This is a genomic window from Shewanella sp. MF05956 (assembly GCF_059758055.1).
Genome location: NZ_JCAYNV010000012.1, coordinates 115,344 through 173,014, shown reverse-complemented (window position 1 = coordinate 173,014; position 57,671 = coordinate 115,344). Strand labels below are relative to the sequence as shown.

At 42.0% G+C, this 57,671-nt stretch carries 48 protein-coding genes and 1 riboswitch (2 of these 49 cut by a window edge); of the genes, 29 read left to right on the top strand and 19 right to left on the bottom strand.

Annotated features, from left to right (window positions below; translation table 11 throughout):
• From AC19MX_RS14620 to AC19MX_RS14595, 6 genes are all read left to right on the top strand, one after another.
• On the top strand, window positions 1-1,299 hold the 3' portion of the coding sequence (locus tag AC19MX_RS14620; RefSeq protein WP_432401703.1) for a carboxyl transferase domain-containing protein. It extends 309 nt beyond the left edge of the window; the window shows 1,299 of its 1,608 coding nt (coding positions 310-1,608); the start codon falls outside the window, past its left edge; it ends in the stop codon at window positions 1,297-1,299.
• A 37-nt stretch (window positions 1,300-1,336) separates the two neighbouring features.
• Window positions 1,337-2,149 carry an enoyl-CoA hydratase-related protein gene (locus AC19MX_RS14615; protein WP_498299018.1) on the top strand — a complete coding sequence of 271 codons (813 nt, stop codon included), beginning with the start codon at window positions 1,337-1,339 and terminating at the stop codon, window positions 2,147-2,149.
• 2 nt (window positions 2,150-2,151) lie between these two features.
• Complete coding sequence (locus AC19MX_RS14610) at window positions 2,152-4,182, top strand: acetyl/propionyl/methylcrotonyl-CoA carboxylase subunit alpha (RefSeq protein ID WP_498299016.1); 2,031 nt, start codon at window positions 2,152-2,154, stop codon at window positions 4,180-4,182.
• Window positions 4,183-5,073: a hydroxymethylglutaryl-CoA lyase gene (locus tag AC19MX_RS14605; protein ID WP_498299014.1), complete on the top strand. Its 891-nt coding sequence runs from the start codon at window positions 4,183-4,185 to the stop codon at window positions 5,071-5,073.
• 68 nt (window positions 5,074-5,141) lie between these two features.
• A complete protein-coding gene (locus tag AC19MX_RS14600) occupies window positions 5,142-5,846 on the top strand; it encodes a CoA transferase subunit A (protein WP_160056821.1) in 705 nt (234 codons plus the stop codon).
• 13 nt (window positions 5,847-5,859) lie between these two features.
• Complete coding sequence (locus AC19MX_RS14595; protein ID WP_160056823.1) at window positions 5,860-6,516, top strand: 3-oxoacid CoA-transferase subunit B; 657 nt, start codon at window positions 5,860-5,862, stop codon at window positions 6,514-6,516.
• A 327-nt stretch (window positions 6,517-6,843) separates the two neighbouring features.
• Here AC19MX_RS14595 and AC19MX_RS14590 read toward each other — a convergent pair whose 3' ends face one another.
• A complete protein-coding gene (locus tag AC19MX_RS14590; RefSeq protein WP_498299012.1) occupies window positions 6,844-7,701 on the bottom strand; it encodes a universal stress protein in 858 nt (285 codons plus the stop codon).
• 332 nt (window positions 7,702-8,033) lie between these two features.
• Here AC19MX_RS14590 and AC19MX_RS14585 point away from each other — a divergent pair, with 332 nt between their 5' ends.
• The gene (locus tag AC19MX_RS14585; RefSeq protein WP_498299010.1) at window positions 8,034-9,227 is read left to right on the top strand and encodes a cation:proton antiporter; all 1,194 of its coding nucleotides are present in this window, start codon (window positions 8,034-8,036) and stop codon (window positions 9,225-9,227) included.
• 9 nt (window positions 9,228-9,236) lie between these two features.
• Here the strand turns inward: AC19MX_RS14585 and AC19MX_RS14580 are convergent, their stop codons facing one another.
• Complete coding sequence (locus AC19MX_RS14580) at window positions 9,237-9,707, bottom strand: TlpA family protein disulfide reductase (protein ID WP_498299008.1); 471 nt, start codon at window positions 9,705-9,707, stop codon at window positions 9,237-9,239.
• A gap of 354 nt (window positions 9,708-10,061) precedes the next feature.
• Here AC19MX_RS14580 and AC19MX_RS14575 point away from each other — a divergent pair, with 354 nt between their 5' ends.
• On the top strand, window positions 10,062-11,852 hold the full coding sequence (locus AC19MX_RS14575; protein ID WP_498299006.1) for an acyl-CoA dehydrogenase C-terminal domain-containing protein: 1,791 nt from the start codon (window positions 10,062-10,064) through the stop codon (window positions 11,850-11,852).
• Between the two features lie 96 nt (window positions 11,853-11,948).
• Here AC19MX_RS14575 and AC19MX_RS14570 read toward each other — a convergent pair whose 3' ends face one another.
• The 4 genes from AC19MX_RS14570 to AC19MX_RS14555 all read right to left on the bottom strand — a co-directional run bounded on the left by AC19MX_RS14570 (window position 11,949) and on the right by AC19MX_RS14555 (window position 16,670).
• Window positions 11,949-12,527 carry a thymidine kinase gene (locus tag AC19MX_RS14570; protein WP_059744363.1) on the bottom strand — a complete coding sequence of 193 codons (579 nt, stop codon included), beginning with the start codon at window positions 12,525-12,527 and terminating at the stop codon, window positions 11,949-11,951.
• Between the two features lie 154 nt (window positions 12,528-12,681).
• Window positions 12,682-14,238: a Na+/H+ antiporter NhaC family protein gene (locus AC19MX_RS14565; protein WP_432401685.1), complete on the bottom strand. Its 1,557-nt coding sequence runs from the start codon at window positions 14,236-14,238 to the stop codon at window positions 12,682-12,684.
• 82 nt (window positions 14,239-14,320) lie between these two features.
• Window positions 14,321-14,536: riboswitch (Lysine riboswitch) on the bottom strand.
• Window positions 14,537-14,995: 459 nt separating this feature from the next.
• Window positions 14,996-15,919, bottom strand: coding sequence for an electron transfer flavoprotein subunit alpha/FixB family protein (locus AC19MX_RS14560; protein WP_498299004.1), 924 nt, complete (start codon window positions 15,917-15,919; stop codon window positions 14,996-14,998).
• A 1-nt stretch (window position 15,920) separates the two neighbouring features.
• Window positions 15,921-16,670 carry an electron transfer flavoprotein subunit beta/FixA family protein gene (locus AC19MX_RS14555; protein WP_432401681.1) on the bottom strand — a complete coding sequence of 250 codons (750 nt, stop codon included), beginning with the start codon at window positions 16,668-16,670 and terminating at the stop codon, window positions 15,921-15,923.
• Between the two features lie 435 nt (window positions 16,671-17,105).
• On the opposite strand from AC19MX_RS14555, the gene AC19MX_RS14550 reads away from it, so the two are divergent.
• From AC19MX_RS14550 to AC19MX_RS14495, 12 genes are all read left to right on the top strand, one after another.
• Window positions 17,106-17,516 carry an H-NS histone family protein gene (locus AC19MX_RS14550; RefSeq protein ID WP_498299002.1) on the top strand — a complete coding sequence of 137 codons (411 nt, stop codon included), beginning with the start codon at window positions 17,106-17,108 and terminating at the stop codon, window positions 17,514-17,516.
• A gap of 140 nt (window positions 17,517-17,656) precedes the next feature.
• The gene (gene rcsF / locus AC19MX_RS14545; protein ID WP_498299000.1) at window positions 17,657-18,052 is read left to right on the top strand and encodes an Rcs stress response system protein RcsF; all 396 of its coding nucleotides are present in this window, start codon (window positions 17,657-17,659) and stop codon (window positions 18,050-18,052) included.
• A 117-nt stretch (window positions 18,053-18,169) separates the two neighbouring features.
• Window positions 18,170-18,949, top strand: a complete 780-nt coding sequence (tsaA, locus tag AC19MX_RS14540; protein ID WP_432401675.1) for a tRNA (N6-threonylcarbamoyladenosine(37)-N6)-methyltransferase TrmO — start codon at window positions 18,170-18,172, stop codon at window positions 18,947-18,949.
• Between the two features lie 4 nt (window positions 18,950-18,953).
• Complete coding sequence (locus tag AC19MX_RS14535; protein ID WP_498298998.1) at window positions 18,954-19,565, top strand: acyltransferase; 612 nt, start codon at window positions 18,954-18,956, stop codon at window positions 19,563-19,565.
• A 116-nt stretch (window positions 19,566-19,681) separates the two neighbouring features.
• Window positions 19,682-21,397 (top strand): proline--tRNA ligase, encoded by a 1,716-nt coding sequence (locus tag AC19MX_RS14530; RefSeq protein ID WP_498298996.1) that lies wholly within the window; start codon window positions 19,682-19,684, stop codon window positions 21,395-21,397.
• Between the two features lie 171 nt (window positions 21,398-21,568).
• On the top strand, window positions 21,569-22,702 hold the full coding sequence (locus AC19MX_RS14525; RefSeq protein ID WP_432401669.1) for a patatin-like phospholipase family protein: 1,134 nt from the start codon (window positions 21,569-21,571) through the stop codon (window positions 22,700-22,702).
• Window positions 22,703-22,888: 186 nt separating this feature from the next.
• Window positions 22,889-23,308, top strand: coding sequence for a copper resistance protein NlpE (locus tag AC19MX_RS14520; protein ID WP_498298994.1), 420 nt, complete (start codon window positions 22,889-22,891; stop codon window positions 23,306-23,308).
• Window positions 23,309-23,402: 94 nt separating this feature from the next.
• Entirely contained in the window at window positions 23,403-24,290 is an 888-nt protein-coding gene (gene rfbA / locus AC19MX_RS14515) for a glucose-1-phosphate thymidylyltransferase RfbA (protein ID WP_432401665.1), read from the top strand.
• A complete protein-coding gene (rfbC, locus tag AC19MX_RS14510; RefSeq protein ID WP_498298992.1) occupies window positions 24,277-24,840 on the top strand; it encodes a dTDP-4-dehydrorhamnose 3,5-epimerase in 564 nt (187 codons plus the stop codon). The genes rfbA and rfbC overlap by 14 nt, the downstream gene beginning before the upstream one ends.
• Window positions 24,841-24,844: 4 nt before the next feature.
• A complete protein-coding gene (rfbB, locus tag AC19MX_RS14505; RefSeq protein WP_498298990.1) occupies window positions 24,845-25,873 on the top strand; it encodes a dTDP-glucose 4,6-dehydratase in 1,029 nt (342 codons plus the stop codon).
• The gene (gene rfbD / locus AC19MX_RS14500; protein WP_498298988.1) at window positions 25,873-26,775 is read left to right on the top strand and encodes a dTDP-4-dehydrorhamnose reductase; all 903 of its coding nucleotides are present in this window, start codon (window positions 25,873-25,875) and stop codon (window positions 26,773-26,775) included. Before rfbB ends, rfbD begins: the two co-directional genes overlap by 1 nt.
• Window positions 26,776-26,929: 154 nt before the next feature.
• Window positions 26,930-27,091 (top strand): hypothetical protein, encoded by a 162-nt coding sequence (locus AC19MX_RS14495; protein WP_041413129.1) that lies wholly within the window; start codon window positions 26,930-26,932, stop codon window positions 27,089-27,091.
• Between the two features lie 142 nt (window positions 27,092-27,233).
• Here AC19MX_RS14495 and AC19MX_RS14490 read toward each other — a convergent pair whose 3' ends face one another.
• Window positions 27,234-28,631, bottom strand: a complete 1,398-nt coding sequence (locus AC19MX_RS14490) for a magnesium transporter (protein WP_432401657.1) — start codon at window positions 28,629-28,631, stop codon at window positions 27,234-27,236.
• Between the two features lie 151 nt (window positions 28,632-28,782).
• Here AC19MX_RS14490 and AC19MX_RS14485 point away from each other — a divergent pair, with 151 nt between their 5' ends.
• Complete coding sequence (locus AC19MX_RS14485; RefSeq protein ID WP_432401654.1) at window positions 28,783-29,268, top strand: glutathione peroxidase; 486 nt, start codon at window positions 28,783-28,785, stop codon at window positions 29,266-29,268.
• Window positions 29,269-31,301: 2,033 nt separating this feature from the next.
• On the opposite strand, the gene AC19MX_RS14480 is transcribed toward AC19MX_RS14485, so the two are convergent.
• The 5 genes from AC19MX_RS14480 to AC19MX_RS14460 form a co-directional block, all read right to left on the bottom strand.
• Window positions 31,302-33,125, bottom strand: a complete 1,824-nt coding sequence (locus tag AC19MX_RS14480; protein ID WP_498298986.1) for a M1 family metallopeptidase — start codon at window positions 33,123-33,125, stop codon at window positions 31,302-31,304.
• A gap of 397 nt (window positions 33,126-33,522) precedes the next feature.
• Window positions 33,523-34,494 carry a PstS family phosphate ABC transporter substrate-binding protein gene (locus AC19MX_RS14475; RefSeq protein ID WP_432401649.1) on the bottom strand — a complete coding sequence of 324 codons (972 nt, stop codon included), beginning with the start codon at window positions 34,492-34,494 and terminating at the stop codon, window positions 33,523-33,525.
• Window positions 34,495-34,832: 338 nt separating this feature from the next.
• Entirely contained in the window at window positions 34,833-36,128 is a 1,296-nt protein-coding gene (phoR, locus tag AC19MX_RS14470; RefSeq protein WP_432401647.1) for a phosphate regulon sensor histidine kinase PhoR, read from the bottom strand.
• A gap of 171 nt (window positions 36,129-36,299) precedes the next feature.
• On the bottom strand, window positions 36,300-36,989 hold the full coding sequence (gene phoB, locus AC19MX_RS14465) for a phosphate regulon transcriptional regulator PhoB (RefSeq protein ID WP_432401645.1): 690 nt from the start codon (window positions 36,987-36,989) through the stop codon (window positions 36,300-36,302).
• A gap of 177 nt (window positions 36,990-37,166) precedes the next feature.
• A complete protein-coding gene (locus AC19MX_RS14460; protein WP_498298984.1) occupies window positions 37,167-38,111 on the bottom strand; it encodes a porin in 945 nt (314 codons plus the stop codon).
• A gap of 326 nt (window positions 38,112-38,437) precedes the next feature.
• On the opposite strand from AC19MX_RS14460, the gene rdgC reads away from it, so the two are divergent.
• Window positions 38,438-39,349: a recombination-associated protein RdgC gene (gene rdgC, locus AC19MX_RS14455; RefSeq protein WP_432401641.1), complete on the top strand. Its 912-nt coding sequence runs from the start codon at window positions 38,438-38,440 to the stop codon at window positions 39,347-39,349.
• A 15-nt stretch (window positions 39,350-39,364) separates the two neighbouring features.
• Window positions 39,365-39,922 carry a glutathione S-transferase family protein gene (locus AC19MX_RS14450; RefSeq protein ID WP_432401639.1) on the top strand — a complete coding sequence of 186 codons (558 nt, stop codon included), beginning with the start codon at window positions 39,365-39,367 and terminating at the stop codon, window positions 39,920-39,922.
• Window positions 39,923-39,973: 51 nt separating this feature from the next.
• Here the strand turns inward: AC19MX_RS14450 and AC19MX_RS14445 are convergent, their stop codons facing one another.
• Entirely contained in the window at window positions 39,974-41,806 is a 1,833-nt protein-coding gene (locus tag AC19MX_RS14445) for a M61 family metallopeptidase (protein ID WP_498298982.1), read from the bottom strand.
• Window positions 41,807-42,007: 201 nt separating this feature from the next.
• On the opposite strand from AC19MX_RS14445, the gene AC19MX_RS14440 reads away from it, so the two are divergent.
• The 4 genes from AC19MX_RS14440 to xni all read left to right on the top strand — a co-directional run bounded on the left by AC19MX_RS14440 (window position 42,008) and on the right by xni (window position 48,095).
• Window positions 42,008-44,164, top strand: a complete 2,157-nt coding sequence (locus AC19MX_RS14440) for a tetratricopeptide repeat protein (protein WP_498298980.1) — start codon at window positions 42,008-42,010, stop codon at window positions 44,162-44,164.
• Between the two features lie 190 nt (window positions 44,165-44,354).
• Entirely contained in the window at window positions 44,355-45,911 is a 1,557-nt protein-coding gene (locus AC19MX_RS14435) for a sensor domain-containing diguanylate cyclase (protein ID WP_498298978.1), read from the top strand.
• A 62-nt stretch (window positions 45,912-45,973) separates the two neighbouring features.
• Window positions 45,974-47,338: a nucleotide 5'-monophosphate nucleosidase PpnN gene (gene ppnN, locus AC19MX_RS14430; protein ID WP_498298976.1), complete on the top strand. Its 1,365-nt coding sequence runs from the start codon at window positions 45,974-45,976 to the stop codon at window positions 47,336-47,338.
• On the top strand, window positions 47,331-48,095 hold the full coding sequence (gene xni, locus AC19MX_RS14425) for a flap endonuclease Xni (protein WP_432401629.1): 765 nt from the start codon (window positions 47,331-47,333) through the stop codon (window positions 48,093-48,095). The genes ppnN and xni overlap by 8 nt, the downstream gene beginning before the upstream one ends.
• Window positions 48,096-48,219: 124 nt before the next feature.
• Here xni and AC19MX_RS14420 read toward each other — a convergent pair whose 3' ends face one another.
• On the bottom strand, window positions 48,220-51,039 hold the full coding sequence (locus AC19MX_RS14420; protein ID WP_498298974.1) for a S9 family peptidase: 2,820 nt from the start codon (window positions 51,037-51,039) through the stop codon (window positions 48,220-48,222).
• Window positions 51,040-51,435: 396 nt separating this feature from the next.
• Between AC19MX_RS14420 and AC19MX_RS14415 the strand changes: the two genes are divergently transcribed.
• Window positions 51,436-52,446, top strand: a complete 1,011-nt coding sequence (locus AC19MX_RS14415) for an isocitrate dehydrogenase (protein ID WP_432401625.1) — start codon at window positions 51,436-51,438, stop codon at window positions 52,444-52,446.
• Between the two features lie 104 nt (window positions 52,447-52,550).
• Here AC19MX_RS14415 and rlmM read toward each other — a convergent pair whose 3' ends face one another.
• The 4 genes from rlmM to AC19MX_RS14395 form a co-directional block, all read right to left on the bottom strand.
• The gene (rlmM, locus tag AC19MX_RS14410) at window positions 52,551-53,639 is read right to left on the bottom strand and encodes a 23S rRNA (cytidine(2498)-2'-O)-methyltransferase RlmM (RefSeq protein ID WP_432401623.1); all 1,089 of its coding nucleotides are present in this window, start codon (window positions 53,637-53,639) and stop codon (window positions 52,551-52,553) included.
• A 98-nt stretch (window positions 53,640-53,737) separates the two neighbouring features.
• Window positions 53,738-54,118: a DUF423 domain-containing protein gene (locus tag AC19MX_RS14405; RefSeq protein WP_498298972.1), complete on the bottom strand. Its 381-nt coding sequence runs from the start codon at window positions 54,116-54,118 to the stop codon at window positions 53,738-53,740.
• A 31-nt stretch (window positions 54,119-54,149) separates the two neighbouring features.
• Window positions 54,150-54,860 carry an alpha/beta family hydrolase gene (locus AC19MX_RS14400; RefSeq protein ID WP_498298970.1) on the bottom strand — a complete coding sequence of 237 codons (711 nt, stop codon included), beginning with the start codon at window positions 54,858-54,860 and terminating at the stop codon, window positions 54,150-54,152.
• Entirely contained in the window at window positions 54,841-55,752 is a 912-nt protein-coding gene (locus AC19MX_RS14395; RefSeq protein ID WP_432401617.1) for a transcriptional regulator GcvA, read from the bottom strand. Before AC19MX_RS14395 ends, AC19MX_RS14400 begins: the two co-directional genes overlap by 20 nt.
• A 177-nt stretch (window positions 55,753-55,929) precedes the next feature.
• On the opposite strand from AC19MX_RS14395, the gene AC19MX_RS14390 reads away from it, so the two are divergent.
• Entirely contained in the window at window positions 55,930-56,154 is a 225-nt protein-coding gene (locus tag AC19MX_RS14390; RefSeq protein ID WP_432401615.1) for a hypothetical protein, read from the top strand.
• Between the two features lie 127 nt (window positions 56,155-56,281).
• Here AC19MX_RS14390 and thiI read toward each other — a convergent pair whose 3' ends face one another.
• On the bottom strand, window positions 56,282-57,671 hold the 3' portion of the coding sequence (thiI, locus tag AC19MX_RS14385; RefSeq protein WP_498298968.1) for a tRNA uracil 4-sulfurtransferase ThiI. The gene runs 65 nt beyond the window's last position; the window shows 1,390 of its 1,455 coding nt (coding positions 66-1,455); the start codon falls outside the window, past its right edge; its stop codon occupies window positions 56,282-56,284.

Genomic DNA, 57,671 nt, shown 5'->3' with positions numbered 1-57,671 from the left:
ATGATTATCGCTAACGATGCCACCGTAAAAGGCGGCACTTACTACCCTATTACCGTTAAAAAGCATTTGCGTGCGCAAGATATTGCTAGCCGTTGCCACTTACCGTGTATCTACCTAGTCGATTCAGGCGGCGCGAATTTACCCCGTCAAGATGAAGTGTTTCCAGACCGCGATCATTTCGGCCGAATTTTCTATAACCAAGCGCAAATGTCAGCCAAAGGCATTCCACAAATTGCCGTGGTGATGGGCTTATGTACCGCAGGCGGTGCTTATGTGCCTGCAATGGCCGATGAGTCTATTATTGTTAAAGATCAAGGCACCATCTTTTTAGCTGGTCCTCCTTTAGTGAAAGCAGCGACAGGTGAAGAAGTCAGTGCAGAAGAACTTGGCGGTGCAGAAGTTCACACTAAAATATCCGGTGTTGCCGATCATTTAGCACAAAATGACGACCACGCGCTTGAGCTTGCTCGCCGTGCAGTACTGCGTCTAAACCATCAAAAAGAAATCAAAAGCTTATTAAGCCCAGTCAAACCACCACAATTCGACATCCATGAATTGTACGGCATTGTCGGTACCGATCTTAAAAAGCCGTTTGATGTAAAAGAAGTGATTGCCCGCGTGGTTGATGACTCTGACTTTGACGAATTTAAAGCCAACTACGGCGCAACCCTAGTATGTGGTTTTGCGCGTATTCACGGTTACCCTGTTGGTATTGTCGCCAATAACGGCATCTTATTTTCAGAGTCTGCGCAAAAAGGTGCTCACTTCATAGAACTGTGTTGCCAACGTAAAATCCCGCTGTTATTCCTGCAAAATATTACCGGCTTTATGGTAGGTAAAAAGTACGAACACGAAGGCATTGCCAAACATGGCGCCAAAATGGTGACTGCAGTGTCTTGTGCTAATGTGCCTAAATTTACCGTCATTATCGGTGGCAGTTATGGCGCGGGTAACTACGGTATGTGTGGCCGCGCATTTGAACCGACTATGATGTGGATGTGGCCTAACGCGCGTATTTCGGTCATGGGTGGCGAACAAGCTGCTGGCGTATTAGCGACAGTGCGCCGCGATGGTTTAGCCCGTAAAGGCGTTGAATGGTCGGCAGAAGATGAGCAAGCCTTCCGTAAACCCATTGTTGATCAATACGAAAAAGAAGGTCATCCGTATCATGCCAGTGCGCGACTTTGGGATGATGGCATTATTGATCCAGCACAAACGCGTGACGTGGTTGGCTTAGCCTTATCAGCAGCATTAAATGCTCCTATTGAAGACACCCGCTTTGGGGTGTTCCGCATGTAATTGTGCGGTTAATTCTGCTAATAAGGAGTAATAAATAATGTTATCAAACCAATATAAGTTCATTGAATGCCGCCTAGAACAAGGGGTGGCAGAGCTCATTTTAAACCGAGTTGAAGTGCATAATGCCTTTGATGAAGTGATGATTAGCGAGATGATCCAGGCTATCGAACACTTTGCCAAAGACAGTCAATGCAATATGTTGATATTGCGTGCAAATGGCAAAAATTTCAGTGCTGGCGCCGACCTTAATTGGATGCGCAAACAAGCACAGATGGACTTTGAGCAAAACCTGACGGATGCCCACGAGCTTGCCAAGTTAATGCATATACTCGACAAATTCCCAAAACCGACCATTGCCTTGGTACAAGGTGCAGCCTTTGGTGGTGCATTGGGCTTAATTTGTTGCTGCGATATTGCCATTGCTAACACTCGCGCCAGTTTTTGCTTAAGCGAAGTGAAATTGGGTCTTATCCCTGCGGTAATTAGCCCGTATGTGGTTCGTGCTATGGGTAATCGCCAATCACGCCGCTTTATGCTGACCGCTGAACGCTTTAGTGCTGATGTTGCTTTAACACATCAAGTTATTCACGAAGTTAACGATGACTTAGATGCTGCGGCGTCCCCTTTTATCGCCGCATTTAATGCCAATAGCCCTCAGGGTATGGCATGGGCAAAAAATCTCGTATCGCATTTAGAAAACGGCGTGATAGACGACGCTACGCTCAATTTTACCAGCGAGCAGATTGCTCGTATTCGTGTATCAGATGAAGGTCAAGAAGGCCTTAATGCTTTCTTTGAAAAACGTACGCCTACATGGCAAGCCGCTAAATCTGATCCACAAGGAGCCTAATAATGTTTACCAAATTACTGATTGCTAACCGTGGTGAAATTGCTTGCCGTATTATTAAAACCGCGCAAACCATGGGTGTTCGCACCATTGCCCTTTATTCCGATGCCGACAAAGATGCGCGCCATGTGGCCATGGCTGATGAATCGTATTACCTAGGTGGCAGCGTCCCAGCCGAGTCATATTTAAAAGCTGATTTAATCATTGAGATAGCCAAAAAGTCAGGTGCAGAAGCGATTCATCCTGGTTACGGTTTTTTATCAGAAAATGCTGAATTTGCCCGTAAATGCGAACAAAACGGTATTGCCTTTGTTGGTCCGGGTAGCGATGCGATTGATGCCATGGGCAGCAAAAGTGCCGCCAAAGACATCATGTCAAAAGCCAATGTGCCCTTAGTGCCGGGTTATCATGGCGATGATCAAACCGATGCCACCTTAATCGCCGAAGCAAAAGCTGTTGGCTTCCCGTTACTGATTAAAGCGGCCTACGGCGGCGGTGGTAAAGGAATGCGCGTCGTTGAAAACGACGGTGAAATTCTTGAAGCCATAAAATCTGCACGCCGTGAAGCCAGCTCGTCATTTGGCAATGACAAACTGTTAATGGAGCGCTACTTACGTCAACCTCGTCATGTTGAAGTGCAAGTGTTTGCCGACACTCAAGGCAATGCAATTTACTTATCAGACCGTGATTGTTCTATTCAACGTCGTCATCAAAAAGTCGTTGAAGAAGCGCCTGCTCCAGGTTTATCTGATGAGCTTCGTGCACAAATGGGTAATGCAGCAGTAGCAGCAGCTAAAGCCATTGATTATGTTGGCGCGGGCACGGTTGAGTTTTTGCTTGATACCGACAACAGCTTTTACTTCATGGAAATGAATACTCGTTTACAAGTTGAGCATCCGGTTACCGAAATGGTGACAGGCCAAGACTTAGTAAAATGGCAGTTGGTTGTTGCCAGTGGTGGTGAATTGCCGCTGCGTCAGGATGAAGTGCGTATTCATGGTCACTCATTTGAAGTGCGTATTTACGCAGAAGATCCGCAAAATGAATTTTTACCTGCCAGCGGCAAGCTCAACTTTTTACGTGAACCAGAACAAAACCGCCATGTACGGATTGATTCCGGCATTCGTGAAAACGATGTCATCAGTAACTTTTACGACCCGATGATCGCCAAGTTGATTGTGTGGGACGAGTCACGCCCGCGCGCGCTGCAACGTTTAGTCCATGCGCTTGAGTCATACCAAATCAGTGGCCTTAAACATAATATCGAATTTTTAGCCAACATTGCAGAGCATCCAGCCTTTGCTGCGGCAGACTTCTGTACTGACTTTATTGAGCGTTATGGCGACACCTTAATTGGTGACGCGGCTATTGAAGCAGATACCGCGTTAGCACTAGCAGGACTTTTTCAAGTGCTGTCACGCAAACAAGCGGCAAAAGCGTTGGCCATAAATAGCGCCGACCCGTATTCACCTTGGGGCCAAGTCAGCGGCTTTAGACTCAACAGTTCAAGCGTACATCATGTGTCGTTATTAACAGACGCTGCTAGCGATGTTCAACAACATGATTTGCTACTGACCGCCGTTGGTGAGCAATATCATTTGTGTTTACACGACCAAGTGTTGAGCTTAGGGGGAGAGCTAAAAGCCGATTTACTGCTTGCAGAAATAAACGGTCATAAAAGCAAAATCCCTGTGAGCCATCAAGGCGATGACTTTACGTTATTTTTACCTTCTGGCAGTTATCACTTTAAAGCCATTTTGGCTCAAGTGGTCGAGGAAGTGGTAAACCATGCAGATAAGCTTAAAGCACCAATGAATGGCACGGTTGTGACGCACTTAGTAGAAGTTGGCGAGCAAGTTAAAGCAGGCCAAGGCTTATTAGTGATGGAAGCGATGAAAATGGAATACACCATCGAGGCGCCATTTGATGGCGTGGTCAGTGAGTTTTATTTCCAAAGCGGTGAGCTTGTTAGCGATGGCGCACAACTGTTAAACGTTGAACCATTAGCCTCTGAAGCTAACGTCGAGGAAGCGTAAATGTTACCGACTAAAGTGAGCATTTTCGAGGTCGGCGCGCGTGACGGTTTACAAAACGAAGTGCCGGTGACCACTGCAGACAAACTCACGCTAATAACACAACTTGCCGATGCTGGTGTTAAACGTATTGAAGCAGGCAGTTTTGTGTCACCTAAATGGGTGCCACAAATGGCAGACTCAAATGATGTATTGCGTCAAATAAAGCGTAAACCAGGTGTGGTTTACAGTGCATTAACACCTAATCTAAAAGGGTTTGAATTAGCACTTGCTGCAGGCGCTGATGAAGTAGCTATTTTTGGCGCTGCATCAGAAAGCTTTAGTCAGAAAAATATCAATTGCTCTATCGATGAGTCAATTGCGCGCTTTGCACCACTTATCGAAGCGGCACAAAAGCACAACATCCGAGTTCGTGGTTATGTATCTTGTGTGCTGGGTTGCCCATATGAGGGCGACATTGCTGTTAGTGAAGTCGCGAGAGTCTCTGAGATCCTTTACCAAATGGGCTGCTACGAAATCTCACTAGGCGACACCATTGGTGTGGGTACACCCATTAAAGCGCGGCAAATGGTTGAGGCTGTCGCCAAATTGGTGCCAATTGACAAATTAGCTCTGCATTTTCATGACACCTACGGTCAAGCGTTAGCCAACATACTTGCCTGCCTCGATATGGGTGTTAGCGTGTTTGACGCCTCAGTTGCAGGCCTTGGTGGTTGTCCATACGCAAAAGGCGCATCGGGCAATCTCGCCACAGAAGATTTAGTCTACATGCTTCATGGCATGGGGATCGACACCGGCATTGATCTCGCTAAGCTTGCGCTGGCAGGCGACAACATTAGCCGCGCATTAGGGCGTGCTAATGGGTCTAAAGTGGCAAATGCAATCAGAACATAATCACATATACTCACACTGGTTAGCAGAAAAATACTCACCGTTGTGAACATAACAATAAGGACAACAAGATGGCAGGATTCAATAAAGTCGTCCACAGCTATGAAGAAGCACTAGCAGGACTGAATGACGACATGACCATTATGGTCGGCGGCTTTGGTTTGTGTGGTATTCCTGAGGGCTTAATTAACCACATGGTTAAATTGGGTGTAAAAGGCTTAACCGCCATTTCAAACAATGCGGGTGTTGATGATTTTGGTTTAGGCTTATTGCTTAAACAACATCAAATTTCGACCATGATTGCCTCTTATGTTGGCGAAAATGCCACCTTTGAACAACAAATGTTGTCTGGTGAGCTTAATGTCATTCTCACGCCACAGGGCACATTGGCCGAGAAAATCCGTGCTGGCGGCGCCGGTATTCCGGCATTTTTCACCGCAACTGGTTACGGCACGCCGATAGCTGACGGTAAAGAAACCCGTGAAATTAAAGGGCGTCATTACGTATTAGAAGAATCATTGACGGCAGATTTTGCCTTAGTTCGCGCATGGAAAGCCGACACCATGGGTAATTTAGTGTTTCGAAAAACCGCCGCTAACTTTAATCCAATGATGGCCACTGCGGGTAAAATTACCGTAGTCGAAGCGGAAGAGATTGTTGAACCAGGCGAGCTCGATCCAGACCACATCCATACACCCGGTATTTATGTTGACCGCGTCATCAAAGCCAGCTTTGAAAAACGTATTGAGCAACGTACCGTTAAAGCTGCGAAATAAGGGAGACAACACCATGGCACTGACCAGAGAACAACTCGCCCAGCGCGTAGCAAAAGAATTACAAGACGGTTTTTACGTTAATTTAGGTATTGGGATCCCTACCCTTGTGGCTAACTATATTCCGCAAGGCATGCAAGTAATGCTGCAATCTGAAAATGGTTTACTCGGCATGGGTGAGTTTCCAACGGAAGAAAACATTGATGCCGACCTTATCAACGCCGGCAAACAAACAGTCACCGCAGTTGCAGGCGCGTCATTCTTTTCATCAGCAGAAAGCTTTGCAATGATCCGTGGCGGTCACGTTGACTTAACGGTATTAGGCGCATTTGAAGTGGATGTTAATGGCTCTATCGCCTCATGGATGATCCCAGGCAAGCTGATTAAAGGCATGGGCGGCGCAATGGATTTAGTCGCTGGTGCTGATAATATTATTGTTACCATGATGCATGCCGACAAGCACGGTAATTCAAAATTATTGTCTACATGTGAATTGCCATTAACCGGTTATGGTTGCATTAAACGCGTCATTACCGATTTAGCCTTTATGGAAATTAAAGACGGTGCATTCCATCTTTTAGAGCGCGCACCAGGCGTGTCGGTTGAAGAAATTGTCACAAAAACTGCGGGTAAGCTCGTGGTGCCTGAACACGTGCCTGAAATGACGTTTTAAGATTTAAACGTCATGTGCAATAAGCCCGGTTTTTACCGGGCTTTTTGTTATCGGTTTTTATACCATTGCGCGTTAGTAAATGCTCTCTCAGCGAGAATTTAAAAGGGCTTAAACAAGGCGTATGACTGAATGAATAGTTGTTCTCTTTCGAAGTCATGCAACGCAGTGTAAGCCCTTTTAAAACTCGCCTGAAAGGAATGCCCCAGCCGCTTTTGCTCTGCGTTCTAGCTATTTGAAAGGGAACAATTACTACATAGCGACGCCTTAATCAAAAACCGCTGGACGCATTCTGAGTGGTCATTTATTAATGCGCAATGGTATTAAGCATTATTCTTCGGTTGGGATAACCAATACATTACTGCGTATACGACTTAAAATCTCTTCAGCAGTATTGCCAATAATTCGTCCTAACAACCCTTGGCGCTGCCTTGCACCTACTACAAAATATTGGCTTTTTAAGCGGCAGGCTAATTCAAATAAACATAATTCTGGCTCACCGGTAATGATGTGCATGCAATCAGCATCAACGCCTATCTCGGCAATTTTTTGTTTATGCTCGGCATACGATTTTTTCACCAATGCATTAATATCAAGCAAATCCATATCGCGCACAATTTGCGGAATTCTGAGTACGTAAGCAACATGTAGCGTTGTCCCCGTCGCTTTAGCAAACTGCTTTCCATGCGCAATGACAGCATCATTAAGGCGTTGTTTGGCAGGGTTACTGGTGCCTAAGTCGATTGAGATTAAGGTCGTTTGTCCATTATTGAGTGGATTGTTGGTGAGCAATAATAAAGGCACTGTCGTATGGCGAATAAGCTGCCAGTCTGTAGGTAAATAATGTTCGGCATGGTGAACTGCTTTAACCATTAAATCAAAACCATGACGCTGAGCATGGCTGCAAGCATGTTCAAAAAGGTATTTACTCCAAATCACATGTAATGGCACATCTTCAGCATCGAGCGTATCTAAATGGGCTTGTAATTGTTTTTCTCGTTGAGTCATCAAGGCTTTTTGGGCCACTCCGGCTAACCTTGGGCTGTCACGGTCGGCACCACTTAAATAAGCATAAGTATAAGCAAACACTTCGGCTTGTTTATTTAATTGTTTCGCTAACGCCACCCCATGCGCAACAGCATCTGTGTGCGCGCTTTCCATTTGAGCAATCACAAACATTTTGTTCATTTAAATCTCCTTTATGGGACGTGTTAATGATTCATTTGCATCCTAAACACATTGGCAGATACTGATATCGCTGCGGTGCTATCTCAATAGAATTCTGCTCATCACCTAATCAAAATCTAACCGGCTCAATTGTTCAATCACTGAATCAAAAGCCAAGTAAAAATAGCGGCAACATAGACAAAAAACATTCTCAATAAACGTGAGCTAGTAACTATCTTTAGCTTAGCTAATAGCGTAAGTTTGTGCATAAGTATCGGTGTAAAAATTGATCAACATCAACTTTGTTAGACCAAAACTATCAAATACATATTGCCCAACTTAAGGAAAATGAGATGGCAATAGACAGCTTTGTAATGGCACTTTTTCTCATTCTAGTTGGCGGCCGCTTATTTGGTGAGTTGAGTGCACGATTTGGGTTTCCTAGCGTGGTGGGAGAAGTCACCGCTGGGATCATTATTGGCCCGTCACTACTCAATTGGGTTACCCCACACAGCACTTTAGCCATCATTGCCGAGTTAGGTGTGATATTGCTGTTATTTGATATCGGCTGCGAAACCTCAATCAAACATCTGGCTAATTCTGGCCACAAAGCAATGCGTGTTGCGCTACTCGGCATTGCGATGCCGTTATTGGCTTGTGGTACTGCCAGCATGTATTGGCTTTCTATTCCTCCTTTTACCGCATTATTTTTTGGTTGCGCCCTCACAGCCACCAGCATTGGTATTTCAATGCGGGTATTAAGCTTAAATAATCAAACTCAAAGTCAGGCAGGGCATATTATTCTTGGCGCGGCTGTTATCGATGATATCGTTGGGGTGATTTTATTAAGCGTATTGTTTAACTTTGCCTCATCAGGCGAGTTTGCTATTGGCTCAACTCTAGTGTTATTTGCCATGATTGCAGCGTTTATCATTCTTAGCCCACCGTTAGTGAGAACCATCATTTATTTAACCCGCTGGTTGCATCTTAAAGCCAGTATTCCGGGGTATGAAGTCATGGTCGTTATGGCATTAATTTGTCTCTTCGCTTGGTTAGCCCACTGGTTTGGCACACCTGCCATTTTGGGCGGCTTTGCCGTAGGTATGGGCTTATCAAGACAATTCACCTCCCCCTTTAATCGGTATCTTAAAAACCCATTTGCTTTTACTCATAAACTCGAAGAGTCTGCCAAACCATTGGTGCAATTATTTAGCCCGGTCTTTTTTGTCTACGTAGGGATTAGCCTTGATCTTAGTCAGCTTGATTTGAGCTTAATGGGAATACTGTTGTTACTTGGATTAACCTTAATTGCAGTCGCAGCCAAGTTTGTTGCAGGTCTAACAGCGAGTTCCGATTGGCGAGAACGGTGTATTGTCGGCTCGGCGATGGTTCCCCGTGGTGAAGTCGGGTTAGTGTTTGCTGAAATGGGCCGACAGCTAGGGGTCATTCACGCTAAAGAATTCGCGATTTTAGTAATGGTGATTGCCTTAACGACCCTTATTGGACCGCTAATGTTAAAATTGACGTTACGTCGAAAAGCCAAATAAACCGCGCCGTTATTGCAGTATATATTGCAGTGCTTTGTCTAAATTCACATCGTTTGGATCGGCGGTATGCGTAATCCATACAATATGGCCACTACGATCGATAAACACTGTCGTGGGCGTACCTTTGACCTCGTATAGCTCGGCCACTTTATCGCCCTTGACTAACGTTATCATCCCGACACCACGGTCAAGCAAACTTTGGGCAGGATTTGCATCAGCATCTTCGTTAAAACTGATGCCTATCATCTGTAAATCGGTATGTTGATATTTAAGTCGAAGTTTTTCTAAACCGGGCTGTAATTTTTTACAATAAGGGCACCAAGTGGCCCAAAAGTGAATGACGACAGGCTTGCCAGCATAGTCACTCAAACTGACGTGCTCGCCATCGGCGGTCGATAACGTAAAGTTAGCGGCAACCGACTCATTAAGCTGCGCCGCCGCATGAGCAACATGCAACTGCAACATTAACAAGATTAACATCCCCAATATTGTCCCAAATACCTTCATATCTCGCCCTGTTTTATGCGTTAACTTTCACACTGACCTTATGTCGCATTCAAGTTATTTATTGATTACATCAATAGACCCGACTTAAGCCATTTTGTATTCGCTAACATATGATCTTTTACAGATGAATATGGGTATTAATATTCACAGTCAACAAATCGTGACGTCAACACCCAACAAATAAGTTTACGCTTACGTAAAAATAATACTGAGTTTTTACTCGAAATTGGGTATGTTATATACACTGACACCATCTGATTGGACCAGTAACAATTAACAAGCTAGTTACTGGCAACATTGCGTTAACCATAACCAAGGAATGATCTTATGCCTATTTACCAAGCTCCTCTGCGTGATTATCAATTCATATTGTCTGAATTGCTGAATATTTATCAACAAACTGATTTACGCGGTTTTGATGAAATAGATGCGGATCTCACTGATGCGATTTTGCAAGGTGTTGCCGACTTTACCACCGACATTATGCTGCCACTCAATGCCAGCGGTGACTTAGAAGGCTGTAAACTGGTTGACGGCAAGGTCATTACACCAAAAGGGTTTAAGCAAGCTTACAAACAATATGTAGAAGATGGTTGGGCGACATTAACTTGCGATCCTGAATTTGGCGGCCAAGGCTTACCTGAAGTGATTGGCACCTTTGCTACTGAAATGAAAACCGCGACGAATATGGCGTTTGCTATGTATCCAGGGTTAACCCATGGCGCTTATTCGGCGATTCATGTGCACGGTAGCGATGCGCTGAAACAAAAGTACTTAGCCAAATTGGTCAGCGGCGAATGGACTGGCACCATGAACTTAACCGAATCTCATGCCGGTACAGATTTAGCATTATTACGCACTAAAGCGGTGCCTGCGGGTGATGAGTTATTTGCCATTAGCGGTGAGAAAATCTTTATTTCATCGGGCGACCACGATCTTGCCGACAATATTATTCATTTAGTATTAGCTCGCCTACCCGATGCGCCAGAGGGCGTTAAAGGCATTTCGTTGTTTGCAGTGCCTAAATTTTTAGTCAATGCCGATGGCAGCCTAGGCGCAGCAAACACATTAAGTGCTACCGGTTTAGAACATAAAATGGGCATTCACGGTAATTCAACGTGTGTAATGCATTTTGACGGCGCAATCGGTGAGCTCGTTGGCGCGCCACATCAAGGTCTAAAAGCCATGTTTACCATGATGAACCAAGCACGTTTGGGCGTGGGGATTCAAGGTTTAGGCGTATCAGATATTGCGTACCAAAATGCTCTTGTTTATGCCAAAGAGCGTATTCAAGGCCGTGCATTAAGCGGTATTAAGCAGCCTGAGCAAGCTGCTGATTCATTACTCGTACACGGTGATGTTCGCCGTATGCTGTTATCACAAAAGTCGTTCAATGAAGGTACCCGCGCATTAATGGGCCAACAAGCATTATGGCTGGACCAAGCTGAACGTCATACCGATCCTGCACAAGCAAAACAAGCCTCCGTCCTTGCCGCGCTATTCACTCCCATTGTTAAAGGGTTTGTCACCGATCAAGGCTTTAAAGCTTGTGTTGATGCCCAGCAAGTTTATGGCGGCCATGGCTATATTAATGAATGGGGCATGGAGCAGTTTGTCCGTGATATCCGTATCGCGATGATTTATGAAGGCACTAACGGTGTACAGGCGCTTGATTTAGTCGGTCGTAAATTATTGGCAGACAAAGGCGCGGCATTAACGCTATGGTCTGGCATGGTCAAAGAGCTCGTGCAGCAACATGCCACTAATGATGCAATGAAACCTTATCTTGCAGGGTTAATGGATGCGGCAGGCGATCTTGAAAAAGCCACCGGCTTTATTGTGCAGTCAGCCAGCAAGAACCCTGATTTAATTGGCGCAGCATCAATGGCTTATATGCAGTTGTTTGGTATTTCCGCGCTAGCGTGGATGTGGACTCGTATTGCAGCAACATCATTAACCGCATTAGAAGCGGGTACGGAAGAGGCTGGCTTTTACCAAGCTAAACTTAAAACGGCACAATTCTTTATGAGCTATTGGGGTAGCCAAACCCGCAGTTTACGCAAACAAATTGAATCAAGCAGTGCTGATATTGTTGATTTCGCAGAAGCCGATTTTTAAGATTCGCCGAAGCCGATTTTAATCAATAGTGACACACAAAAAAGCCGCATCAATTAACTTGAAGCGGCTTTTTTATTCGGTCAAGTTAGGTTTAATTTAATCCCACAAAAACTCACGAAAATGCTTGCGACAAACCGACTCGTAACTCTCGTTACCGCCAATGGCAACCTGCTCGCCTTCACGCATTGGTTTACCGTCATGATCAAGACGCACCACCATGTTAGCTTTACGGCCACAATGACAAATCGTTTTAAGCTCAACTAATTTGTCGGCCCAGGCTAATAAATATTGGCTACCAGGAAATAATTCTCCTTGGAAGTCATTACGAAGACCGTAGCACAATACAGGAATATCCATGTTATCGACCACATGGGTAATCTGCCTCACCTGTTCTTTACTCAAAAACTGGCTTTCATCAATCAATACGCAATGAATTTTTTGTTCATTATGAGACGTCGAAATTAACTCTATTAAATTATCAGTACTACCAAATACCTGCGCATCTGTTTCGATACCAATACGTGATGATACTTTACCAACACCATAACGATTGTCTATCGATGCCGTCATCACTAAAGTATGCATTCCGCGCTCGCGGTAATTATAAGAAGACTGTAGTAATGAAGTCGATTTACCGGCATTCATTGCCGAATAATAAAAGTACAGTTGCGCCAAAATTATGCGTCCTAATAGTTGGTCTGTTTATGTTGCATATAGTAACTGTTTTAACATGACAACGACAAACAAAAATGCCGTATTCGTTATGAGTACGGCATTTTTAACGACAGCAACACAGGCTGTATTTATCGATTAATCTTAAGACTAACGATTATTTTTTTGCCCAAAAATGCAATATCACGATGCTAATAACAAACAACACACTACAACTAATTAAACCTGCCACCAATGAGCCCGTAAAACCTAAAACGGTATAACCGACTAAGCTAATAAACGCAGTGATGAGTGCGTAAGGTAATTGAGTCACCACATGGTCAATATGATGGCAACTGGCGCCTGTCGATGACAATATAGTGGTGTCCGATATCGGTGAGCAATGATCGCCAAATACCGCGCCAGACAACACCGCAGCCAACATTGGCAACATCATGGTACTGTCACTTCCCATTGCCATGTCTGCGGCAATAGGCAACATAATGCCAAACGTACCCCAACTTGTACCCGTCGAAAATGCAGTAATACCCGCTAACAAGAATAACACTGCTGGAAGTAAGGCAAATGGAATATTGTCAGTGGCTAAACTTGCCATGTATTTACCGGTTTCAAGCTGACCAATCACACTCGCAATCGTCCATGCAAACAGTAAGATATAAATAGCCGGCAACATTGAGCGTGCGCCCACAGTCATGCCTTTGACTAACATCGACCATTCGACTTTCTGCTGAATGGCAAGTCCTACGGTAGCAATAAAGCCAACAAGTGAGCCAAAGAATAGTGATGAACTGACATCGGTATTTTCAAATGCACCTAATACGCTAAAGGGTAACTCGCTTGCGGCGAGTGAGTCTGCGCCACTTGATACCATAAAATACACGGTCGCAAACACTAAGATAGCAATCGGTAAAAATAGGCCAATCACTTTACCGGTATCGGCTTCAGGTAAATCCGTTGCCGCGCCAGGAGGCTGGCCTTTAGTTTCGTCAAATAAGTTACCACGAAGCGCATTAAGCTCATGCTGGCGCATCGGGCCAACATCTAGACTAAAAGCGGCAACGCATAGCAATAATAGCAACGAGAATACCGCATAAAAGTTCATTGGGATCATTTGCACAAAAACACTTAAATGACCCGCATCTGCAAAACCGTGCGCCGTTAAAATACCGCCAATGAGTGCAATAATGTATGCGCCCCAGCTTGAGACCGGTGAAATCACACAAACAGGCGCGGCAGTAGAATCAAGAATATAGGCCAGTTTAGCGCGCGAAATATGATAACGGTCAGTAATAGGACGTGAAATAGAACCGACCACCAAGCTGTTAAAGTAATCGTCAATAAACACCACGCAGCCCAAAAACATGGTCATTAACTTGGCGTCACGCTTATTACGAATGTGCCGTTTAGCCCAATCAGCAAACGCCCTCGCTGAACCACTTACCGTGATTAATGCTGTGATCATCCCCAATACAATTAAGAAACCAAGGATATACACATTCCAACTATTTAGGGCTGCGTCTTTCCACACTAACTGACTGACGGTATTGGCAAGATATTCACCACTGCCAATCATGGAAAAATCGGTTAGCAATAGCGCGCCTAAGAGAATACCTACCCCTAATGAAAGCAGCACTTTACGGGTAAAAATAGCCAAGGTAATTGCCACAAGTGGAGGCAAAACTGACAGTGCCGAATCGGCATAACTTATTATCATAATTTAATTATTTCTTCGTTGAATACGAATAGGGAAAAACTAGAAATAAGGCTAAACATACACAGAAAGTATATGCGTTAACGTTACTAGTAGCACTCCACAGTCATACCCATTTAATATGAATATCATTTTTTTATCATGTCGATAAAAACACTATGACAGTGCAGTCCCTTTCGAGAACGGCACCAACAAATGAGGGCGATCAACTCATTTATTTCGGCATTGCATCCTTTTATGCTGAATTATTGGCATCACCCAATTCAACATGACTCTTATGCAATGCACCTCTACTTTTGCTGCTTGTAAAAACACACATTACAAATAGCGCCGACATACAATCATAAATGGCACATTGTGCGCCAGCAATAAGCGCTAAACTGCAGCATAAGCAACAACAACGTTAACTTTCCCTACAATCTAACAGCATTAGTTTAACGTTTTTAAATCAAATGCACACTAGTGTACTGGATACAAAAACAGCAACCAATACCAATCCGCATTAAATAAGTGACCACTCAGAATACGTCAAGCGGTTTTAGATTAAGGCGTCGCTATTGCGTCACGGTTGTCCCCTTTCAAATAGCGAGACCGCAGAACAAAAGCTGATGGGGCATTCTTTATTAACGCCATGGCAGCATAAAACGGTCAATAAAAAAGGTTTCTACCGATTAAGTAGAAACCTTTTATTATCGAAAGCACACTATCAAGCGATAAGTGACTCTAACTGGAGCAAACTGCCCTGGTTAAACTGCCCTGATTAAACTAAATTGTTTAATGCAGGCACAGCCTCAAATAAGTCAGCCACTAGACCATAGTCAGCCACCTGGAATATCGGTGCTTCAGGATCTTTGTTAATGGCCACAATTACTTTTGAATCTTTCATACCGGCAAGATGTTGAATCGCGCCAGAAATACCAACAGCAATGTACAAGTCAGGTGCCACAATTTTACCCGTTTGACCTACCTGTAAATCGTTAGGAACAAAACCAGCATCGACTGCGGCACGTGATGCACCAACAGCAGCGCCTAACTTATCGGCAAGTTGTTCAAGAATACCAAAGTTTTCGCCACTGCCCATACCACGACCGCCAGAAACGATAATGCCAGCATTACCTAGCTCTGGACGAGCAGATTCTGTTAGGGCTTGCGATACAAATTCAGTCCGAGCGGCAATCACTTGGCTTACGTTGACGGTATCAGCACTGCCAGTAGAAGCAACGGCATCAAACGCACTTGAACGCACTGTCATGACTTTCTTAGCATCTAAACTTTGTACTGTCGCCAATGCATTACCGGCATAAATTGGACGGACAAACGTGTCACTACTGACCACTTCTATCACTTCAGAAATTTGTGCCACATCTAACAGCGCCGCAACGCGAGGTAAAGTATCTTTACCTATACTGGTTGCCGCAGCTAAAACGTGTTCGTAATCGGCAGCAAGTTCAACCACGAGTTTCGATACATTTTCTGCCAGTTGCGCGCTATATTCAACGCTGTCTGCAACCAATACTTTACTCACACCAGCAAGGCTTTGTGCTGCAGTAACCGCTGCGCCACAATCTGCGCCAGCAACAAGCACATGAATATCACCACCAATGGCCGCTGCAGCACTCACTACTTTTGCCGTATCTGATTTTAAACTGACGTTATCGTGTTCCGCTAATACTAAAATAGCCATGTTAGATCACCTTCGCTTCGTTTTTTAACTTTTCGACTAACTCTTCAACTGAAGACACCATAATTCCGGCTTTACGGTCCACCGGCGGGGTCACTTTAATGACAGTTTGATGAGCTTTGAGGCTAACACCCAAATCAGCAACCGATAAGGTTTCTAATGGCTTACGTTTAGCTTTCATGATGTTAGGCAATGAAGCATAACGAGGTTCATTTAAACGAAGGTCAACGGTGACAATAGCGGGCAAAGGCATTTTTAAGGTTTGTAAGCCGCCATCAATTTCACGGGTTACTGTAACCATGTCGCCATCAAGCTTAACTTCAGACGCAAATGTTGCTTGAGGCATGTCCGTTAATGCAGCTAGCATTTGACCGGTTTGGTTGTTGTCGCCATCGATAGACTGCTTACCAAATATGATCAATTGAGCTTGTTCTTTTTCTTGTACCGCTTTTAACAGCTTAGCAATTGATAATGGCACCAGCTCTTCATCAGTTTCAATATGAATCGCTCTGTCTGCGCCCAGTGCCATTGCCGTTCTTAACTGCTCTTGAACCACTTTGGCTCCTACACTTACCACAATCACTTCAGTGGCAATGCCAGCTTCTTTTAAACGAACGGCTTCTTCTACTGCAATTTCGCAAAATGGGTTTAACGCCATTTTAAGGTTGGTCGTATCAACATTTGTGTTGTCAGCTTTTACCCTGACTTTCACATTGGCATCGACTACGCGTTTAACAGGCACCAATATTTTCATAGGTTTTCCTTACTACACCTTCAATGTATGTGGACAACACACTGGCGTTTGCCAATGCAAGATGGGATTACTTTACGTCCTGTTAACGTTAACGTCAACAAAAGTCAAACGCTTGTTTAGATTTATTTACCTTCAAGCTGGCAACCAAACTAAACAACATTTAAACAATAGAGGGTTAACAATTAAGATTAAATAAAAAATATTAGACATTAAAGGTAATTTAATTTGATCCTATAACGAATAGTTTCTATTATTACGCTAATATTCAGTATTATTAAACAGTGTATCGGTAACGTTGTGGGATTTAATCTCATCAATATTAATAAAAACGGCCTAAATAAACCATATGCGATACTGAAATTTACCTTGTAAGTTGAACAACTTGTCTTTTAAACATTTTATTTTTAATAATAAATCATTAGGAAACTAAACAACATGAGTGACTTTCTAGATATTTTAACCCACGGTCGTCGTTTTAAAGCAGCAGTAAAAGAATTGTCTCTTGATGATTTACGTGACACTGCAGTTAAGTTAGAAAAAATTATTGCTGACCGCGAAGATGAAGAGAAATTAGAACTTGAAGCCAATGCAGAACGTAATGCACGCATTGCTGAAATTTTAGCGCAAATTGAAAACAGCGGTTTATCAATTGAAGATTTAGGTGATGTGACTTCTGCACCTAAAGCGGCAAAAGCCAAACGCGCTCCACGTCCAGCAAAATATCAAATCACTGTTGACGGTGAATTAGTTAAATGGACTGGTCAAGGCCGTATGCCAACCGTGTTCAAAACACAAATTGAAAGCGGTAAAGATATCAAAGAATTCTTAATTCCTGGTATGGAATAAGTTTTTCAATAAGCTATTTATTGATTAACCATAAAAAGGGCTTACTTAGGTAAGCCCTTTTTATTTGACAGCTTTATCATCACCAGAAGACAAGGTAAACTTAGTAGTTGATTCCTACTCTTTCATTAAAGGCTACGGCTATGAATTTTTCTGTTAAACACGCATTGGTTTTTTCGGGCTTCGCACTTTTATTGACTGCCTGTGCAAGTGATTATGTATTCAAAAGTAATTTAGACGGTAAGGCTATTAACGAATATTTTAAAGTGGGTGATGTAGTTTTATATGACGGTGAAGTTCAACCTAAAGGTCATTTTGAAGTATTAGGTTTAGTTGAAGGCGAAGCTTGCCAAGAAACCGCCAAAGATACTCCACCACAGATTTCTGATGCACGCAGTAACGCAAGACGAGCGGCGGCTGACTTAGGAGCCAATGGTTTTGTGGTTAAAAGCTGCTTTGTGATCAACGAACCTGATAATAGCTGCTACAGTCGCGCGCTTTGTGTTGGCCAGGCAATCAAAACAGCTGACGTTAAATAACCCACGACAGGGTAATATCACCTAGCCGCTAGACCATAAATGACATGATTTATCACAATATTACTCATCATGTTATTTATGGACTTTACTCCTACATCAGCTTATTTCAGGTATTGCATGACCCAAGATGCCGAACGCACTCATAAAGATAAATCTCAAACCAATGCTTCTTTTAGCAACCAAATCAATGCTGTTGCTATTTGCCGGACGCCATATAAACAAAAGTTTGGAATACCACGTCAACCCGGTTTAGTTAATGCGACAGGGTACATTGAGTTTGAACCCGCGTTTAATCATGTTGATGCGGTTCGAGGAATAGAGCAATATTCTCATTTGTGGTTATTGTTTTGCTTTCATGAGAATTTAGCTCAAGGCTGGAAAACCACAGTACGCCCTCCTCGCCTTGGCGGTAATGAAAAACTAGGCGTATTTGCTACACGCTCTACATTTAGACCTAATGGCATCGGTCAATCCGTTGTTAAGCTTCACGGCATCGTCACTCGCAAGGGCAAAGTATGTTTGGCTATCTCTGGCATGGACTTATTAGACGGCACCCCCATTATTGACATTAAGCCCTACATCCCTTTTTCTGATGCCATTTTAGATGCCAAAGGCGGGATAGCCCAGGACGCACCGTTACTGATACCGGTCAGCTATACCGATATTGCAACGACACAAATTGCGCACTATGCAGCGCAAGAGCAATACCAGGGCTTACATGAGCTCATTGAAGGTGTGTTGTCTCAAGATCCTCGCCCTGCCTACAAAAAAGCCAAAGACGACCCTAAGTTATACCAAGTGGCTTTATATGATTTAGATATTTTTTGGCATATCACACCTCATGGAATTGAAGTGTTAGAGCTGAAACCGACTCAAGTTGAACTGCTTAAGGATTAACGTCATGGCAGAGATTGACTATCAAACTCAGCACAAAAAGCGTTTATCTTGGATGCCTTGGCTGTATTTTTCATTAAAACCTAAACACTTGTTGTGGGCCAAGCCCTGGCAAGATGAAATTCAACAGCAACTGAGTCAACTCGAAACCGTTCATATCGGCGAGCATTGTTTTATCGCACCACAGGCACAACTTTTTGCTGAGCCTGGTCGTGATATCGCCATTGGTAATCGATGCATGATTGCAGCAGATGTGTTCATGCACGGGCCAATAGTCCTAGGTAATGAGGTAGCGATTAATCATGGTTGTAGCTTAGATGGCGGGCGAAATGGCATTAAAATAGGTCATCAAACGCGTATTGCCAATAATGTCACTGTTTATGCATTCAATCATGGCATGTCTCCTGATACTCCAATATATCAACAACCCGCAAACTCTAAAGGTGTGATTATCGGCGAAGATGTTTGGATTGGTGCCCAAGCAGGCATTGTCGATGGTGTAACCATTGGTCATCATGCCGTAATTGGTATGGGCAGTATTGTCACAAAAAATGTAGCGGACTATGCCATTGTGGCCGGTAATCCTGCTCGAGTGATTGGTGATAGGCGAGATAAATAATCACCTAATACTCATAAAGCACCATAAAGCCTTATTTTGAGTCGAATTAGCAGGTGACATCATTAATGCAGATGCTAAAATGCCCTCATTCATAGCAATTATTTTGGACATTGGTAATGCGAGTTAGTAAGTACCTGCTTTCAACACAAAAAGAAACCCCAGCAAATGCTGAGGTGATTAGCCATCAGTTAATGCTACGCGCCGGTATGATCCGCCGTAATGCGTCAGGTCTATACAGCTGGTTACCGTCAGGTTTACGTGTATTACGTAAAGTTGAAGCCATTGTTCGTGAAGAAATGAACAAAACAGGCGCTATCGAAATATTAATGCCATTAGTGCAACCTGCCGATTTATGGGTAGAAACAGGACGCTGGGACAAGTTTGGTCCTGAATTACTCCGTTTCCAAGACCGTAACAATCGTGACTTTGTGTTGGGACCAACCCACGAAGAAGTGATCACCGATTTAGTCCGTAAAGAATTAAGCTCTTACAAACAATTACCAATAACGCTTTACCAAGTACAAACCAAATTCCGTGATGAAGTACGCCCACGTTTTGGTGTTATGCGTGCTCGCGAATTCTTGATGAAAGATGCTTACTCTTTCCATTTAGATCAAGAAACCATGGACAGCACTTACCATGCGATGCACACCGCATATTGTAATATTCTCACTCGTATGGGGTTGTCATTCCGACCAGTACTTGCTGACACTGGTTCAATTGGTGGTAGCTTGTCCCATGAATTCCATGTTCTTGCGAGCAGTGGTGAAGACTTAATCGCTTATTCAACGGGTAGCGACTATGCCGCTAACATTGAAAAAGCTGAAGCGCCATTACCAACTCAAACACGTGCAGAACCGACTCTAGCAATGACGTTAGTGGATACCCCTAACGCTAAAACCATTGCAGAATTGGTCGAACAGTTTGATTTAGCCATTACGCAAACCGTCAAAACCTTAATCGTTAAAGGCGCAACAGAAGAAGCCCCTTTAGTCGCATTAGTTATTCGTGGCGATCACGAACTGAACGAAATCAAAGCGGACAAACTTGAATTAGTTGCTTCGCCATTTGAGTTCGCATCAGAAGCTGAAATTCGTGATGCCGTTGGCGCAGGCCCAGGTTCTATTGGACCTGTTGGGTTAACGATGCCAATTATTATTGACCATAGTGTCACCATCATGAGCGACTTTGCTGCTGGCGCTAATGCAGAAGATAAGCATTATTTTGGTATTAACTGGGAGCGTGACTTACCGCTCGCAACGGTTGCCGATATCCGCAATGTTGTTGAAGGTGAACCAACACCAGATGGTCTTGGCACTTATGCGATGGCTCGAGGTATTGAAGTGGGCCATATTTTCCAACTTGGTACTAACTACTCTAAAGCCATGAATGCCACAGTGTTAGACGAAAATGGTAAGGCACAGGTGTTATTGATGGGTTGTTACGGCGTCGGCGTAAGCCGTATAGTCGCTGCTGCCATTGAGCAAAATTACGATGACCGCGGCATCATTTGGCCAGAAGCGCTTGCCCCGTTCACCGTGGGTATCTTACCGATGAACATGCATAAATCTCATCGCGTAGCTGACATTGCAGAAAAACTTTACCAAGACCTAGCAGACGCGGGTGTTGAAGTATTAATGGATGACCGTAAGGAACGTCCTGGCGTGATGTTTGCTGATATGGAATTAATAGGCTTACCTCATGTTGTCGTGATTGGTGATCGCAATATTGATGCGGGTGTATTTGAATACAAAAACCGTCGCACCGGTAAGAAACAAGATATTCCATTCGACCAAATTGTTGAATTTTTGACAAATGCTGCTAAAGGTTAATCGCCGCTAGCCTCATTATCAAACTCAAAAAAACGCACTTTTTAGTGCGTTTTTTTATTAGGCTTGATATAAACTTTCGATGGAATACCGTATTGTACTTTGCTTGCTGGTATGTAATAACAAAAGAATTCATACTAATATCTTCTCTTATTACTCTATTAAGGATATCGATTGGCAGTCTCTACAGCGATAGTTTTAGGTGGCGGTGGCGCTAGAGCGGCATATCAAATTGGTGTGCTTAAAGCGTTAGTGCAATTTTATCCGCGTAATCATCATGTGCCATTTGATATTATTTGCGGTACCTCTGCTGGCGCCATTAACGCCATCTCTTTAGCCACGCATGCATCTTGCTTTCATCTTGCGGTCAAAAAGCTCGACTGGGTTTGGCGTCACTTTGAAACAAAACAAGTCTATCGCACCAGTGTTGCACAAGTGCTCCGGCATTTAGGGCGAATGGCCATTAAAGGGTTACAAGACGACAAAGTTAACACTGACGCCGGCAGTTTATTAGATAACCAACCACTGCGTGAACTCCTCAATAATCTTATCGACTTTAAACGCATAGACCGAAATATAAGTAATAAAGCGCTAACAGCGATTAGTGTCGATGCCTCTTGCTACAACAACTCGCGCTCGTACAGTTTTTATCAAGGTAACGACAACATTGAAGATTGGCAAAGAGCAAGGCGGATAGGATTACGCAGTTTATTGAATACGGAACATTTATTGGCAAGTTCAGCTATCCCTATGGTATTCCCATCAATTAAACTTAATCAGGCTTATTATGGTGATGGCTCGGTACACCAATTATCCCCTCTTTCAAGCCCAATCCATCTAGGCGCCAATAAAATATTTGTGATTAATCTAGACAGCCCGCACAAACATTTTCCTATCGAGTTTGAATACCACCCCAAAACAGCCACTATCGCCGGCCATTTATTAGATACCATTTTCTCCGATACACTCAACAGTGATTTAGAACGCTTACAGCGAGTTAACAACACATTAGCGATGATATCGCCACAAGACAAAGAGGTATTGAATCTTCGGCATATTGACACATTAGTGATAAAGCCAAGTCAAGATCTCAGTCGAATAGCGGCGCGTTTTTATGATGACATGCCATTCGCCATTAGGACGCTGTTAAAGTTTTTTGGGATTAATCGGCAATCAGACTCGAGTATTGTGTCTTATTTATTATTCGAAAAAAGCTACACAACCACGTTAATCGATTTAGGGTATCAAGATGCTATGGATCAAATTGATGAGATAAAACAGTTTTTTGAAATCACAACTAAAGTATAAGGCTGTAAAATTAAAAACTATGGTATAAAAAGTGTAGTTCATTCGCCTAGTTCAGGATTAAGGGATATTAAAACAACCTATCTCAGAACGATACACAATAGAACACTGGTGCGTTGTTAACTAAAATTAAAAATTCATCCCGACAGTAATAGCAACGCGTCAATACAATGTCTAAAAGGACTTTAGATGAAAAATGCATGGTTAATACTTAGCTTAGTATTGTTTGGATGTGGTCAACAAACTCCCACCGTTGACGATTTAGCAAACAGCAGTATGAATACAATCCAATGGCAAGGGGTTTATCATGGCGTTTTTCCTTGTCCTAGCTGTGACGGCATGGATACCACCATCGAACTGCTTCCCCCCAATTATTACATTATCCATACTGTAAGATTAGGCAGTGACCCCTATCCATTCCAAGGTCGCGGTACATTTGAGTGGGATAAAACGGGTAACATTATCATATTAGACCGTGGCCATATTTATCAGGTATTGCCAGACCATCTCTATCTACTGGACGTAGAACATAAAAGAATTACTGGACCCGATTCAGAGCGCTATCGGGTTGATAAAATAAAAGGCTTAGATAACCCCATCGGCAGTTAATTACCCCGAACACAAGTTTTTTGCAAGAATGTGCCATGCTTTATTGACTTTAGCTGTGTTAAAATTATCAGATTAGACACTTGAAGACAGTTAAATGAGAAAAGGTATTTTATTAGCGGGTGGTTCAGGCACACGACTTTATCCCATCACACAAGTTGTCTGTAAACAGTTATTACCCATATACGACAAGCCGATGATTTATTATCCTCTTTGCACTCTAATGCAAGCAGGTATCACTGAAATTTTGGTTATTTGTACTGAAACAGATTTACCTCTTTTTAAATCACTCTTAAAAAATGGTCATCAATGGGGCATCAGTATTGATTATACCATTCAAGCTAAACCAGAAGGCTTAGCTCAAGCACTCATTCTTGCTGAACCTTTTCTTGATGGTAGTCCTAGCGCGCTGATTTTAGGGGATAACCTTTTTTATGGTCATCAGCTGCAAGCAACATTACAAGCAGCGAATAACATGACTGGCGCAGCCATATTTGGTTATCATGTTGCTAATCCGCAAGCCTATGGGGTTATTGAGTTTGATCAACAAAGCAAAGTCATATCCATTACAGAAAAGCCCGCAATACCAAAATCAAATTTCGCCATGCCTGGATTATACTTTTTTGATCATAAAGCATGTCAATACGCTAAAAAGGTATTGCCTTCACAAAGAGGAGAACTTGAGATTGTCGATGTTATTCAGCAATATTTAGACAATAACGACCTTAATGTGAGTATTTTAGGCCGTGGTACAGCATGGTTAGATACAGGTACACCTGATGCGATGGCTGAAGCAACTCAATATATCGCTGCAATTGAAAAGCGACAGGGATTAAAAATATCTTGCCCAGAGGAAGTGGCTTTTTCAATGGGGTTAATCGATCAACAACAGTTAACTTTACTTGCGAACCAACTCATTAAAAGTGGCTATGGCCAGTATTTACTGTCATTACTCAATAAGAATTTTCCCAATGAAATGCATTAATACCGAGCTTGATGAAGTCTTCTTGTTTAGCCCACAAAAGTTCGTCGATGAACGTGGATTTTTTATGGAGACATTACGTCAAAATGTGTTTGATGATGCCTTCACTCAAAGAAATCTGAAAATTCCTCAATTAGTACAAGAAAATCAGTCTCGCTCAATGAACAATGTATTAAGAGGGCTTCATTTTCAACAACGTTTCCCTCAAGGTAAGTTAATCCGAGTATCGAGCGGCTGCATATTCGATGTTGCGGTAGATTTAAGACTAGGATCGTCCACCTATGGCAAATGGATAGGTCAACAACTCTCAGATGAAAACGGTTATCAAATGTGGATCCCTGCGGGGTTTGCACATGGCTTTTACGTATTATCAGAGGTCGCTGACATTATCTATAAATGTTCAGAATATTACCGACCAGATGACGAGCACACCATGGCATGGAATGACCCAACACTGAATATTCAATGGCCAATAAAGACTCATATTGCTCCCATTGTGTCCAATAAAGATAACCCTGAAATAAACCCTCACATTATTGCATTTGGTGCTTAACGTAATGACAGAACAAAACGGACACGCACTAAAAATACTCATTTCAGGAGGAAGTGGTTTTATTGGTTCGGCGTTGGTACGCCATATCATGGCCCAAACACCGCACAGTGTTATCAATCTCGATAAACTCACCTATGCAGCCAATCCTCTGAGCTTATCTTTAATCAAAGGTAGCCAACGATATCATTTTATTAAAGGTGACATCTGCGATGATAAGTTAGTTCAATCCGTGTTTGAACGATATCAACCCGATGTCGTAATGCATTTAGCGGCTGAAAGTCATGTTGATAGGTCAATAGCAGGCCCAGCATCCTTTATCCAAACGAATATTGTTGGCACGTTCAACTTGCTCGAAGCGAGTCGAACCTTTTTTAATGATTTACCATCACATAAAGCAAAACGTTTTCGATTTCATCATATTTCCACAGACGAAGTCTTTGGCGACTTACCTCAAACCGGTTACTTTAATGAACAAAGTGCTTATGCACCAAGCTCGCCTTATTCTGCGAGTAAAGCGTCGAGCGATCACCTCGTAAAAGCTTGGCATAGAACATATGGACTCCCTACGTTAATCAGTTATTGTTCAAATAATTATGGGCCGTATCAATACCCAGAAAAACTGATCCCGTTAACCATTAATCGTGCAATATTAGGTGAACACATACCGATTTACGGTCATGGTCAACAAATCCGTGATTGGTTGCATGTTGAAGACCATGTCGACGCGCTATTAGCAGTATTAACCCAAGGGCGTATCGGTGAGACCTACACTATTGGTGGCAATAATGAACACACTAACCTTCAAGTTGTTCAGTCAATTTGCAAACATTTGAGTACCTTAATGCCTGAGCATCATCTCGCTACCAATAACGGATTCGAGCTATTAATCCGTCATGTAGAGGATAGATTAGGACATGATCAACGTTATGCTATCGATGCGAGTAAAATAACAACTGAACTCAACTGGACACCGAAACAATCTTTTGAAGATGGTTTACGTAACACCGTGCAATGGTATTTGGCTAATAGCTAATGAGAATACTTACATTTGGCCAAACAGGTCAGTTGGCTAAAGCGTTAAAACGCACCCAACCGGGATATTTTGAGCTGATTCAATTAACTCATCAGCAAGTTAATATCACTCAACCTCAACTCATTGATGAGGCGTTAGCCCGTTATCGGCCAGACATTATTATCAATTGCGCAGCCTATACTGATGTAGAACGTGCTGAATCAAACGCCACGCAAGTCATGCAAACTAATGTTGATGCCGTTAGGTTTATGGCTAAAGCGGCTCGTCAATATGGTATTAGGTTCATCCAATTATCTACAGATTATGTATTTGATGGACTCTCATCACTTCCTTATACCGTTAACCAAACGCCATCTGCCATTAATGTATATGGTCAATCAAAATTACTTGCCGAAAACATTATTTTACAACAGCAATCGAGTCAGTTTTGCATTGTTCGCACTTCTTGGCTCTATCATCATAGCGGCAAAAATTTTGTTACCACGATATTGAAACTTTTATCGCAAGCACACCATAGCGCAATGTTAACCCAAGGTCTTATTCCCAATATTAATGTGGTAAATGACCAAACAGGTAGCCCGACGATGGTTGATGATCTTGCTCACTTTTTATGGAAACTGTGTTTACAAAAGCAATGGATCCCAATTTACCATTGGAGTGATGCAGGCATGTGTACTTGGTATGAGTTTGCTAAAGAGATACAGTCACAAGCCGAAGCATTAGGGTTAATCCCCGCAACCATTACATTAACACCTGTGACATCTGAACAATATAACTCTCGCGTTAAGCGCCCTACTTTCAGTGTGTTAGACACCTCACATTCGCAGTCAATCTTAAAACCAAAAACCTGGCAGAAACAATTAGCCCAATGTCTTTATGCGCGCTCACTCAACAAAGATTGAGACACTAAAGTAAAAATTACACTGTCATTTTGTTGTCATCTTTACGTGCAATAATTTTTACCGTCAAGAATGAAATATTTCGCTTTAGCTTATTATTAACTTTAGGTAAAAAGGGGCTGTACCAACAGCGGTACAGTTATCTGGAATGTTGAAAATGTCACACTCATTTGAATTTGATGAAGATGATGCGCCATGGGGCGATAACATCAAGGGAAAACCGAAATCGAAAAAGGTAAAACAACGTCGTCGTGATACCAAACGTCGTTACTTTGACGATAATGCTGAAATGGAGTTCGCACCTGCTAAGTGGAAGTAGTTTAACAGGATTTTCTCATCAAGTTTAAAAAGCAAGTTGCCTGCAACTTGCTTTTTTGTTGCAAAAAAATGGCCTTGAATATTCAAGACCATCTTCATAATACGATTAACGTTGAGCGATATTGATACGGTAATTTTCCTTTTTACAGGTACAGTATTGAAGCTAAACCTAAAAAGGTAAAAAATCCAACCACATCGGTCACTGTCGTTAAAATAACAGACCCCGATAATGCCGCATCTTGGTTAAAGCGCTGCAGAATCATGGGGACCATGACTCCCGCGATGGCCGCAACCGCCATGTTGATCAAAATCGCACAGGCGATAACAATCCCCATGACATTATCATCGAACCACCAGCCAGCAATGATCCCGATGACAATGGCCCATAAAGTACCGTTTAGCGCGCCAATACCGAGTTCGTTTTTCATTAACGACATGACGTTACCGGCTGTTATCTGTCCCATTGCCATACCACGGATCATCAGTGTTAATGATTGGCTTCCTGCAATACCGCCCATAGAGGCGACAATTGGCATTAATACTGCTAACGCAACCACCTGGGATAATACATTTTCAAACATTCCAATGGTGGCAGAAGCTAAAAATGCAGTCAGTAAGTTAATTCCTAGCCATACAGCACGGCGTTTAGCACCAACAAAAATCGGTGCGAACAAATCGTCATGTTCATCCATACCTGCCGTTGCCATTAACTGCGCTTCATAATGCTCACGCACTAAAGCCGTTGCGGTTCGCAAGGTCATACGACCAATCAATATACCGTCTTCATCGACCACTGGCAGTTCAAGTTCACGACTGTGCTCAATCGCTTCAGCTGCCTCAATTAACGATGAATCAGCAGAAATTACACGACTATCGTCCCACTTCAACGATTGCAGTGTGGTATCGGTATCCACCGTTTTGAATACATCGTAGCGACGAACTGTACCAAGATATTTATCGTTCACATCAACTAAAAATAAATGATCATTACAGTCTAAGTCGATACGTCTAAAAAAACGCTGACCTTGGGCAACCGTTGATGCAGGACTTAATGCCAACATTTGGTGATCGGCATAACGACCAATTTCATTTTCAGTATATTGGTTATAAAGCTCATAATGCTTACGCTGACGCTCACCCATCTGTGCCAATGCACGATCAGTGATGTTGTCGGGAAGCGAGTCACTCCATTCAATGAGATCTTCAGGACTTAATTGCGAAAAGAGTAAATCAAGCTCCTCATCTGGCATTTTCTTTAAAATGCCTAAACGAGGATCTGCACGCATTAAGTTAAGGACATCGACACGTTCTTCTACGTCAACTTGCTGCCAACGTTCATAACGTTCATCAAGCGGTAACGATTCGAGTAATAATGCAATGGTACCGGGTTCAGCATCAATCAAGATTTCACTGAACACTTCGGCTTGCTCGTCCCCTTCGGCTTCGGTTAATTGAAGCACGACTTGGCTAACATCAGCCTGAGGGGATGAGCTCGTTTCGATTTCATCTTCAGAGTTAAGTTCGTTCTTTAAATCACTCATAAGCACGCCCCTAATTCTACTTGTTAAATAAGCGCAAACTATATTGAAATTGTCATTGATAAGCAAATAGATATATTGGATTGCGCGCAATTTAATTGCTAACGAATAGGCTATATATTATAGTTAATTTTTGACAATTTGGAGTTCCCTGATGAGCAGCACTATTTACCCTATCACCGTAAAAGACATTAAAGGCAATGATATCGTCATGGAGACCTTTAAAGATAAAGTATTACTGATCGTTAATACCGCGAGCAAATGTGGGTTTACTCCACAATACCAATCACTTGAAGCATTAAATCAAGAATATAAAGATAAAGGTTTAGTGATTTTAGGTTTTCCATGCAACCAGTTTGGCAAGCAAGAACAAGGTAATGAAGAAGAAATAAGCCAGTTCTGCGAACTTAACTTTGGAGTGTCATTCCCATTGTTCAGCAAAGTTGAAGTCAATGGCGCTAACGCTCATCCACTGTATCAACAGCTTAAAAAGTCAGCAAAAGGTTTGCTTGGTAGCGAGTCTATCAAATGGAATTTTACTAAATTTTTAGTGGATAAAAATGGCAATGTCGTTAACCGTTATGCGCCTACGACCAAACCTGAAGAGCTAAAAGAAGTCATTGAAAAGCTTTTAGCTTAAACACTGAACTCTTAACCACTGAACACTTAACCATTGAGCACTTAACCACTGTGCACTTAACTACTGAGCACTTAACCATTGAGCATGATATCGCCAATATTGTTTACATTGTAAGAAAGCACAATAATGGACAAATAAATATTCATCTAAACATATGATTATTATCAAGTATCAAAAATATCGTTTTTTTTAGCGTAAAATATACAATCATTTTTGAACTTTTTATCTCTTTGCTACTCAAAATAAGTAACAGTTAGATTTATTTTTTTCATCTATTGTTCATCATCTCCCTGGGACTTCTAGCGCGGTCCCCTTGATCGAAAAATCGATCGATAGGCAATCAGTTGATTGCCTTTTTTTATGTCTGACGTTCGACGAGCTTGCCAAGGGCAATAAAACTCACTTTATAAAATAAATTGAGTAAAATAAGCCACATCATTTGCCTCGCCTATTCACAGGAAACTGTCTCACCGTACTACCAATCAGTGAAAATGAGGCTGTACTTATACTTTACAGGTTTACTTCGTCTAAGTATTACCGACAACGATCCTGACACTGGAGTCTATCTTGCCACAGGATCAAAAACCGTTGACCATATCAAACTAAGTTTTTATTTTAATTGGAAAAAATTAAATATTTAGTAAAAATGCAAAATTTAATGAACTTTGTATCGTTCGCTCAGTCTGAATATAAGTAGCAAGTAGAGCGCAAACGAGAAAATGTCCACCTCCAACTTTTCTGGTTTGTACCAAAGTGAATATCAACGCTTTGAACTGACTTGCCACAACAGATTTATGTTCATTGTTCATCATCATCATCCCTATTTGGGGAGCATTAACACGCTAGCGCACCGTTAATGACACCCCGCAAAGAACGACTTAGGCAACCTTATTGGTTGCCATTTTTTTGCCTGCTATTTCTTTCCAGATGTTAGCTTTCATTGGATTAAAGTGGTGCTAAATAATGCCTGTAAAATAAATTTAAACAATTTCATTATTTCTGTGAACTTTTTTAATAACACCCAGTCTGATTATATGTAACGAATAAGATGTAGTTGATGTGAGTTGCAGTGTCAGGATTTAGCCTTCTCCCCCGGCGTTAAATCAAACACAGCAAAGTGGTTTACCCTACTCACCTCAGCCTCAGTTAGGATTGAGTTACTGCTACAGATTTATGTTCATTGTTCATCATCATCCCTATTTGGGGAGTATTAACACGCTAGCGCACCGTTAATGACACCTCACAAAGAACGACTTAGGCAACCTTATTGGTTGCCATTTTTTTGCCTGCTATTTCTTTCCAGATGTTAGCTTTCATTTGATTAAAGTGGTGCTAAATAATGCCTATAAAATAAATTTAAACAATTTGATTATTTCTGTGAACTTTTTTAATAACGTCCAGTCTGATTATATGTAACGAATAAGATGTAGTTGATGTGAGTTGCAGTGTCAGGATTTAGCCTTCTCCCCCGGCGTTAAATCAAACACAGCAAAGTGGTTTACCCTACTCACCTCAGCCTCAGTTAGGATTGAGTTACTGCTACAGATTTATGTTCATTGTTCATCATCATCCCTATTTGGGGAGCATTAACACGCTAGCGCATCGTTAGTGACACCCCACAAAGAACGACTTAGGCAACCTTATTGGTTGCCATTTTTTTGCCTGCTATTTCTTTCCAGATGTTAGCTTTCATTGATTAAAGTGGCGCTAAATAATGCCTGTAAAATAAATTTAAAAAATTTCATTATCTCTGTGAACTTTTTTAATAACGCCCAGTCTGATTATATGTAACGAATAAGATGTGGTTGATGTGAGTTGCAGTGTCAGGATTTAGCCTTCTCCCCCGGGGTTAAATCAAACACGGCAAAGTGGTTTATCCTACTCACCTCAGCCTCGGTTAGGATTGAGTTATTGCTACAGGTTTTAATGTTTATTGTTCATCATCATCCCCATTGGGCAGTATTAACACGCTAGCGCACTGTTAATGACAACCCGCAAAGATTTATTTTGGCAGCCAATAGGCTGCCATTTTTTTATGTCTTTTCGTGAGAAGGTTCAACCTGCAGTAGGGTATCTAATTGCACTTGTAATGAAGGGTGATAGCCAAGGCGAGCTCTGGCATAAATATCATTAAGCTCTTGGTGATAACCCGCAATCTGGAGTTCAATGAATAACGGTCTCACAAATTTACCTCTGCCTATTTGGCACAAATACTCCGTTAATGCGGGCAATACTGGATCAAATAGATTGCGAATCGCGACCCGATACCAATCACAGGCGATTTCAGCATTGTGATGCCCGGTAAATTTAAATACCTCATCTAAATCCAATAGCATCGCCTGGCTAACCATTAACGGTAATTTACTTAAAAAATATTGCCAGTGATGAACACGCCATTGTGTTACGCACAAATCACTTGCAGCAGTGCCGCTAATGAATTGCGCTATCGCGAAGTCAACCTTGTCAAAGCTCGTAGATGTCGGCTCCTCAAACCAAGCAGGTAATCCCTGTCCATAAACCCACTCGTTTAATTCATCTACAGATAACTTATCGTCATGATCAACGAGTATGGTTTGTTTCGCATAGTCAACGAAGTTTTCTGTCGTAATGGCACTAAAAGCAAAATGATTAACGTACTGAAGTAAAAACGCATCAAACGCGGCACGGCCTAATCGAGATTCAAGTTCATGCACAAACATCGATGCTTTGTCATAAGTAAAACGATTAAATGCCAAATTAGGATCGCGATATTGCACATTGGCTGGCAATGTTTGATCGACTAAAGGCATTGATTGAATTTCTTCTTGTAAGCGACCAAACTCAATGACCCACTCTAATTGGGCTTGCTCGGTGCCATACACGGCTTCAACAATTCGATTGGTAAAATAAGTGGTAAAACCTTCGTTGAGCCATAAATCACGCCATGTCGCATTACTGACTAAATTGCCAGTCCAAGAATGAGCTAATTCATGCGCAACCGTTGAAACTAAACTTTTATCGCCAGCAATCAATGTGGGGGTCATAAATGCCAGCATCGGGTTTTCCATACCACCAAAGGGAAAGCTTGGCGGCAGCACTATCATGTCGTAGCGCCCCCATGCATAAGGTCCAAGCAACGATTCTGCCACCTGAATCATCGACTCAGTATCTTCAAATTCATTCGCCGCAGCCTCAAGCATGCCTGGTTCGGTATAAATACCACTTCGAGGACCTGTAGCTTTAAACGCTAAGTCGCCTACGGCTATGGCTAATAAATGAGTGGGAATGGGCTTATCCATGCTAAAGGTAAATATGCCATCTTCTGGCATGACGGGATTATTATTAGCGCTCATTACCGCGCGAAGCCCTAAAGGGACTTTGACTGTGGCATTAAACGTCACTCTCGCTTTAGGGCTATCTTGTAAAGGCAGCCAGCTGCGTGCATTGATAGGTTGTGACTGACTAAACAAATAAGGTAACTGCTTGCCTAAGGTTTGTTCTGCATTGAGCCATTGCAGCCCTTGCGCCTTAGGAGAGGTATGATAATGCACAACCACTTGTGTGATCAGTAAACCGACATCAATCAACCATCGCTGTCCTAAAATCGGATTAACGTCTTCACATTCATAGGTTAATGGCTGGCCATTTAAGTCGGTGACCATATCAATCAATAAATCACGACCATCAATGATCAGTACCGATTGAGCCAGTTTACGATTAAAAAATAACGTTACAGTTCCGCTTAGTTGCTGCGCAACAAAATCCACGTTGAGCGCAATATCAAGATGATGCACGCATAAAGCATCAGTATTCGCACTTGAATGGTAATCCTTGTTTACATCGAAGGTTGTTTCGGTACTTTTCAACACTGTTGTCACATAAACCTCTGCGCTTTCGTTATCATTTTAGATCATGACAATATCATAGCATTTTAAGTAAATAGTCAGATTACTCAGGTAGCATATTTAATTTTTATAACTTCAGCTCAAAAATAAATAATCTTTTTTAAAAAAATGCGGAACTAAATTGAAATAACCCAGTCTGATTATATGAACCGAATTTGCATTACTTATTTTTTGTAGCTAGTAGCGTTTTTTTGTTCATCATCATTCTCCTAATTAGATAGTCGTTTTACGCTATCAACAGTATTGCCCTTAGCAATAGCAGCAACCTCTTAGTCAGGTTGCTTTTTTTTGTCATTTTTTTGAGTTTTTCAGATTCATAAAAACAAAAAAGGCCTCAAATGAGGCCTTTTAGTCTTGGAGGGTTAAGCGATTAAAGCTTGATACCCACTTTTTCTAAATCTTTAGTCACTACTGCCGTTGGCACTGGAACATAGCCATCTTTCTCAACAATTTGCTGACCTTGCTTAGACAATACAAAGCGTAAGAATTCACGATCCATTGGCGAAAGGTCTTTATTTGGATGCTTGTTCACATAAACATATAAGTAACGTGATAATGGGTAAGTACCGTTGGCAGCATTGGCAGCTGTCGCTTCGATAAACTTATCGCCTTTCTTTGATATTGCCACGGCTTTAACGCCCGCCGTTTTATAACCAATACCTGAATAACCAATTGCATTTAGCGACTGTGATACAGACTGTACTACAGAAGCAGAACCCGGTTGCTCGTTCACGTTTGGACGGAAATCGCCTTTACATAAGGCTTTTTCTTTGAAGTAACCATAAGTACCAGACACTGAGTTACGACCATAAAGCTGAACGTCTTTCGCGCTCCAATTACCTTCTAAACCGGCATCACCCCAACGATTAATCTCTTTACCGCCACACTTGTGTGTTGACGAAAAAATACTGTCGATTTGCTCAATGCTTAATCCCGTGATTGGGTTATCTTTATGTACGAATACCGCTAAGGCGTCAATGGCTACACGTACCGCTGTTGGTTGATAACCATAATGCTTTTCAAAAGCTTCAACTTCATTAGGCTTCATCTTACGGCTCATTGGGCCGAACTGTGAAGTCCCTTCAGTCAGTGCTGGTGGCGCAGTAGAAGAACCAGCAGCTTGAATTTGGATATTTACGTTTGGATAAATATGTTTGAACTCTTCAGCCCATAACGTCATCATATTCGCTAAAGTATCAGAACCGACAGAAGACAAGTTACCAGATACGCCACTCGTTTTTTCATATACAGGTAACGTTGGGTCAATAGCAGCCATAGATGCTGCTGAGAATACACCAGCGGCTGTAAGGGTAATTGCGCCGACAAGTTTGTTCAGTTTCATTGTATTGCTCCAGAATTAAGCGTACTAGGTTTTTAAAACGTAGTCAGTATCGACCTCATTGATGACAAGTCTATGACTTTGATGTGACAGTTATATGACATCCGTCTTAAAACTGTTTTATTTGTCAAACCCTACCAACTGTTTATGTATATCAATAACTTAAACTGCGACCAATCACGTCTGCTAAGCCACTCATGGTTAATCGCACCGCCTTAATGCTATCCATTAAGCTGATTTCGTTACCTGCAATGTGGTTTTATGACAATGATATGTCCATTTTTCGACAATAAAAAAAGCAACATAAATGCTACTTTTTAGATTTGAGGTAACGCGATTATTTAGTGTCTTTCTAATAAGTGCGTCGGAATAATAAAGCTAAATGTACTGCCTTTGCCGTATTCGCTGGTGACATTAAGCTCACTGTGGTGATGGCTCAATGCATGCTTTGCGATGGCGAGTCCTAAACCTGTTCCACCGGTTTTACTTGAGCGTGCATTATCAACGCGATAAAAGCGCTCAGTTAAGCGATTAATATGCTGTGGAGCGATGCCCTCACCCGTGTCTTTTACCGAAAATAATCCCCCAGTTGCAACACTTCTCCAGGTGACAGAGATAATGCCTCCCGGCGCGGTATAACGAATCGCGTTGGAGATAAGATTTGAACAGGCGCTGCGAAGTTGGATTTCATTACCGTGGGTGTTTAATCCTGCCTCGCAATGAAACTCTAAGGTATATTCGTCGCCAGCAAGCGCTTTGGCTTCTTCTCGAAGCACGTCCATCATCACTTTCATGTTGACCGTTTTTGACAAGTCGATGTCGGTAGCATCTTCAATCCGCGACAAGGCTAATAGCTGTTCAACCATCGATTGCATGCGAGAGGTTTGTTGTTGCATCAGCGATAATGGCTTTTGGTTTGGAGAATTATCCTCTTCCATTCCTTGCATTATCTCTAAATAGCCTTGCAAAACCGTAAGCGGCGTTTTTAGCTCATGCGACACGTTAGCAACAAAGTCTTTACGCATACCTTCAAGTTGGTGAATACGGGTGATATCGCGAGCCATCAGCAGCAACTGCCTATCACCATAACTCATTAAACGGATTTCAAGTAAACGTTTATCAGACACTGGCGAAGGTATTTCAAGTGGTTCTTTGAATTCGGCTTTTCTAAGATAGGCGGAGAAATCAGGATGACGTATAAGGTTATCAATTCGCTGGCCACTGTCTTGCGGCCAGACAAAGCCTAAGACTAATTGCGCAAGTTTGTTACACCACAAAATATTATGCTCTGCATCGAGCACGACAGTGGCATCAGGTAGTGCTTCTGCGCCTTGACGAAAACGAGCAAGTAATGTTGCTAATTGCCCAACGCGACGACGATTTTTACCTTGAAGTCGATATATACCATTAAATACCCCTTCCCAACTTCCTTGCCCTTGGGGCGGGGTTAATTTTTTATCTTTCCATAACCAAAAGTTAAGTCGGGTAATTTGCCGATAATGCCAGACGAGCAAACCTATGGTCCCCAATAATGTGACCAACGCTATCTGATCAACAAAAGCACCAACACAGATAAACAGTATCAGTAGCAGGGCTAAACGAGAAAATAATCGAAATCCAGAATACGAGTTAAGCATAGGTAACCTAATGGCTAAAGTAACGCAGCCAACACTTTCAATTTTTTAGTGTCGTTACTGATTATTAGGATTAACGAGGAACCACAAGATAGCCTAAATAGGCCATTGTGGCTAGGCAGTAAACAAAGAAGCACTGTTGAATATCACAGAGCTTCATTTGCTGCATACGCATTACATTCTGGTTGAAAAACGATAACCAGCACCACGAACTGTTTGAATCAACTTGTCATGTCCACCTTGCTCTACAGCTTTACGCAGTCGGCGAATGTGTACATCAACAGTACGGTCTTCTACATACACGTTGGTTCCCCAGACGTTATCGAGCAATTGTTCACGGCTGTAAACTCGCTCAGGATGTGTCATGAAGAAATGCAACAACCTAAACTCTGTTGGTCCCATATCAAGCACATCGTCACCGACCGTAACTCGATGACTCACAGGGTCAAGCTGCAGCCCTTGCACGTCTATGGTTTCTTCTAAACGCGTTGGCGCACTTCTACGTAATACGGCTTTTATTCTGGCAACCAACTCTTTAGGCGAAAAAGGTTTGGTAATATAGTCATCTGCACCCACTTCTAGGCCTTTGACTTTATCTTCCTCTTCACCGCGAGCGGTCAGCATAATAATGGGGATTTGGCGCGTAAATTCATCTTGCTTTAAGCGTTTTGCTAATTGAATACCGCTGCCACCAGGGAACATCCAATCCAACAAAATTAAATCTGGATAAGGCTCTTGAAGCAACTCAATTGCTGAATCGAAATCTTCAGCTGCAGCCGTCGTAAAACCATGTTGATCCATCACAAATGTCAGCATCTCACGAATTGCTGATTCATCTTCTACTATTAATATCCTAGCTGTCATATTGGGTTTCTACATTAATTTGCCACAAGGGTATTATTGGACACTTTTGTTACACTTTCATGACCCTGATGTCGATATTGCCATTAAAAACCGTTTTTTGTCATAAAAACTTAATTGCGGTTAACACACAGTAACGAAAAAAGGGCCGAAGCCCTTTTTTATTATATGCAATTTAGCTTAGAACTTATGTTCAATACCGACACCCACATAGCTGTCATCTTGATCGTTTGAATCAAACGAATTGTCGGTATAAAAAGCAAATAGTTTAGTCGGCTTACCTAATTTATAATCTGCACCAACAGACCATGAATCACCTTTATTTTCCATATCAGCAAATTGCGCTTTAAGCGTCACATCATTAATGTCATACGCCGCGCTCAGTAAGAAACCATTATCGGTAACATCACTGTCTATGGCTTCTTGTTGCTGGTACATACCACCAATCACCACACCAGCCACTTTACCTTGTACAGTAGCGCGTGCAGTGTCATAACCTTTTACTTTTGAATCATATGCTATTGCCGCATAAATAGCAGACGTCTTTAAACCAGAGTCGCCATACATCAATGCCATGCTCACGCCATCTTCGCCGGTAGTGTTATCACCGACCACTTGGTCTGAGTCGCCAGAAGCGACATAAGTCACACCCGCTTGGAAATCACCAAACATTGGCGTGTAGTAAGTGGCCGTTTGAGCCATGCGGTTTTCACCTTTAAATAAGGTTTTCACATCGCCAGAAAGGTCATTGAACTGATCCACTTTACCTTGAGAGACTTTCAGAATTGTGTCGTTACGACCTACAGATACCGCACCAAAGTTACCTTTTAAGCCGACAAACTGGTTGCGAGCTAAAAAGTTTTCTTTGTCGTCATCACCCGTGTTGACTTCGTATTCGATTGTGTAGAAAGCTTCTAATGAATTGCTTAACTCAAAATCACCGGTTACACCAAAACGTGATGCATTACTTTGAATAGTTGTTTCAGTTTCGTCTGCAACATCATTTGACTGTGCTGTAACATTTAATTTGCCATACACTGTTAGAGGGTCTGCTGCATATGCACTTGAAACTACAGAGGCGGCCATTGCAGAAGCTAATAGAGTTTTACAAAAAACGTTCATCATTTCATCCTTTTGACGCATATTTCGTCATGGTTATTCTGGGTTAGTTGTATCGGAACGAGCGGAATTCTGCCTTGTGAATGTTTCAAAAATATTTCACTGGTTCATTAATTGCTGATATTCGCGGGGTTAAACCCACTAGCAAATCCTCAAACATAGCTACAACAGTGGTTTCAAGGCCGATAAGAGAAATGTGACAATTTGATGAATTATCATTCCAACTCTATTCGCTATCGTACAAAGGGCATTTTTTTGTAGGTTTACCGCTTTGCATCTATCCCGTAAACTGCGGTATCTGAATTTTTCCTGTTAATTAATGAGAGCATTCTATGTGGTTTAAAAATCTCACCTTGTATCGTTTCAACAAACCGTTTACGACTGATACCGAAACATTAGAAACGGCCCTAGCCGATTTCACCTTCTCTCCTTGCTCTAGCCAAGACATCAGTAAGTTTGGATTTTCAAATGCATTGGGTAAAAAAGGCAATGCATTAGTCCATAGTGCAGAAAACCGTCATTTGATCTGTGTAACCAAAGAAGAAAAGATCCTACCCGGTCAGGTGATTAAAGAAGCGCTAGATGAAAAAGTGGCTGAAATAGAAGATCAAGAAAACCGTAAAGTCACTAAAAAAGAAAAAGACACCATAAAAGACGAGATCACCACGACCTTATTACCCCGTGCATTTTCACGCCGTAGCCAAACTCACGCATTGATCATGCCTGAACTAGAAATGATTTTAGTGGATAGCTCAAGCGCCACGAAAGCAGAAGAGTTACTGGCATTATTACGTAAAGCGGTTGGCAGTTTACCGGTGATCCCATTAAGTTTTGCAACGCCAATTGAAGCAACGCTAACGCAGTGGCTGCAAGCTGGCGAAGCGCCTGCTCCTTTTGAGATGCAAGATGAAGCTGAATTGAAGTCTGATTCTGATGAAGGTGGAATTGTTCGCTTTAAACAACAGGTACTGCAAGAAGATGAAGTACTGGCTCATATTGCAACGGGCAAACAGGTTCATAAATTAGCACTACATTTTGGTCAATCTATTGCATTTTTAATGCAATCTGATGCGAGCGTAAAACGCATTAAGTTTTCAGAAGAGTTTAGAGCAGGTAATGATGAAGTCGGCACAGAAGATCCAATAGCACGTCTTGATGCTGACTTTGCCTTAATGGGCAGTGAATTAGTCGCCTTTATCAATGCGCTTAATCAAGCCTTCGGCCCACTCGAGCAAAGCGTATAATACTAAGGACATAATATGAAACTTTACGGCAGTTTTACCTCGCCTTTTGTTCGTCATTGTCGAATTGCACTGTTAGAGACGACACTTGATTACGAATTTATTGAAACTGATCAAGCGGCGAGTGCGACATTGTCGCCCACAAAGCGCGTTCCGTTTTTACAAGATGGCGAGTTAACACTCACCGATTCGAGTGCCATATTACGTTACATTCGCAATAAATCTGCGACACCATTTATTGAAAGTGCCACCCAGTTTGATCAATATTGCATGATCAATACCGCACTCGACAGCACCATTAATTTGTTTTTTTTGGCGAGAGACGGTGTCGATATTGAACGTTTTGATTATACGCTCAGACAAGCACAGCGAGTTGAGTCAATTCTCACTGAATTAGAACAACATAAATGGCCACTTCATGGCCCTTTTGATGATGTTCAGATTAGACTAGCGTGCTTTTTAAGTTGGGCGGTATTCCGTCAACAGATTAATATCGACCGTTATCCTAGAATGAAACTGTTTTTAGCGGCAATCGAGCGAGAACCGTTTTTTACTGAAACCGCGCCACCAGCTTAATTGCGAAAAAAGCCCTGATATTTCAGGGCTTTTTGTTGTTAACAATAAGGGCTATGCCTCGTCGTCAGTCTTAATCCATTCACCGTCTGCATCAAATGGCCAGTCAATGCCAAGCCATGCTTTAAAGAATGCTTTTTGCTCTGCGGTAACAGATTCTAGTGCTTGTATGCTTAACTCGCCTTTAGGTTGCTCACCTAAAACCATGCTGACCTCTTTTAAACGATCGTTACTAAATACCGTTAATTTAACCTTATCACCCGGTTTAAAGTCATCAAATCGTTTAGCAAACGCGTCGGCAGTCACCTTTAAGCCGTTAACCGCGAGCAACTCATCACCCGCAGTCAAGCCTGCTTTCCACGCTGGGCTGTTTTTGGCCACTGTGGCTAAAATCAAATCGCCGTGCAGACCAGATAAGCCAATGCCGGTATTAACTTGAGTTTTTGGCTTATCGCCATAGGTTGTCACTAAACCGGCTTGGGCTAATAACGTATCAAACTCTAAGCTAAACGGTTGGTTAACAAACTTCTGCCACCATGGTTGATAATCTTTACCCGTTAACGTGGTGAGAATATTTTGCACGTCTGCGACGTTATAACCCATAGGGATTTTAAAATGCTGGTATAACGCTTTATGCACATCGCGATATGAATGCGCTAACTCACTGTCCTGGATGACACTGAAATCCAACGCCATGGAGGCAAGATAGCCCTCAGAATAGATATTCACGCTGTGATTAATTGCATAATCTCCCCAAGTGCTGCTCCACTGGCCTAAACTCGCCTCTGCAACAGATTGAGTGTCACGACCCGGGTTATGCTCATTGAGTACAATTCGCAAACTTAAATCGTCAAAAAACTCTTTTGCGGTTATCACACCAGCCCGCAGTAACAGTTGATTTTGAAAATAACTGGTTGAACCTTCAGCAACCCAAAGTAAATCAGTCATATTTTCGGACTGATAATCATAAGGTACCAAACCTTGCGGACGATATGATTTCACATTCCAAGTGTGAATAAACTCGTGAGATGCCGTGCTAATAAAACGCAAATAATCTTCACGTTCACGAAAATTAAAGCGCGGCAACTGAATCACAGTAGAATTAAGATGTTCGGTAGCACCACGGGCTCCGCTTGTGGCATGCACCATATACACATAACGCTCAAACGGGTAATCATCCCAAATCATTGACGCCTGGCCACTGATTTTACGTAAATCTGTCACAATTTGCTCAGTGTCGTAATTGCCCTCGCCCCAAAAGACTACCTCATATTCACGACCATCAGCGGCAAAACTAAATGACTGGTTAATGCCCGTTTCAATCGGTGAGTCAGCGAGCACATCATAATTAGCGGCTTTGAATGAATGTGAACTACGGCCTTTATCCATGCCCGAAAAGCTCTTCCAGCCCTTAGGCACTTTCATATCAACCGTTATTGGTTGCTGACGAAACTCAGGGCTATACATAAATACGCCACTGGCATCTAAATAAGCATGGCTTTCATCGATATGGCGCAAACGGTCGCCTAATTCATTGGCGTGTAACTGATAGCTCACGTTTACCGCTGTAGGCTGAGCTAAGCTAATGGTCCACTCACCGCTTGCTGTACGCTGCCAAGGTAATACCTTACCCTTGCTGTCGGTAGCTTCAAATAACCTTACCCCATCAGCGACTGGCAATACTTGATAACGGCCTGTGCGCCACACAGGTAAATTGACAATTAATTGTGCAGATTCGGTTTTAGGAAAAGAAACGCTAACTTGCGCTAAATGGTGTATGGGTTGGTTAATATCAATATGGTAATCAACATCTGCCAAAGCCGACGTTGTAAAGCACATCGACAAAAACGCGCTTGTGGTTAAAAATGCAAGATTAGTAGGTTTCACTCTAGGTTCCTTCTGGTATGATTCTATTTGTTTTTATTTTAAATTATGAACAATTATAACAATCTACGCTAATTTACAAAGTGGCCATTTACGACTCATTACAAAATGTATGATTAAGTCGGTAAATATGGATGGGGGTTACTCGCCATTCTCGTCTGCCCAGCGTTATTTTTAAGCAACACACTAAAGGGTTTAATTGCTATGCTGCGACTCGCTCACCTTGCCTTATTCATTTCCCTATTTCTCTGCTCAGTCGCGGATGCAAAAGATCTTGAACAACAAGAAATTGAATTCAAAGAAAACCCCAATAAGCTGTTAATTAAACTCTCAAAATCGACTGAGTTTCCGTTACAGTTCACCAATAAAGAAGAGTTTTCTCAAATTGCCAACGAGTTAGGGTTTGATCCGGTTGAGTTACAGCGAGATTTAGAAGTCTTAGCTAGAGTCAATCTTGAAACCAATTTGAGCTCGCCGACTAAATACGACGATGCCAAAATATTAATTGGGCAACTAGACTCAATTGCATCTAACGCCTTCGATGAAGCAATGGTCATTATGCTAAAAGCGAGGTTAAGAGCACGCGAAAATAAAGAATATCAACCGATTGTTGCTCAATACATGGATGCATTAAACAAAGTCAACACAGACATGAGCCTACAAGCAACACTGTTTAAATATATTCTCCACGAACATTTAGGTGGATTAAATATGATGTTGCTACAAGCCACTCCGTCACTATCACATTATAATCGCTATCGAGAAATTGCTTACCAGCTTCACAATGACTACTTTATTGCAGAAGCAGAAACCGCACTGGGTAAATATTACAATCGTAATGGCGACAAGGCAAAATCACTACAGCATTTTAGCGAAGCATTTAGATTAGCTAATGGGGTTAATTACCCTATGTTAAAATCGCAAGCAATGATCAATCTAGCGCGTACCTATCGAGATTTAGAACAATGGGAAGATGCTTTAAAATATGCCCATGAAGCTGCTGAAATTCAGCAACAACTCGGCTTTGAAACCTACCTTGCCGAAACGCTTAATGTCATCGCAATGGTGTATGAAGGCCAAGAGAAATGGAGTAAAGCAGTCGATTATTATTTAAATGCACAACAAGTTAACGAGCGTGTCGGTAATGTTATTGCCGTCGGGATTAACTTTCATAATATTGGTGGCATTTACTCGAAACTCAATAATATTCCAGCCGCGCTCAATGCACTACAACGTGCAAATGATATTTTTAGATCGCTAAAAACCAACCATTATTTAGTCCACAATGAGTTGTTATTCACCCAAATCAATTCACAGCAAGGTAATTGGACAGAAACAATCGACCACGCTAAAAAGACACTTGAACTGGCAAAAAAACTCAAACAAACCGACATTGAAATTGAAACGCTAGGTTATTTGTCAAATGCATACCGAAAAACCAATGACCTCAATGCCGCTATCGATACCGTTGAAAATATCATTACATTAACCAATAACCATGAAGATGACCCAAAAGACGAAAAAGGCTACTCTGAACTCACTGAGCAAAAGTTAAAATTTGAATTAACGCTGGTCAGTAATAAACTTGAGCTGCAAGCCGCAAAAAACAAACATCATCAATTCATTATCATCTTATTGGCATTTGGATTAAGTATTGCGGTGATTATGGTGATTTTTATTTGGCGAAAATTGGCCCATAAAAATACCTTATATCTTAATGCTAAGGTGATTAATCATATTGAGCCAATGTCACAAATAGCAGGATATCGAGCATTTATTGAAAAGTTAGACACAATAGACCCAGCTGAACCTCAAACATTGGCAATGATTAATATCGGTGAGCTGAATAACCTTGATATACAGCTTGGCTTAACTGAATCACGCGCATTAATGCAAAAATTGATTGTGCAAATGAGCCAGCACCTCAACACTGAAGTCTTTATGATCCGTTCAGGGCAGCTAGCATGCTACTTTAATCAACAACGCCATGCCGACGATATTTACGATGCATTAGTCATATGCCTTGAAAAATTAAACACCATACAACCCAATATTCCACATTTTGCTCAATTACATGATGTCCACCAGGCGAGTATTGGCCACATCAATTTACCCTTGTTAGCCAATCCAGACGTTAACATCAGTGCTCAATTACATTTCGAAACATTACAGTATGCATTAGCGGCTGCCATTGGCATTAAAGAGAAACCAGCTTATGTTTCATTAAGGCCACTTAATTTTGCTCCAGCCGCTATTTTTATGCCGCCACTATATTTAAATCTGACCCAAGCATTAAACAGAGGCATCATCCGAGCTGAAAGCAATCGAAATACTTTAGAAATCAATTGGCCAAAAAGCTAATTGACTAATAAACTAGCAGTTATGGTTAAATAGTGAATGTTTATTAGCAATTAGATTTGTTGCACAACATTAATGAGATAACATCTATACTATATGGACTAAGAGATCATCCTTAGCACTGGGATTGCAGCACTAGGATTGTGGCACTAGGTGGTTTATTACTATCTAATTAATAGTAGGCAATACAATAATGAAAGAGTCTGATACAGCGATTTCGCAAATTACCTTAATGAAGCAAAAGCTTCATGCAGCAAAGCTTGCGCTGGATGATATTAATACCGATCGCAATGACAAATTAAAAACGCTAATCCAGTTTATTAGCCATTTAAGCCTTGCCTGTAAAGGTCAAAACTTAGAGTTAGACAATAAACTGGCTAAGTTGCGTCATCATATGCAAAATTTTGAGCAAATTGATGAAGCCCTTCCTGAATTGGTTGATATAGAACGTCTACTTAAATCACAATACAACCATACTATGTCACGCTTAGAAGACAGTCGTCTTGGCCTGACACGTGTTATCCGTCAAATTCAACGCATCAACTCAGCACCCGATAAACTAAAAAAAGAAATTAACTACTTTAAACAAGATCTCAATAAGCCTTTTCATACTGTATGGGAATACATTCCCAAGGTTGAAAAGCTCATCTTTTTTTACGAAGAGATTTTAAAACAAGAGATTTCAGGTACTGACAACTACGATATTTTGCCGCAACACATACAATTGGCCAGAGAACTGGCAGCAAAAATAGCAGAAGTCGAGTTTAGAAAAGATCAACGCGATCAAATACTGGTGATTAAAGAGGTATTACTCGGCGATATTCATGTTAATGGTTTACTCGACGCATACCAAACCATCTTAAGCTTACTACTTGATAATATTGCTCGTGAAAAAACTGCTTCACAAGATTTTTTGTTTGCGTTAAATGATGCGCTCAGTATCGTCCGTGACGTGGTTAACAACACCTACAACAACAGCCAACGCAGCGAGCAAATAAAAGGTCAATTAAACAAAGAAATTAACTTACGTGTAAGTAATGCTGATTCATTAGTGGTTGATCTTGATAATATTACCGAGCTAAAAACACAACTTACCGTACAATTATCGTCTCTACGTGATGCCCTATCGCGCAAAGAAGCGCTTGAGCAACGTGAGCAAACCATTTTACGCAAATCGATAGACTCTATGCGAAAAGAGCTTAACGCAATGAGTAACGAAGCAAACACCTACAAAGAAAAGCTGTTCGAACACCAAAAACTGAATCTATTAGATCCACTCACTCAACTGTCAAACCGCACCGCGTTAGAAGACAGAATGGATCAGGAATACCGCAACCACCTGCGCTTTAAAACGCCATTGTGGATTGCCGTAACCGATATCGATCATTTTAAAACCGTTAATGATAATTTTGGCCACAGTACGGGTGATAAAACCCTACAAGTGATTGCTATGGCACTTAAAAATTCATTGCGTGACAGTGAATTTGTGGCACGTTATGGTGGTGAAGAATTTGTCTTATTATTACCAGGCATTACAGATGAACACATCTCACTGATGCTTAACCGAGTAAGAGAAAAGATTAAAAATATTCCGTTTAAGTTTAAAAATCAGAGAATTACAGTTACATTATCTATAGGTGCTGCACAAGTAATGGAAAATGAGACGCTCGAAGAAGCATTTGAAAGAGCCGACGCAGCATTATACCAAGCAAAAAACAACGGCAGAGACCGAGTCGTTATTGATATCTAGTCCATTGCAAAACAATGTTCTTTGGACTCGATAACAAACATTCGAGTCCAAAGGAGTTGCTTATGATCGTAAAAATTAGTCCACGCGGTAGCCTAGACCAACTGTCTCAATTAGAAGTAGAACGCCTAAAACAAGGTGCCAAAAGCGACCTTTATCAATTATATCGAAATTGCTCACTTGCAGTACTCGCCTCAGGTTTAATCAGCGACAGCTCAGAAGAATTATTTACCCGCTACGAATCTTTTAGCATCAATATTTTACAGCGTGAACGCGGCATCCAAATTGAATTAATTAATCCGCCCACTCAAGCATTTGTCGACGGCGAAATTATTGTTGGTATTCAAGAACACTTATTCGCAGTACTGCGAGACATTATCTACATCAGCAATAAATACGATAATTTGAAACACATTGATTTAACCAATGCCAGTCACATTACCAATGTGGTGTTTGATATTTTGCGAAATGCTCAAGCCATATCACCGATGAAAGATCCCAATGTGGTTGTCTGTTGGGGTGGCCACAGTATTAATCCTGTTGAGTATCAATACACGCGCGATGTAGGTTATCAATTAGGGCTGCGCGGTCTCGACATCTGCACCGGTTGTGGCCCAGGAGCTATGGAAGGCCCCATGAAAGGCGCCACCATTGGCCATGCAAAACAGCGCATACATAATGCACGTTACATCGGCTTAACAGAGCCCAGCATTATCGCTGCAGAGCCACCAAACCAGATTGTGAATGAACTGGTGATTTTACCGGATATTGAAAAACGACTGGAGGCCTTTGTGCGCCTTGGGCATGGTATTGTCATATTTCCGGGTGGTGCGGGCACGGCTGAAGAACTGCTGTACTTTTTAGGTATTTTATTGCACAAAGATAACTGCGATAGTCCATTTCCATTGATATTAACTGGCCCTGCCCAAAGCGCTGAATACTTTACTGAAATAGATGCCTTTATTAGTGCAACACTCGGTGAAGAGGCTCAAAGTAAATATCAGATTATTATTGATGACCCGGTCCAAGTGGCCCAAATAATGAAACAAGGGATGACTGAGGTCAAAAACTACCGCAAAAATAAAGGTGACGCTTATCAATACCAATGGTCACTCAAAATAGAGCCAGAATTTCAATTACCCTTTGATCCAACCCATGAAGTTATGGCAAATTTAAACTTATACTTTCAAGACAACAAAGCAGAACTTGCCGCTAATTTACGTAAAGCATTTTCGGGCATTGTTGCGGGTAATGTTAAAAGCGACACGATTAAACTTATCCAACAACACGGGCCTTTTAACATACAAGGTGATGTGCAACTCATGCACATGATGGATAACCTGTTAACGGCATTTGTAAAACAACAACGGATGAAATTACCAGGTAGCGCGTATGTGCCCTGCTACAACATAATAAAAACCAATGAATAAACTGCTGATTATCGATGGATTAAACCTTGTGCGCCGTATTCACGCAGCGCTACCAGATGAAAACGACATAGAGAGCGTTCAACAACGCTCTCTGGCTGCATCGCAAAAAATGCTCCTGCAACATCAACCTACTCACGTTATCGTCGTGTGGGATGGTAATGAGACGTCTTGGCGCAAGGTTCTGTATGACGATTATAAAAAAGGCCGCAAGCCAATGCCCACCGCATTAAGCGAAGGGCTGGCAAAAATCAAAACGACATTAGCAGACAATGATATTCACTCATTTGATGCACAATCTGAGGCAGACGATGTTATTGCTACGATTGCGACCAAAGTGATCAGCAATCATGGTGAAGTGGTTATCGTGTCAACCGACAAAGGTTTTAGTCAACTCCCCACTAAAAACCTCACCTTGTGGGATCATTTTAATCAGCAAACGTTTGATATCCATCAATACGAAAAAAAACTCGGGGTTGAACAGTATCAGTTCCTCGACTTTATCGCGCTTGCTGGAGACAGTGGTAATAAAATTCCGGGAATCACCGGTATAGGGCCTAAATCGGCTGCCGACTTACTCAACAAATTTAGAACCCTTGCCAACCTATACCAATCGCTTGATAACCTGGGTGCTAAACAGGCGCAAAAACTGGCTGAGGGAAAAGAAATGGCGCGAATTAGCTACAAGCTTGCGCAGCTGCAAACTGATATTCCACTCAATGTGAACTTAAAACAATTTAGAGCAAAAAACGCTGAGTAATTCATATCACACACGCAAAACAGCTTAACAAAAACGCCTCAGTATCATTGATATTGAGGCGTTTTGTTTTAATCTTAAGTTTAAACCTGGACGTTTAATCTTAAGATTTTTACCACATAGTGGATTAATCGGCTTTTTTATACTCTTGGTAGGCTTCACCTTGAGATAGCCATTGTGGTGCTGGTTCACCTTTTAAATAATGGTCAAAGTATTGTTTCATTTTAATACTGTAATCCAATTTATTTGGGTATTTTTTCAAATGATGCGGCTCATCTTGATATTGTAAAAACACCACGTCTTTGCCTGCTCGGCGCATCGCTAAATACAATTCCACACCTTGCTCCCAAGGCACTGCATCATCTTTATCACCAAACATAATCATCATCGGTGTTTGAATACGATCGGCATAAAAGATAGGTGAATTTTCAATGTACTTTTGCGGGGCTGCAAATAAACTAGCACCTATGCGGCTTTGACCCGTTTCGTATTGGAATTGACGCGCTAAGCCCGAACCATGACGAATACCGCTATAAGCACTGGTCATATTTGACACTGGAGCGCCAGTGACCACAGCCTTGAATATGTTGGTTTGAGTCACAGCATATGCACTTTGATAACCGCCCCATGAGTGGCCCTGGATCCCGACAGCATCGGGATCTGTCACGCCCATCTCAATGAGTTTTTGCACACCTGCGGTTAATGCTTTAACAGACGAAATACCAGGATAACCAATTTCAAAACGGATATCGGGTAAAAAGATGGCATAACCATTGTCTGCATACCAAGCAAAATTAGGGCGATGATTCAACTTCATATCAGGGAAAGCATGCAATCTGTCGCTCATAAAACGGTAAAAGTACACCATGGTTGGATACGCTTTACCCGCTTGGTAATGGGTCGGTTTAATTAAGACGCCATCCATTTTTACACCATCGCCATCACGCCAATGCACAAGCTCGGCATTGCCCCAAGCAAAATCGTTACGTTGAGCATCAAGTGTGGTGAGTTGCTTGGCACTTTGTACATTATTGACATCAGCACTGTATAAGTCTGGATACACATCATAGCGCTGTTTAGAAAAGACCACGGTGTTAGCATCATTAGCGCGGGCTAATACGGTTAACTTACTGTCGCCACTGGTCATTGCACGAACACCTTGTTTACCCACTGTCGCAGCGTAAAAGGTATCGGCTTTGGTTGTATGGCTGTAACCTTGTAACAACAATTGTTGGCCCTGAGTTATCGTCGCTGGTAGCCGCTTCTTTTTGACTAAACCCACAACTCTAAATTGCGTTTTACTCTTACGTCCCTCTCCATTTGTTAGCATAAAACCTTTATGTGACGATGTATCAAATTGCCACATATCGTATTTATCATAGAAGGTCACACCGCTATCATCTGCTAACCAAGGGCCAAACCCGTATCCTGGTGCTTCAATGGGATAATCATGGTCTTCATCGGCGAATGGCGTGCTGATGTGTTGTGTTAAATTAACCTTACGACCAGACATAATATCGCGTAAATACACACTGCCCTGCTGGTAATAAGCCAGGTATTTAGCATTTGGCGACAATGTCGGCATGGCATCACTCGGCTGCTGTACCAATATTGGCTGTTTTTTGCCGGTGTTCAAATTAACCAGATACACATCGCGGTAAAAACCGGCCCAAGTGACCATTTTTTGATACGGTACATCTGAGCTTGCTAACAAATAATCGGCTTGTTCACCATAAGTAACATCTGGCACCGTTTGGTCAGCTAATTGCAGCATTTTATTGGTATCAAGGTGTAAGACGGCCAAATAAGTACGTTTTAGCTCTTTTGCGTATTCGTTAACCTCTTGCGGTTTAATTTTCGCATCGTCGCCATGCCACACTCTCAACTGCTTTTGTGCAGTGATAACCTCGGGATTGAATACATCTTCAGCGTTAGTGTATTTTGCTTGTTCAACTTGCTGAGCCACACTCGGCACTCGACCAACAAATAAACGTTGATTATCTTTTGAAAACTGCACACTAGAGTATTGGTTGTAGCTCCAACGATTATCTTTACCATATGTACGCTGCTTGTTGCTGCTAGTATCAAACACTACAAGTTCATGCTCACGGCCATAACGCTCAACAGCGGCGTTACCTTTGGTCAATGCAACGAAACGTCCATCGGGACTAATGGCTAATGATTCAAGTTGCTCGTTATCGCTGTTAAATACGCTTTCGCTGGTCAATGAGTCAAGCTTAACCAAGGTCAGGTTATGCGATGTTGGTTGCTGCTGATTTTGTAGTACCGCTAAGAACTTACCCGCTTTATCAAACGCAAATTGCGTGACGTTGTTTAGCGACAGTTGTTCATTGGTTGCAAGTTTGACCAACGTAATTGAAGTGCCTATATCTTTTTTATCGACAGGCTTTTCGGCTTCGGCTTGTTCAGCATTGGCTTTTTCAGTAATAACGTTTTTATCTGATTCCACAACCGATGTTTCAGCTTTTTCATCATCCGCGTCGACAGGTTTGTATTTCACCAATAAATAACCACCATCGTCACTGAATATAGCGGTATCGACATTATCAAATTGTTGTTGTGTACCATTGTCTGTGGCTAATAACACCACAGAGTGAGGTAAATCGTCGCTTTTCTCTGTTTCTCGTTCAAACAAAGGCGCTTCTATATTCGCAAGCACAAAGCGACCATCTGCACTCACTTTAACATTGCTACCATGCTCAATTTGATATTGCTTATTGCTATCACTAAAGCGCACCAATGCACGGCTATCACCGCGGTCAGGCATTGCTTGCACCGCAATTACCTTGCCATTATCTGACACAACAGGTTGCTGCAGCGTTTCAAACTTCATTATATCGTCAACGGTTAATGCCCGAGGCGCCGCAACGCTTGAAGCACTAAAAGACAGGCATATCGCCAATGGAATTAAATTAAATACCTTCACAGTTTCCTCTAATTATTATCATGTTGGATGGTCTGTTTTTTTAATGGCTGACAAGCAGCGTCATTAAATCGATGATCATTCGACCAAAGTCGTCTATATAAAAACGCTTTAGCGAATAAGCTATTCGTGGTCAATATCTGACTCTGGTTACCAATAGCCACTGTCGTTCTCAGAAAAATCCAAATCGAACTGATTGAAAGTTCATAGTAAAACAAACAGATTAGGATTGACTTAAAAATATCGGAAATAATGTGATAACACTCACTATTTTCTGTAAATAAACGTTAAAAGTCGTTAAAATACGCCGCAGAAAAACGACGGATTTTATCGTCGTCTGACCGTAGCAATGATGCGGTTCAATACTTGCTGTAACCACAACCGTGGAAAGGACTATTCATGTCAAAACGTACAATTACCGTAATCCCAGGTGATGGGATTGGACCTAGCATTATCGATTCAGCCTTAAAAATCCTCGACAAAGCAGGATGTGACTTTGAATACGAATTTGCAGATGCCGGGTTAACTGCACTTGAAAAGCACGGTGAACTATTACCACAACGTACATTAGATCTTATCGAAAAAAACCGTATCGCCTTAAAAGGTCCATTAACGACGCCTGTGGGTGAAGGTTTTACTTCAATCAATGTCAGTCTTCGTAAAAAGTTCAGCTTATACGCTAACGTTCGCCCAGTGAATTCTTTTAAAGGCACTCAAGCACGTTACGAAAACATCGATATCATTACGGTTCGTGAAAATACCGAAGGCATGTATTCAGGTTTAGGCCAAAAAGTATCTGATGACGGCCAAACGGCTGAAGCAACCAGTATTATTACTCGCCAAGGCGCTGAGCAAATCACCACATTTGCTTATGAATTAGCCCGTAAAGAGAACCGTAAAAAAGTCACTATCGTGCATAAAGCGAACATCATGAAATCGACTTCAGGTTTATTTTTGAAAGTCGCGCGTGAAGTGAGCCTTCGTTACCCAGACATTACAACTGAAGAAATGATTGTTGATGCCACCTGCATGAAATTAGTCATGAGCCCAGAAAACTTTGATGTGATTGTGACCACTAACTTATTTGGTGACATCTTATCTGACTTATGTGCTGGTCTGGTTGGCGGTTTAGGCATGGCACCTGGTGCTAACATTGGTCGTGATGCCGCTATTTTTGAAGCCGTACACGGCAGTGCACCTGACATAGCAGGTAAAAACCTTGCGAACCCAACGTCAGTAATTTTAGCATCGATTCAAATGCTAGAATATTTAGGCATGTCAGACAAAGCCATCATGATCCGTGATGCCGTTGCTGCTGTAATTGAAGAAGGCGATCGTACTACTCGCGATTTAGGCGGTACTCACGGTACGACCGACTTTACCCAGGCTGTTCTTGATCGTTTAGGTTAATCACTTCTGTTTCTACAAGTTTTTAAGCTTAACAAAAAGCCCGCTGATAATAATTATCAGCGGGCTTTTTATTGCTTGAGTAAAATCATTAAACGTAACTAAGGTTAAGCGTAACTCACACCCTTTTCAGGGAATAACCATAAGTGTACGGTCACTTCATCACGGTCATGATATAAGTGCTTACACTGCATTTTAAATTCAATTTCGTTCTCAGTTAAAATGGTGCTCATGGTTTCTAAAATGGTGCTGACTTCTTTGTAACGGCTCTTCATTGGCAGTTTAAGATTAAAGATGGCCTCTTTAAACCAGCCGTTAATCGCCCATGCTTCCATTAGCTCAGCGACTCGAGCCGGCTTTTCAACCATGTCACACACTAACCAATAAATGTTTTTACGTGGTGGTTCAAAACGAAACCCATCGGCTCGGTAATGTTTAACCTGGCCTGTTTCCATTAATTTAGGATCCATTGGGCCATTATCAATAGCAGCAACCATCATACCGCGGCGAACAAGTTGATATGTCCAACCACCAGGGCAAGCGCCCAAGTCAACAGCATTCAAGCCACTGCGACAACGTGTTTCTTGCTCTTCCTTAGTTAAAAACACACCAAAGGCTTCATCGAGTTTTAAACTAGAGCGGCTCGGTGCATCGTTGGCCATTTTTAAACGTGGAATACCCATAAAGTGTGGAGAACTGTTACTACTTAACGAATAACCCGCATAGGCTTTACCTGGGCCAATAAAACACACATGAATAATAGGACGACGATCATTATCTGCATTGAGTAATGCACCACTTTTCTTTAAACCTTGACGAAGCGGTACCGTAAATTTACGGCAAAAAGCTGACAGCTCTTTAGCTTCATTGGTGTCTGGAGTTTCAACGCGTAAATCGCCACATTTTGATAATTCTGATAATGCAGCAACCACTGGGCTAACACGATCTTGCTCAGGTAAATCCGACAACAACTCGCCCGCAGCAAACATTTGTCTGGCGAAGACCAATGAACTTAGCGCCAAATCTTTAGCTAAAGTATCCGCCCCATCCTCTTCAAAACACTGATAAATAACATAAGCATCATTAACGTTGGTTTTAACAAAGCCACCAACATTGAGTTCTGCTGCACGTTGTTGAATTTCTGCCGCACAGTCTTTTTCATAGCCTGAACGACAAAATAGGAATAGGTTTTTCATTTGGAGCCTTAACGTAAGGATGGTCGCATAGAATCGCGAGACAATAATCTCGCTATTATACCCAAAAAAACGTCAGGGGGGAGAATTTAGGTGTTCCGTTATTTATCGGTTTTTGATTGCCAGACAGCGACAGCAAATAGCACCCACCCTATCAGTAAACACAAACCACCCATAGGGGTTATTGGCCCAATCCATTTCGCGCCAGTAAAGGCATATAAATACAACGAGCCTGAAAATAGCACCATACCGGCAATGAAGCTGTAAGCTGCCCAATTGAGTAATTTAGAGGTAATCCAATGACCCGAAAAGGCTAACGCGATCAATGCAAAAGTATGATAAAACTGATACTCAACACCGAGTTTAAAAATGTTCACTAACTCTGGTGGTGCGATTGCTTTTAGTCCATGAGCACCAAATGCTCCCAAAGCCACCACTAAAAATCCACTTAGGGTTGCGACAAGCAACAAGCTTTTATTCATGTCATTATTCCTATCGAATACTTAAAAAGAGTTAACCATTAGAAGCAATAAATTGACTGATACTGCTTATCGCCAGTTGCATATTACCCGCTAAGGTATAACCGGACGACTTTCGGGGTTGTAAGCTATGATCGCCATCGCTCATCCAGCATAATTGCGTCTTTTCTGTTAGCGTCCAGGCAGGGATTTGCTCACGGCCACCAAACTTATCTCGTTCACCTTGAACGATAAGTATAGGTAATGGATTAGTTTGAATAGGCGCTAAACGAGGTTCGCCGCCTTTTAACGGAATAAACGGATAGCCTAAGCAAATCACGGCGCTAATCTGAGCAGCGATATCTTGCGCTTGTGATGACACAAAGGAGTGTTGTTTGCTGGTCAATATAGCCGACATTCGTCCGCCCATTGATTTACCCATGAGTACAATGCGTTTAGGCGCAATTAGCCCTTGCTCAATTTTATGTCCAACGTCTATCAACACTTGTTCAAAATGATGCAGCAATTTGGGCGCGCGATCGGGTGGGCGACGTTTACCATCTTGCATATTCGCTTGCATATACAAAAAATTGAATCGATACACTTGAAAGCCCGCAGTGACTAATTGGTCACTCATATTAACCATAAACTCATGGTGCATATTCGCGCCGGCTCCATGAGCAAAAATGATCAAGGTATCACTTTTAGCCCCTTGTAAAACATAATCTTGCGCCTGTTCGGTTTGACTATCCGGTAAGCAACTCACTGCGCGACTCCTCTGCAAACATGTCGACCATCCATTCTCTGAATGCTGAAATTTTGCCAATTTCAGAATGATTTTGCTGGCAAACAAGGTAATACGCATCTTTACTGACTAACACTTCAGGAAACGGGCAAATTAAGCGCCCCGCTTTAATATCTGGCCTTGCCAATACGCTGTAGCCTAGCGCTACGCCTTGCCCGTGAGCAGCAGCCTGTAGCACTAGTGACGAGTGACTGAATATCGGCCCCTGGTTAACGTTAATGTCGGTAACGCCGCACTGCCTAAACCATGCTTGCCAGTCCTGGCGACTAGAGTCATGCAATAAAGTATGGAACTTTAAATCACTGGGCTGAGATAAAGGCTTCGGGCCATTAAGTAATAATGGAGAACATACAGGAATGAGCACTTCATTACGTAATTTGTCTGCACGTAAGCCAGGCCAGTTACCCTGGCCGTAATAAATCGCCACATCGACATCGTCGGTTAACGAACTTGCGTCACTGTCTACGGCTTTAATACGCACGTCGATATCAGGGTTTTTCTCGCTAAATTTTGCTAAACGAGGCACCAACCATTGGATCGCAAAACTTGGAGACATGCTAACCGTTAATGAGCCAACAGCACTGCGCGCAAGCAAGCGATTTGTCGCTTCACCCAGCTCAATAAAAATATCTTTGATGTCGAGAAAGTAACTTTGACCTTCTTCTGTTAACAATAATGATCGATTCTTACGTCTAAACAGCTTTAGCCCTAAAAAATCTTCTAATGCTTTAATCTGATGACTTACTGCGGCTTGAGTGACGAACAACTCTTCTGCGGCGCGGGTAAAGCTCAGATGCCTTGCTGCGGCCTCAAATGCTTTCACCGCATTTAAGGGGGGCAATCGTCTAGACATAGTGATCAATCTCTCGTTTTATAATTAGTTTTTCTAATGATTATCGTTATTTTTTGTCGCTTGTAAAGAACACTGTGTTTGGTTAAATTAGCATCATTGAAAATACAGTTGGACAATCTCTACGACGTTATCGGGATAGTCCGGCAAATGTGACACATTAGCCTGGAGGCTCACCCTATGTTCAACTTAAAAACGATTGCTGCGTTAATTCTGACATCCATCATTGGATTGACTACTGCACAAGCAACAGAGTTAGAACCTATCAACATGATCGATTTGCATGCTGAATTATCTCAAAGCATTGAAGCGATGAAAGTTGACATCAATGATGATGTTAACAGCATTTTAGTTGCAGACAATGAAGAAGCACAAAAAACTTCTGAAGCGACCCAGGCAAACTAATTTTCGCTCAGCGCGCAGACAATAAAAAACCGCATTTAATGCGGTTTTTTATTGTCTGTAAGTTTTTATTGTCTGTAAATCATCAACCAATCAATAACGCCATCAGCATTATTGATTGGCGTTATGTTTATGGACGGTAAACTTTAACGTTCGTATAACCCTGCTCAATTAAATACAACGCTTGCAGTTTACTCATCACACCACGGTCACAATACAGAAGATACGTTTTGCTCTTGTCTAAATCAGCAAACTGAGTCGCTAATTTAAAGAATGGGATCGCTTTCACCATCACGTTGTCCAGCGTTAATGGTTTACGCTCTTCTTCTTCAGGTGCGCGCACATCAATGACAATCTCGCCTGAAGCCACATCTTTCACCGTTTCAGTTTCAGTGACTTGCTGATTCATTTCAGCTTCAATGTCACGGATATCCATCACCACAGCGGCCTCAATAACACGGTCAATTAAATCCTCAGAGAATTTAAGCTCTTCTTTTTCCACTTTAGATAAAATCGCTTTTACGGTTGGTTTTTGTGAAATTACACCACAATATTCAGGGATCGATTTAGCAAAATCTTCAGTGCCAATCACGCGGCTCTGATTAATAATATCTTGCTTGTCCATTGCAATTAGCGGGCGCAAAATCAATAAATCAGTACTGCGATCAATCACGTTTAAGTTGGTTAATGTCTGGCTTGATACTTGACCTAAACTTTCACCCGTCACTAACGCTTGGATGCCAAACTTGTCAGCGATACGAGTTGCGGCGCGCATCATCATACGCTTTAACACTACGCCCATCTGGCCATTATCAATACGTTCAAGAATTTCAGCCACTACAGGTTCAAACGGCACAGACACAAAACGAACCTTGTGAGATTCGCCATACGTTTTCCACAAGTGGTAAGCCACTTGCTTTACGCCAATCTCGTGCTGAGCACCACCAAGATTGAAGAAGCAGTAATGAGTACGGGCACCTTTTTTAATAAACTGGAAGCTCGATACGCCTGAATCAAAACCACCAGAAATAAGCGATAACACGTCTTCTTGAGTCGCCATAGGAAAACCACCTAGACCAGGAATTCGACGTTCAACCATGTATAACTTGTCTTGATCAATTTCAAGGTTCACTGTTACGTCTGGATTTTTAAGTTTTACACCCAGCGCGTCGGTGTGTTGGTTTAATCCGCCGCCAACATACCGTTCAACTTCAATAGAATTAAAATCATGGTTACCAGAACGCTTCACTCGCACACAAAAGGTTTTACCCGCGATTTCATCACGGTATTTAGGCAACACTTGCTGATAAATATGATCGATTGAATCAAAAGCATATTCACTCACCTGCACAACATGAGCAATACCTGGAATACAGCCTAAACGCTCGGCGAACGCATCGACTAATTCAGGCTTATTGACTGGTACTCTCACTAAAATACGATCATATAAACGTTGTACTTTGGCTTCTTCATCAACCTTTTTCAGCACGTTACGAATATTAGTTTCGAGCATTTTGGTA

Excerpts from the sequence above, each read along its gene's own strand:
- AC19MX_RS14390 (WP_432401615.1), top strand. The coding sequence starts at position 55,930 with ATGTTCAACTTAAAAACGATTGCTGCGTTAATTCTGACATCCATCATT.
- AC19MX_RS14600 (WP_160056821.1), top strand. The coding sequence starts at position 5,142 with ATGGCAGGATTCAATAAAGTCGTCCACAGCTATGAAGAAGCACTAGCA.
- AC19MX_RS14585 (WP_498299010.1), top strand. The coding sequence starts at position 8,034 with ATGGCAATAGACAGCTTTGTAATGGCACTTTTTCTCATTCTAGTTGGC.
- AC19MX_RS14520 (WP_498298994.1), top strand. The coding sequence starts at position 22,889 with ATGAAAAATGCATGGTTAATACTTAGCTTAGTATTGTTTGGATGTGGT.
- AC19MX_RS14595 (WP_160056823.1), top strand. The coding sequence starts at position 5,860 with ATGGCACTGACCAGAGAACAACTCGCCCAGCGCGTAGCAAAAGAATTA.
- AC19MX_RS14575 (WP_498299006.1), top strand. The coding sequence starts at position 10,062 with ATGCCTATTTACCAAGCTCCTCTGCGTGATTATCAATTCATATTGTCT.
- rcsF (WP_498299000.1), top strand. The coding sequence starts at position 17,657 with ATGAATTTTTCTGTTAAACACGCATTGGTTTTTTCGGGCTTCGCACTT.
- phoB (WP_432401645.1), bottom strand. The coding sequence starts at position 36,989 with ATGACAGCTAGGATATTAATAGTAGAAGATGAATCAGCAATTCGTGAG.
- AC19MX_RS14490 (WP_432401657.1), bottom strand. The coding sequence starts at position 28,631 with ATGAGTGATTTAAAGAACGAACTTAACTCTGAAGATGAAATCGAAACG.
- AC19MX_RS14395 (WP_432401617.1), bottom strand. The coding sequence starts at position 55,752 with ATGTCTAGACGATTGCCCCCCTTAAATGCGGTGAAAGCATTTGAGGCC.
- AC19MX_RS14550 (WP_498299002.1), top strand. The coding sequence starts at position 17,106 with ATGAGTGACTTTCTAGATATTTTAACCCACGGTCGTCGTTTTAAAGCA.
- rdgC (WP_432401641.1), top strand. The coding sequence starts at position 38,438 with ATGTGGTTTAAAAATCTCACCTTGTATCGTTTCAACAAACCGTTTACG.
- rfbC (WP_498298992.1), top strand. The coding sequence starts at position 24,277 with ATGAAATGCATTAATACCGAGCTTGATGAAGTCTTCTTGTTTAGCCCA.
- AC19MX_RS14605 (WP_498299014.1), top strand. The coding sequence starts at position 4,183 with ATGTTACCGACTAAAGTGAGCATTTTCGAGGTCGGCGCGCGTGACGGT.
- AC19MX_RS14460 (WP_498298984.1), bottom strand. The coding sequence starts at position 38,111 with ATGATGAACGTTTTTTGTAAAACTCTATTAGCTTCTGCAATGGCCGCC.
- AC19MX_RS14590 (WP_498299012.1), bottom strand. The coding sequence starts at position 7,701 with ATGAACAAAATGTTTGTGATTGCTCAAATGGAAAGCGCGCACACAGAT.
- AC19MX_RS14415 (WP_432401625.1), top strand. The coding sequence starts at position 51,436 with ATGTCAAAACGTACAATTACCGTAATCCCAGGTGATGGGATTGGACCT.
- xni (WP_432401629.1), top strand. The coding sequence starts at position 47,331 with ATGAATAAACTGCTGATTATCGATGGATTAAACCTTGTGCGCCGTATT.
- phoR (WP_432401647.1), bottom strand. The coding sequence starts at position 36,128 with ATGCTTAACTCGTATTCTGGATTTCGATTATTTTCTCGTTTAGCCCTG.
- rfbA (WP_432401665.1), top strand. The coding sequence starts at position 23,403 with ATGAGAAAAGGTATTTTATTAGCGGGTGGTTCAGGCACACGACTTTAT.
- AC19MX_RS14555 (WP_432401681.1), bottom strand. The coding sequence starts at position 16,670 with ATGAAAATATTGGTGCCTGTTAAACGCGTAGTCGATGCCAATGTGAAA.
- AC19MX_RS14565 (WP_432401685.1), bottom strand. The coding sequence starts at position 14,238 with ATGATAATAAGTTATGCCGATTCGGCACTGTCAGTTTTGCCTCCACTT.
- ppnN (WP_498298976.1), top strand. The coding sequence starts at position 45,974 with ATGATCGTAAAAATTAGTCCACGCGGTAGCCTAGACCAACTGTCTCAA.
- AC19MX_RS14405 (WP_498298972.1), bottom strand. The coding sequence starts at position 54,118 with ATGAATAAAAGCTTGTTGCTTGTCGCAACCCTAAGTGGATTTTTAGTG.
- AC19MX_RS14435 (WP_498298978.1), top strand. The coding sequence starts at position 44,355 with ATGAAAGAGTCTGATACAGCGATTTCGCAAATTACCTTAATGAAGCAA.
- rfbD (WP_498298988.1), top strand. The coding sequence starts at position 25,873 with ATGAGAATACTTACATTTGGCCAAACAGGTCAGTTGGCTAAAGCGTTA.
- AC19MX_RS14535 (WP_498298998.1), top strand. The coding sequence starts at position 18,954 with ATGGCAGAGATTGACTATCAAACTCAGCACAAAAAGCGTTTATCTTGG.
- AC19MX_RS14450 (WP_432401639.1), top strand. The coding sequence starts at position 39,365 with ATGAAACTTTACGGCAGTTTTACCTCGCCTTTTGTTCGTCATTGTCGA.
- AC19MX_RS14475 (WP_432401649.1), bottom strand. The coding sequence starts at position 34,494 with ATGAAACTGAACAAACTTGTCGGCGCAATTACCCTTACAGCCGCTGGT.
- AC19MX_RS14530 (WP_498298996.1), top strand. The coding sequence starts at position 19,682 with ATGCGAGTTAGTAAGTACCTGCTTTCAACACAAAAAGAAACCCCAGCA.
- AC19MX_RS14485 (WP_432401654.1), top strand. The coding sequence starts at position 28,783 with ATGAGCAGCACTATTTACCCTATCACCGTAAAAGACATTAAAGGCAAT.
- AC19MX_RS14610 (WP_498299016.1), top strand. The coding sequence starts at position 2,152 with ATGTTTACCAAATTACTGATTGCTAACCGTGGTGAAATTGCTTGCCGT.
- AC19MX_RS14495 (WP_041413129.1), top strand. The coding sequence starts at position 26,930 with ATGTCACACTCATTTGAATTTGATGAAGATGATGCGCCATGGGGCGAT.
- rfbB (WP_498298990.1), top strand. The coding sequence starts at position 24,845 with ATGACAGAACAAAACGGACACGCACTAAAAATACTCATTTCAGGAGGA.
- AC19MX_RS14615 (WP_498299018.1), top strand. The coding sequence starts at position 1,337 with ATGTTATCAAACCAATATAAGTTCATTGAATGCCGCCTAGAACAAGGG.
- AC19MX_RS14440 (WP_498298980.1), top strand. The coding sequence starts at position 42,008 with ATGCTGCGACTCGCTCACCTTGCCTTATTCATTTCCCTATTTCTCTGC.
- AC19MX_RS14580 (WP_498299008.1), bottom strand. The coding sequence starts at position 9,707 with ATGTTAATCTTGTTAATGTTGCAGTTGCATGTTGCTCATGCGGCGGCG.
- rlmM (WP_432401623.1), bottom strand. The coding sequence starts at position 53,639 with ATGAAAAACCTATTCCTATTTTGTCGTTCAGGCTATGAAAAAGACTGT.
- AC19MX_RS14560 (WP_498299004.1), bottom strand. The coding sequence starts at position 15,919 with ATGGCTATTTTAGTATTAGCGGAACACGATAACGTCAGTTTAAAATCA.
- tsaA (WP_432401675.1), top strand. The coding sequence starts at position 18,170 with ATGACCCAAGATGCCGAACGCACTCATAAAGATAAATCTCAAACCAAT.